Origin of the sequence: Streptomyces sp. NPDC052042 (assembly GCF_044548345.1) — a bacterium.
In the GTDB taxonomy this organism is placed as follows: Bacteria; Actinomycetota; Actinomycetes; order Streptomycetales; family Streptomycetaceae; genus Streptomyces.
Window position 1 is genome coordinate 414,178 of sequence record NZ_JBIUBU010000002.1, and the last position, 57,299, is coordinate 471,476.

The following is a 57,299-nucleotide window of genomic DNA, read 5'->3' on the forward strand; positions in this document are numbered from 1 at the left end:
GGCGGCATGAAGGACTCCGGCCTCGGCCGTCGGCACGGCTCCGAGGGCATCCTCAAGTACACCGAGTCGCAGACCGTCGCCCAGCAGCGGCTGATCCCGCTCGCCCCGTCGTTCGGCATGGACGACGCCGCGTACACGGCGTTCATGACGCGCAGCCTGAAGGCGATGAAGGCGTTCCGCCTGCGCTGAGGCCCCGGCACCGCAGCCCCTTCCGCCCGTTTCGCACCGAGGAGAGCCATGCCCCAGGACAGCCCTGCCCGGAATCGGACCGCTTCCGCGGAAGGAGCCGACGACGAGGCCGCGTACGACTACGACGTGCTGGTCGTCGGCTCGGGCTTCGGCGGTGCGGTGTCGGCGCTGCGGCTGACCGAGAAGGGCTACCGGGTCGGGGTCCTGGAGGCGGGCCGCCGCTTCACCCGGTCCGCCCTCCCCAGGAACTCCTGGGACCTGAAGAACTACCTGTGGGCTCCCGCCCTCGGCCTCTACGGCATCCAGCGCGTGCATCTGCTCGGCAAGGTGATGGTGCTGGCGGGCGCGGGCGTCGGCGGCGGTTCGCTCAACTATGCCAACACCCTGTACGTGCCCCCGGCGGCGTTCTTCGAGGACCGGCAGTGGGCGGCCATCACCGACTGGCGGGACGAGCTGGCCCCGCACTACGACCAGGCCAGGCGGATGCTCGGGGTCCGGCTCAATCCGACGACGACCCCCTCCGACGTCCACCTGAAGGCCGCCGCGCAGGCCATGGGCGTCGGCGACACCTTCCACCTCGCCCCGGTCGGTGTGTTCTTCGGCGATGGCGAGGACGCCGACGGCGAGGTACGGGCGAAGCCCGGCGGCACGGTCCCCGACCCGTATTTCGGCGGTGCGGGCCCGGCCCGCCGGGCCTGCACCGAGTGCGGCGAGTGCATGACGGGCTGCCGCCACGGCGCGAAGAACACCCTCAACGAGAACTATCTCCACCTCGCCGAGAAGGCGGGGGCGGTCATCCACCCGATGACCACGGTCGTCGCGATCACGGACCACCCGGAGGGCGGCTACCGCGTCCTCACCGTCCCCACCGACCGCCGCCGGAAGGAGAAGCCCGCCCGGCTGCGCGCCCGCCGGGTCGTCGTGGCGGCCGGCACGTACGGCACACAGTCCTTGCTGCACACGATGAAGGACCGGGGGCTGCTGCCCCGGATCTCCCACCGGCTCGGCGAACTGACCCGCACCAACTCCGAGGCTCTCGTGGGCTCGCAGACCACCGACCGGCGCTACCGCAGGAAACACGGCACCGCTCGGGCCGACTTCACCCGGGGCGTGGCCATCACCTCCTCGGTCCACCCCGACGAGAACACCCACATCGAGCCGGTCCGCTACGGCAAGGGCTCCAACGCCATGGGCGCGCTGTCCATCCTCCAGGTGCCCTACGGCGGCCACCGGGTACTGGGCTGGCTCGGCAACATGGCCCGGCACCCCGTCCTCGCCCTCCGCTCGCTGTCCAATCGCCGCTGGTCGGAACGGACCATCATCGGGCTCGTCATGCAGTCGCTGGACAACTCCCTGACGACGTACCGCAAGCCGGGAGGCGTCGGCAAGGGGCTGCTCACGGCCCGGCAGGGGCACGGCGCCCCCAACCCGACGCAGATCGAGGAGGCCACGCGCGGCGCCTCGCTGCTCGCGGAGGAGATCAACGGCTTCGCGGGTTCGAACGTCGGCGAGCTGATGGGCACCCCGCTCACCGCGCACTTCCTCGGCGGCTGCCCGATAGGCGTGAGTGCCGAGCACGGGGTCATCGACCCGTACCACCGCCTCTACGGGCACCCCGGCATATCGGTGGTCGACGGTTCCGCCGTCTCGGCGAACCTCGGCGTCAACCCGTCGCTCACCATCACCGCGCAGGCGGAACGCGCGATGTCCTTCTGGCCCAACAAGGGCGAGGCGGACCCGCGCCCGGCGCAGGGCGAGGCGTACGAACGGCTGGCCCCGGTCGGACCGCGATCGCCCATCGTGCCGAAGGATGCCTTCGGCGCGCTGAGGCTGCCGTTCCTCGGCATGCCGACGGTCCCGCCGAAGAAGAAGCCCTGAACGCCCTGCATGCGCCGCACGTCCTGCACGCCCCGCACGCCCTCAAGGCGTAGGGCAACAGGCACCGCCGAGGAGGGGGCCCCGCACCCGTCATGGACGCGCGGCGCGGAGGCGGCGGCACGGGGGGCGAGGCCCGCAGGCCGGTCAGGGGCCGACGGGGCCCTTCGCGCATCGACACCGGGCGGTGTGCGGGAACCAGGGGCCCGGACCGGACACGGGCTGCGCGAGGCGCCTCCTGCCGACCGGACACGGTCGGCTCCGGGCGTCCCCGGAGCCGACCGTCGGTGTGACCGGACTGCTGTCCCCTGCCGACCGGTCACGCACGCCGGGTCGTGGTCCCACGGCGCACCTGCAGTACGCCTCACGTCCCGGCGGAGCCACGCGTGGTTTCCTTCGGAAGCCGCCCCTGGCTGGCACGGACACCGGGACCAACGAAGCGCTTGTGGGCCGGGTCACGCGCCGTACGGGTGAGAGCGGGCCCGAACTGGGATACGCCCGCACACCCTCCGGGCCGGGGATCCGGATGATCCGGCCGCGCGGCGTCAGACCCGGCCGCGGCACAGCTCCAGCAGAGTCATGGCGAGCGAGGTGCCCGGCTTGCCGAGCGCGTTCCGGTACTGGGTGAGGATCTCCATCTCGCGGGAGAGGTTGACGCGGCGACCGCCGGACGTGATCCGCGCCTCCTGGATGACGGTCGAGACGGCCATCCGCTCCTGGACGAGCCCGATGATCCGGTCGTCCAGGGAGTCGATCCTGGAGCGCGCCTCGGCGATCAGCGAGGCGGCCTCCTCGGTGCGCGCGCCGGTCTGCTCGGCGGCGCTTCGGGCGTCCGCGGTATTCCGCGTGTCCGCGGTGCTCCGCGGGTCCGTGGCGGCGGGGGCGGTGGTGACGGGGGCGGTGCTGGTCATCGTGAGGACTCCTGCTGGGGTGCGGTCCCCGGAGCCGACCGGTCCGGAAACGCCGAGGCGCCCCGGGCCTTTCGGCCCGGGGCGCCTGGAACGTTGCTTGTCAGTGGATCAAGCAGCACGACCATGGCAGCCGGCGGGCCGGATGCCATAGGTAAAGACGAAGGTCGTGTGCTGACGCATGGGGCCCAGTATGGACCGCCCGCGCGGTCTGTCCAATCGCGACCGGATGCTGAGACTCCGTTCCGTTCCGGTCCGCCGATGTTCCGGTCCGCCCTCCGGCGCTGCCCCGCCCCCTGCGTACGTGGGGGTGCGGGGGTGCGGGCACCCCGGCTCCCACGGGGCCGTCGGCCCCGCTCCCACGGGGCGGGGACCCGGTCCCCACGGGTGGCGCCCCGAGCCACCGACGGCCTCGCCCCCACGGGCCGACGGCCGACTCCGGGCCCCCGGTAGAATCGGGAGAACCGACCCCCTCTTTCACCGCCGGAAGGCCGCCCCGTGCCAGCAGCACCTCCCGCCCCCGACAGCGCCACCGACGTGGTCCTCGTTGTCGACTTCGGGGCACAGTACGCCCAGCTCATCGCCCGACGCGTCCGTGAGGCCCGGGTCTACAGCGAGATCGTCCCGTCCACGATGCCGGTGGCCGAGATGCTGGCCAAGAACCCCCGGGCGATCATCCTGTCCGGCGGCCCCTCGTCGGTGTACGCCAAGGGCGCGCCCACGCTCGACCGTGCGCTGTTCGAGGCCGGGGTGCCGGTCTTCGGCATGTGCTATGGCTTCCAGCTGATGGCGACCACGCTCGGCGGCACCGTCGACGACAACGGCGCCCGCGAGTACGGCCGCACCCCGCTCACCGTCGCCAAGGCCGGCTCCACGCTCTTCGAGGGCACGCCCGTCGAGCAGTCGGTCTGGATGTCGCACGGCGACGCCTGCTCCGCCGCTCCCGAGGGCTTCACCGTCACCGCGTCCACGGACGTCGTCCCGGTCGCCGCCTTCGAGAACGACGAGAAGAAGCTCTACGGCGTCCAGTACCACCCCGAGGTCATGCACTCCACGCACGGCCAGCAGGTCCTGGAGCACTTCCTCTACCGCGGCGCCGGCATCGAGCCGACCTGGACCACGGCCAACGTGGTCGAGGAGCAGGTCGCGCTGATCCGCGAGCAGGTCGGCAGCAAGCGCGCCATCTGCGGCCTGTCCGGCGGAGTGGACTCCGCGGTCGCCGCCGCCCTCGTGCAGAAGGCCATCGGCTCCCAGCTGACCTGTGTGTACGTCGACCACGGTCTGATGCGCAAGGGGGAGACCGAGCAGGTCGAGAAGGACTTCGTGGCCGCCACCGGCGTCCAGCTGAAGGTCGTCGACGCCTCGGAGCGGTTCCTGAACGCGCTGGCCGGGGTCACCGACCCCGAGCAGAAGCGGAAGGTCATCGGCCGCGAGTTCATCCGCGTCTTCGAGCAGGCGCAGGCCGAGATCCTCGCCGAGGGCGCCGCCGACGGCGAGGAGGTCGCGTTCCTCGTCCAGGGCACGCTCTACCCGGACGTCGTCGAGTCCGGCGGCGGCAGCGGCACCGCGAACATCAAGTCCCACCACAACGTCGGCGGCCTCCCCGACGACATCGAGTTCCAGCTCGTCGAGCCGCTGCGCCAGCTGTTCAAGGACGAGGTCCGGATGGTCGGCCAGGAGCTCGGCCTGCCCGAGGAGATCGTCCAGCGCCAGCCGTTCCCCGGCCCCGGGCTCGGCATCCGGATCGTCGGCGAGGTCACCCGGGAACGGCTCGACCTGCTCCGTGAGGCCGACGCCATCGCCCGCGAGGAGCTGACCGCGGCCGGCCTGGACCGCGAGATCTGGCAGTGCCCGGTGGTCCTGCTCGCCGACGTCCGCTCCGTGGGCGTCCAGGGGGACGGCCGCACCTACGGTCACCCGATCGTGCTGCGACCGGTCTCCTCCGAGGACGCCATGACCGCCGACTGGTCGCGCCTCCCGTACGAGACCCTCGCCAGGATCTCGACCCGGATCACCAACGAGGTGGCCGACGTCAACCGGGTCGTGCTCGATGTGACGAGCAAGCCGCCGGGCACCATCGAGTGGGAGTGATCCCCGCGCGCACACCGCGCCCGGGAGCCCCCTCAGCAGGTCGACGCCGATGCCGTCGCTCATTCGTTTGGGCGGCGGCATCGCCGTTGGTGCGGGGTGCGCCGGCTGGGGGCGAGCCCCCGCCCCATGGGCGCGGTCATGAGGGCCGCGGCCGGTGGACCCGTTCCGGGCCCCGGCCGGCTTCCTCGGCACCCCTGGCCACTTGTCGCGACCGGCGGTAGCTTCCGACCCCCAACGCCCTGGGAGCCCGAGGAGGCGCCATGCCGGAGCCCGCGCCCGCGCACAAGCCGAAGCCCGCGCCCGAACCCGTACCCGTACCCGTGGACCAGCTCCCCTTCGCGATGCCACCCGTTCACGCGTCGGTGGAGGAGGAACGCGCCCACCGCAGGGAGCGGCTGGCCGGGGCGCTCCGGATGTTCGGGGAGCACGGCTATGAGGACGGCGTCTCGGGCCACTTCACCGCGCGCGACCCCGGGTACGCCGACTGCTTCTGGGCCACCCCCTTCGGGATCCCCTTCGACGGGATCACCGCGGACGATTTGGTCCTGGTCAACGGGGACGGACAGGTCGTCGAGGGACGGCACCACGTCAACCAGGCGGCGTTCACCGTCCACGCGCAGGTGCACCGGGCCCGTCCCGACGTCGTCGCCGTCGCGCACGCCCACTCCGTGCACGGGCGGGCGCTGTCCGCGCTCGGCGAACTCGTCGAACCCCTCACCCAGGAGGCGTGTGCCTTCTACGAGGACCACGCCCTGTACGACGGATACACCGGGGTCGTGGTCGACGAGGAGGAGGGGCGCCGGATCGCGGCCGCGCTCGGCGGACGCAAGGCGGTCGTGCTGCGCAACCACGGGCTGCTGACCGTCGGCGGCTCGGTGGACGCCGCCGCGTGGTGGTTCATCTCCCTGGAACGCTGCTGCCAGGTGCAGTTGGCCGCGCACGCCGCGGGGAAGCCGGTGCTGATCGGGCACCGGGACGCCGTCGCCACCCGTGAACGCCTGGGGGGCGATCTGATGGCCTGGATCAACTACCAGTCACTGTGGCGCCGGATCGACCGCACGTCCTGAGAGGGCATCGGCCCCGCGCGCCCGACGGAAGATCAGCCGCACGCCCACGAAGGGGAATCGACGCCGCCCGACGGGGCCGGCGCGCGTCGGCCCGGTCTCCCGAAGGGCTGATGAGTCGCACATTCCGGCGAGCGGATCGATCGCACATTCTTCCGATGTGTACCGGTGTGTCCCCCCGATGCGGCCCCAGCCCTCTTCGTACGGCACAATTCGCAGCAATCACAGTCGAGTTGACTGACCAGGACCGGACCGGGGCGGGAAAGGGCGGCGTTCTCCGTGGCGTTGGACGAGGCGAGGGCGAGCGGCACGCACAGCGGCGGCTGCACGTGCGGCGGTTGTCCGCACGGGGCGCGCGAGGGCCATCGGCGTGCGGTGGCCGCCTTTCTGGCCAAACGGGATGGATTCGCTGCGGGGCAGGGGCTGCCGCCGGGGGTGGCCCAGTCCCTCTCCGCGACCCGCCAGTGGGTGTCGGACGAGCTGACCCAGTCGGCCAAGGACGTCGCCGAACGGAGCCGGGAGGCGGGAGACGCCTGGCTGTACCGGGTGCGGCGGCGCACTCTGCTCACGGTGTGGGCGGGCGTGGTCGTCCTGGTCGTCGCCGAGACCGCCACCGCCATCGGCGCGGGCTGGACCAACGCCCGTACGGCCGGTCTGATCGCCGGGCTCGTCACCGCGGCCCTGCTGACCGGAGCCGCCCACGTCCACCGGGCCCGCGGCGGCATCCTCGCTCCGGTGATCGGGGAGGACAACCGGCTCTCCACCTCCCGGGCGGTCGCCGCTTCCTGGGTGCTGCTCGCCGTCTTCTCGGTGCTCGTGCTGGCGCTCCAGCTCGCCGGTGCTTCCGACCACGCCGAGCGCGATGCGCTGATCGAGGGGCTGGACCTGGCCCGGGGCGCCGGGGTGGTGACCGTGCTGGCGCTGGTGTGCGCCGTCGCCGTGGTCGTGCGCCGGGTGGTGACCGTAAGGACCCTGTCCGGGCGGCTGCAGAAGCTGCGGGCCGGCCGGCCGCGCGCCGCCGATCTGCTCACCGACGATTCGGGGCGGGGCAGCTTCACGGATGTGCAGTACGTGCTGGTGAGCACCGTCGCCGTGCTGTTCGCCGCGGTCCGGCTGGCCCGCAGGCCCGAGCAGCTGCCCGATCTGCCATGGGGGCTCGCGCTGCTGGTCGCCGTCTCGGCGGCCGCGTACTTCGCCGGGAAGTACACGGAGGGTGGGCGCCCGGTGGTCCTCTCGGTGGTCCGGTCCCGCGAGGCCGGAGACCTGGACGCGGCGATCCGCACCGGCGACGACATCGAGATCCGCGGCGCCGGATTCGTGCCGCCCGGCGCCGGGACCCCGGAGCGGCTGGCGGACATGGTCGTACGGATCGGCCGGGTCCATGTGCATGTGCCGCTCGTCCCGGTCACCGGCGGCTTCGCCAACCCCACGGACGACGTGCTCACCGTGCCGGTGCCGGTGGATGTGGAGCCGGGCCGGGTGGAGGTGCAGGTCGTGACCGCCGCCGGGGTGGAGACGAATCGGGTGGAGATCGAGGTGACGGACTGACCGCCGGTCACCCGGCCGACCGGCCCCGCGCAGCCGGGTCCTTCCGCTGACGGGCGTTCATGCCGATGGACGTCCACGCCGACGGTTCTTCCGACCGGACGGCCCATCGGGCGAGCGCGGCGCCGTTCCTTCTACGTATCGTCTGATGACGGGATCACGGAAGGATGGGGCATTGACATGCAAGATTTGCGGGGATTGCAGGAATTGCCGGGTCTGCGTGGCTACGGCTTGAAAATGAGCGGCCCGGTCGGGGCCCGAGGACTCAAGGAACTCGCACGGGAGCATGCCCTGCTGCCGCTGCGGATCTTTCTCGGCGTCACGTTCGTCTACGCCGGGATCGACAAACTGACGATCGGCGGCTTCTTCAGCGCCAGCGGCCCGGACTCCATCGGCGAGACGATGCGCGGGGTGCGCGACTCCTCCGCGATCCCGGCCCTCATCGACCTGGCGCTGAAGAGCCCCGGCGCCTTCGGGTACGCCATCGCGTTCGGCGAGATCGCCGTCGGGATCGGCACCCTCATCGGGCTGTGGGCACGGCTCGCCGCACTCGGCGGGGCGCTGATCTCGCTGAGCCTGTGGCTGACCGTGAGCTGGGGGGTCGAGCCGTACTACTTCGGCAACGACCTGGCCTACCTCGTGGCCTGGCTGCCGCTGCTGCTCGCCGGGGCGGCGTCCTTCTCCGTGGACGCCCTGCGCGCGTCACGGCGGCGACGGATCACGTAGTTCACCCAGGTCACGGTGATGGCCAGCCAGAGGCCGCCGAAGAACAGCGGGAAGAAGAAGACCCAGGGGACGTCCCAGACACCCGCCGCGTCCGCCGCATAACCCGCCGCCAGGGCGAGCATGACCAGGCCGGCCACCGCCCGGCCCGGACGGATCTCATGAAGCAGCACGGATTGACCTCCATCTGACGGAACCCACGATGCGGCAGGAGTGACCTCCACCCTGCCTTCCGACCGGTCCCGGGCGCGGCACGGACGACGTCCGCCCCGGCCCCCGGCCGGTCCCGGGGCGCGGCGCGGATGCGCTCGGCCCGACGGTACCCACGGGCGCGGCGCGGCGGACACGCTCCGCCCCGCGGATCTCAGGACCCGGCACGAGTGACCTCCACCTGCCCGATGCCGACTTCGAGAGTGAGCTCGACCGTACCGGCCGGCTTGCTGCCCGGGACCGGCGGCAGCGTCCGGTGCTCGGTGCGCGAGGGCCTGACGTCCACGTCACCGGGCCGCTCGGAGAGCGCGCCCCCCGCCTGGTCGACCGGCAGCGTGATGTCGCCGAACCCGGCTCGCGCGTCCACCTTCACCGTCACTGCCTTCGGCACGACGACGATGACGCGGCCCGCCCCGACCTTCACGCTCGTCCCGACGGTGTCGTCCCGGGGCACGGTGATCCCGGTGAGGTCCAGTCGCGCCTCGCCGGCGCCCAGCGCGTACTCCGGCTGGACCGCCGCCGCCGTCGCGGGCCGCCAGCCCTCGCGCACCCACTGCGTGGTGATGTCCTTCGGCAGCACGGACGCGCCCGCCAGCAGAACCGCCGTGATCATCGCCAGCATGACCGTGCCGAACCCGGTCCGGCCGAGGAACGAGCTGACCAGCATCCCGAGCCCGAACACCGCGAGCGCCCCGGCCAGACCGAACTGCAGACTCGTGCCGAGCGGATACGACTCCCAGGTCAGGCCCGTGCCCAGTCCGCCCGCGATCAGCGCCAGCAGGAACACCAGACCCCCGATGGAGACCGGTCCCGTCGTGCCGGACTCCCGTCCGGCCGTGCAGCCGGGCGCCCGCGGCGCCGCCCCCCGGGAGTACGAGGTCCGCCCACCGGGCGGCGCGTCCGACGGGCCCCACAGATACCCGTGTGTCACCGGGCCCGTCGTGCCGTCCTTGACGATCGGGTCCCGCCACCACGACGGACTGCCCGGTGACGGCGGCGCCTTCACCTCGGGCGGCGCGTCCGCCACCGCCTGTGCGGTCGCCGAGTGCGACGGATCCCCGGGGGCCGCCCGGCGGTTCTGGGTCCAGACGGCGAAGCCGATGACCGCCAGCGACAGCATCGCGGAGAACGCCAGCGTGCCGCCGTTCCCCAGCATGGAGAGGAACAGCCCGCACCCGATCAGCGCGAGCAGCACCGCGACCAGCGACGCCCCATCGACGCGGCCGGAGAGCAGCTTGCGCGCCTCGTTCTCGTCCTCGCCCTCCGGCGGGAGCAGCAGCCAGGCGAAGCCGTAGAAGATCAGCCCGATGCCGCCGGTGACGGACAGCACCCCGAGCACGATCCGGAAGATCACCGGGTCGACGTCGCAGTACCGCCCGAGCCCGCCGCAGACACCGGCCACGACCTTCTGGCGCGGGCTGCGCCGCAGCTGCGGTCGCGGTTCGGGGGGTGGCGCGACACCGGGAGGGGCGTCCTGGGGAACGGTCATGGCTCCATGGTGACGGTCCGACCGCCCGTCCGGGACCCGCCCCCACCCTGGCCCTTCCCTGATATCGGCCCGACGGATCCCCTGGGGGCCCGCCGGGGGAGAGCCCGCCGTTCCCCGGTGGTCTCGGCGGCCTCGGCGGGGAGAGACCACGGGGCCGGGACCTCTCAGGGTGGAGTCCGGGACGGACCCTGATGCCGCGGCCCCCACGGGCATGTGACCATCGGGGGCATGCAAGCCGCCACGCCCCGGACCATGAGCTCCGGCAGGACCGAGCCGGAGGAACCGTCGTCGCGCAAGCTGTACCGCAGCGACGACGGACGGCTGCTCGGCGGCGTCGCACGCGGCCTCGCCGGGCACCTCGGACTGCCCGTCGCCTGGGTGCGGTTCGTCTTCGTCGGACTGTTCTTCGCCGACGGGCTCGGTGCGCTGCTCTACGCCGTGTTCTGGATCGTCGTCCCGCTCGGCGTCGGCGGCGTGGAGGCCCCGCGCCCCCTCTTCGAGACCGCACCGGACGGCACACGCCGGCTGCGCAAACCCGACAAGGGACAGGTCTTCGCCCTCATTGCGCTGCTCATCGGCGCGATGGTCTTCGTCCGGGACGTCGACATGGGCAGCGGGGCCGACCGCTACATCTGGCCCGCGCTGCTGATCGGCGCCGGCTCCGTCCTGGTGTGGCGGCAGGCCGACAACGCCCGCCGCGCCCGCTGGATGGAGGTCGGCAACCGCCGCCGCGTCCTGCACCTGGCCCGGGGACTGGCCGGGGTCGCCCTGGTCGGCCTGGGACTGGCCGCCTTCATGGTGGTACGCGGCTCGGCCGCCCAGCTCGGCAACGTCCTGACCGCCGCCATCGCCGTCCTCACCGGCATAGCGCTGCTGGCCGGCCCGTACCTCGTGCGCATGACCCAGGACCTCTCCGAGGAACGCACCATGCGCATCAGGGCCCAGGAACGCGCCGAGGTCGCCGCCCACGTCCACGACTCGGTGCTGCACACCCTCACCCTGATCCAGCGCAACGCGGAGGACGCGGGCGAGGTCCGCCGACTGGCCCGGGCCCAGGAACGCGAACTGCGCAACTGGCTCTACCGGCCCGAGGGCACCGGCAAGGACGAGGCCGACGAGCCCGAGACCGTCGCCGAGGCGGTCAAACGCGCCGCCGCCGAGGTCGAGGACAAGCACGGCGTCCCCCTGGAGGTCGTCGTGGTCGGCGACTGCCCGCTGGACGAGAAGCTGGCCGCGCAGATGCAGGCCGCGCGCGAGGCCATGGTCAACGCCGCCAAGTACGGTGGCGAGGGCGGCGCCGTACAGGTCTACGCGGAGGTCGAGGGCCGTACGGTCTTCGTGTCGGTACGCGACCGGGGGCCGGGGTTCGACCTGGACTCCGTACCGGGGGACAGAATGGGCGTACGAGAGTCGATCATCGGCCGGATGCAGCGCAACGGCGGCACGGCGCGACTGCGTTCGGTGCCCGGCGGGGGCACGGAGGTCGAGCTGGAGATGGAGAGGGCGAACGATGACGGAGACCACTGAGACGACCGGGAGCCCGGGACCGGGGCCGGAACGCCGGGTGAGGGTCGTGCTCGTCGACGACCACCGCATGTTCCGCACCGGGGTCCAGGCCGAGATCGGCCGCACCGAGGAGACGGGCGTCGAGGTGGTCGGCGAGGCCGCCGACGTCGACCAGGCGGTCACCGTCATCACGGCGACCCGCCCCGAGGTCGTCCTCCTCGACGTGCATCTGCCGGGCGGCGGCGGGGTCGAGGTGCTGCGCCGCTGCGCCCCGCTGATGAGCGCCGCCGAGAACCCGGTGCGCTTCCTGGCACTGTCCGTCTCGGACGCCGCCGAGGACGTCATCGGGGTCATCCGCGGCGGCGCTCGCGGCTACGTCACCAAGACGATCACCGGCACCGACCTGATCGACTCGGTCTTCCGCGTCCAGGAGGGCGACGCGGTGTTCTCGCCCCGGCTGGCCGGCTTCGTCCTCGACGCCTTCGCCTCCACGGACGCACCGCCGGTCGACGAGGACATGGACCGGCTGACGCAGCGCGAGCGCGAGGTGCTGCGGCTGATCGCCCGCGGCTACGCGTACAAGGAGATCGCCAAGCAGCTCTTCATCTCGGTGAAGACGGTCGAGTCGCACGTCTCGGCGGTGCTGCGCAAGCTCCAGCTCTCGAACCGTCACGAACTGACCCGCTGGGCGACGGCCCGACGGCTGGTCTGAACCGCACCCCGGGCCGTCCGTCCGGGCCGGAGCACCGGCGCGGACGGCTGCGGAAGCCGAGCGGCGCTCCGGGACGGCCTCATGCCACCCGGGTCGCCCCGGCGAACGGCATCTGGTCGATGGGGGCGATCCGGACCGGGGCACCCGGGCGCGGGGCGTGGATCATGCGGCCGTCGCCGATGTACAGCCCGACGTGGCTGATGCCCGAGTAGAAGAACACCAGATCCCCCGGGGCCAGTTCCGAGCGCGACACCCGCTGCCCGGCGTTGATCTGGGTGTGCGTGGTGCGGGGCAGCGAGACACCGGCGGACCGCCAGGCGGCCTGGGTGAGCCCGGAGCAGTCGAACGAGGACGGGCCGGTCGCCCCCCACACGTACGGTTTGCCGAGCGCCCCGTGCGCGAACGCCACGGCCGCGGCGGCACGGGCGTTCGGGGCCGCGACGGGCCCACGCGCCCCGCCGCGGTCGGCGCGGGGCCCGGAACCGGCGCCGTCCGCGTAGGAGGCGCGCTCGGCCGGGGACAGTGTGGCGAGAAGCCGCCGGGCCTCGGCCAGTTTGGCGCGGATCGTCGCCCTGTGCTCCTTCAGCTCGGTGCGGCGTGCCTCCAGCGCCGCCAGCTTCTTCCCGGCCTCCGCGCGCAGCTGGGCGATCCGGGCGACCTGCCACTGCACCGCGTCGACCTCGCGGGCCCGGCGGTCGCCGAGCCGGTCCAGGTAGGAGGCGCGCTCCAGATACTGGTCCGGGTCGGAGGAGAGGGCCAGCTGAACGGACGGGTTCAGCGCCCCGCTGCGGTACTGGGCGGCGGCGAGCGAGCCCAGGGTGTCGCGCGCGGCGTTGAGGCGGTCGGTGCGCCGGGCGGCCTCGTCGCGCAGCTCGTCGACGGCCGCGGCGGCGGCGGTCGCCCGCTCCTTCGCGCCGTTGTACCGCTCGGTGGCGACCTCGGCGTCGCGGTAGAGCCGGTCCACCTCGGCCTCGACCCGGGCGGGGCTCCGCCGGGGGTCGGCGTGCGCGGAGCCCGGCAGGGCGGCGGCGGTCGCGGCCCCGGCGAAGGCGAGGGCGGCCGCGGTGCGGGCAGCGGTTCCGGTGTAGGGGCGCTGCTTGGGTTTCCGATGCGCTGCCACGGGGTCGTGCGTCCTTCCTGACGACTGCCCGCCGGGGACTACCGGCGGGCCCGCCCGAGACCCGGCGGCGGGGCACCGGAAGGGGAGCGGGCCGCCGCCGCGGTTCTCGGCGGGGCGACCGGCGCTCCGTCCGGATGCGGAGCGGGGGTGTGGCCGGTCGCCTGGTCAGGGACGCTATGCCCAGGGCACGGGAAAGAGTCGTAATGACGCTCATTGTCTGAATTTGACGCGACACTGTCGTCAATCGACCAGAGGAAGTGCGCCAGAGTCGGGCAATTGGTGCAGACACGAGTGAGGATCCTGGAACGTGCACCTGCCCGCCGAGTGGTGATATGGGCAAGGCTAGGCTGCGCCCATGGACGTACTCATTCATCTCCTGGTCGCCCTGCACATCGTCGGTATCGCCTCGCTGCTGGGCGGTTTCCTGACTCAGATGAAGGCCATGGGCGCGGGCACGGCCCGATTCGTTCCGGCGATGCTGCACGGTGCGCTCACGATGCTGATCACCGGCGTCGCGCTCGTCGGCCTCCACCAGGCCCAGGGCCACGAGGTGAACAACATCAAGGTCGGCGTGAAGCTGCTGGTCCTGGTCGTCATCCTCGCGCTCGTCTACATCAAGCGTGACGAGGAGAAGGTCGACAAGGGCGCCTTCGGGGCGGTGGGCGGGCTGACCCTCGCCAACATCCTCATAGCCACGCTCTGGGTCTGAGCCCCCGCCTCCGCCGCGCGGGCCGTTCGCCCCTGCCGGGCGAGCCCGCCTCCGGCGCGCAGGCCCCGCCGCCGCGCCGTGCGAGCCCCTGCCGGGTAGTCCCGCAGGGGCTCGCCGCCGTTTTCGGGGCCGTCGGCTACGCCGGGCGTACGCTGCCGTAGATCGGCATGTAGTAGATCGACTCCTCGCGCACGTTCGCCCCCGGCTTGGGCGCGTGGATCATCATCCCGTCGCCCTTGTAGATGCCGACGTGGCTGATGTCGTCGTAGAAGAACACGAGGTCGCCCGGGAGCAGGTTCTCGGTGGCGACACGGGTGCCCACGCCGACCTGGTCCCAGGTGGTGCGGGGGAGGTTCACGCCCGCGGCCTTCCACGCCGCCTGGGTGAGCCCGGAGCAGTCGTACGAGGACGGGCCGGTCGCGCCCCAGACGTAGGGCTTGCCGATCTGGGCCGCGGCGAAGGCGAGCGCCTTCTGCGCCTTGGCCGTGGTGCCCGTGCCCGTTCCAGTCCCCGTGCCCGTGCCCGTGCCGGTCCCCGTGCCCGTGCCGGTTCCTGTGCCGGTTCCTGTGCCCGTTCCGGTTCCTGTGCCTGCGTCGGTGTCCGTTCCGCGGGAGGACTCCTTCTCCGCGGCCCGGCGTTCCGCCTCGGCGGCCTGCCGCTCAGCGAGCTCCCTCGCCTTGCGCCGGGCCTCGGCCTCCTTCTTCCGTTCCAGCTCCGCGAGCCGCGCCTTCTCCTCCGCGGTCAGCTTCGACAGCAGAACGCGCGCCTCGCCCAGCCGCTTCTGGACGTTCCGCTTGCTCTCCCGCAGCGTGTCCTGCGTCTCGGTCAGCTTCTCCAGGCTCTGTACCGCCTCGGCACGCTTCTTCGCCGTCCTGGTCTGCTGCTTGCGGAACTCCGCTATCGCCTGCTGCTGCCGGCTGGTCATCCGCTCCAGCAGCTGGCTCTGGTCGAAGTACGCCTGCGGGTCGTCGGCCAGGAAGAAAGTCGCGCTCGGCGCGATGGTGCCGGAGCGGTACTGGGCGGCGGCGTAGGTACCGAGCGTGGTGCGGGCCTCGTTGAGCTTGTCGGCGCGCCTGGCCACCTCGTCCAGCAGGTCGTCGACCTTCGCGCGCTGGGTCGCGGAGGCCTCCTTCGCCCGGTTGTACTGCTGGGTCGCGGTGCCCGCCTGCCGGTAGAGGTCGTCGACCTGCTTCTGGACCTCCTCGATGCCCGGCCGTGGGGCGGGCGCGGCCGTGGCGCTCTGTGTGGAGAACAGGGTCACGGACGCCAGAGCCGCCGTCGTGAGCCCGACGGCCGGTCCGGTGGTGCGCACCCGGGTGCGCGGTTTGCGATGCGACGCCAAGGCCGGCATCTCCTTCCGTGGGCCGCCTGCCGGGTTAGCTGTCGGGTTCGGGCGGAAACGGAAGGCTGCCCTACGGTCCGCGTGGGGTAAGGACCGATTCACCCCGGTATGCATATGGGTCCCCGGCTCCGAACTCCCATGGCGGCAGTCCGGATTCGGCGAGGGCGCCCGCTTGGCGTGGTTCGCCTCAGGGGGTACGGTCGCCCGGTCCGAGCACGCTAGCCAACCCGTGGTGCCGCTGTGAAGGTCGATGTTCGATTTGTCCGATACATTTTCGTGACCTTCGCCGCGTCCGCACCCTCCGCGTGGTCGCGCGGTGCATCGCAAACCGCGCACCCGCCGGGGATGACGGGACGGCCCATTAGACTCGATGAGCGATGAGCAGCCTCTTTGATGACAGCTTCCTGGCCGGTCTCCAGCACGCGGAGGACGGGCCCCCGCCGCCCCCCGAGGACCTCGGACCCGAGCACGTGCCGGAGGATCTCTTCGCGGGCGTGTTCGACGGGCCCCCGCCACCCAGGGACGCGTACTACCGCGACGGAGCGCACCGCCCCGTCGTCGACCCCGCCGCGCTCCTCGACGGGCTGAACGACGAGCAGAGTGCCGCCGTGGTCCACGAGGGCTCGCCCCTGCTCATCGTCGCCGGAGCGGGATCCGGCAAGACCCGCGTACTGACCCACCGCATCGCCCACCTCCTTGCCACGCGCGGGGTGCACCCCGGCCAGATCCTGGCGATCACCTTCACCAACAAGGCCGCGGGCGAGATGAAGGAGCGCGTCGAACAGCTCGTCGGCCCCCGCGCCCACGCCATGTGGGTCATGACGTTCCACAGCGCGTGCGTGCGCATCCTGCGCCGCGAGTCGAAGAAGCTCGGTTTCACCTCGTCGTTCTCGATCTACGACGCCGCAGACTCCAAGCGGCTGATGGCCCTGGTCTGCCGCGATCTGGACCTCGACCCGAAGCGCTTCCCGCCGAAGTCGTTCACGGCCAAGGTCTCCAACCTGAAGAACGAGCTGATCGACGAGGAGACCTTCGCCGGGCAGGCCGCGGACGGCTTCGAGAAGACCCTCGCCCAGGCGTACACGATGTACCAGGCGCGGCTGCGCGAGGCCAACGCGCTGGACTTCGACGACATCATCATGACGACGGTCCACCTGCTCCAGGCGTTCCCCGACGTCGCCGAGCACTACCGCCGCCGCTTCCGTCACGTCCTGGTCGACGAGTACCAGGACACCAACCACGCCCAGTACACCCTCGTACGCGAACTGGTCGGCCCGGCGGGCGAGGGCGACGCCCCCGCCGAGCTGTGCGTCGTCGGTGACGCGGACCAGTCGATCTACGCGTTCCGGGGCGCGACGATCCGCAACATCCTCCAGTTCGAGGAGGACTACCCGGACGCGACCACGATCCTGCTGGAGCAGAACTACCGCTCCACACAGACCATCCTGTCCGCCGCCAACGCCGTCATCGAGCGCAATGAGAACCGCCGCCCCAAGAACCTCTGGACGAACGCGGGCACGGGAGCCGGGATCACCGGCTACGTCGCCGACACCGAGCACGACGAGGCGCAGTTCGTCGCCGACGAGATCGACCGGCTGACCGACGCGGGCGACGCCAGGGCCGGCGATGTCGCCGTCTTCTACCGGACGAACGCGCAGTCCCGTGTCTTCGAAGAGGTCTTCATCCGGGTCGGCCTGCCCTACAAGGTCGTCGGCGGGGTGCGCTTCTACGAGCGCAAGGAGGTCCGGGACGTCCTGGCCTACCTCCGGGTCCTCGCCAACCCCGAGGACGCCGTCCCGCTGCGCCGCATCCTCAACGTGCCCAAGCGCGGCATCGGCGAGCGCGCTGAGGCGATGGTCGAGGCCCTGTCCCTGCGCGAGAGGATCACCTTCCCGCAGGCGCTGCGCCGGGTCGACGAGGCGTACGGCATGGCGGCCCGGTCGGCCAACGCCGTCAAACGGTTCAACACGCTGATGGACGAGCTGCGCACCGTCGCCGAATCCGGGGCGGGCCCGGCGGTGGTCCTGGAGGCCGTCCTGGAACGCACCGGCTACCTCGCCGAACTCCAGGCGTCCACCGACCCGCAGGACGAGACCCGCATCGAGAACCTCCAGGAACTCGCCGCCGTCGCCCTGGAGTTCGAGCAGGAGTGGAGCGAGGCCGGCGAGGAGGGTGCGGGCACCCTCGCGGAGTTCCTGGAGCGGGTCGCGCTCGTCGCGGATTCCGACCAGATCCCCGACGAGGACGAGGAAGGCACCGGAGTCATCACGCTGATGACGCTGCACACCGCGAAGGGCCTCGAATTCCCGGTGGTCTTCCTCACCGGCATGGAGGACGGCGTCTTCCCGCACATGAGGGCGCTCGGCCAGACCAAGGAGCTGGAGGAGGAACGGCGCCTCGCCTACGTCGGCATCACCCGGGCCCGCGAGCGGCTCTACCTGACCCGGGCGGCGATGCGCAGTGCCTGGGGTCAGCCCTCGTACAACCCGCCGTCGCGGTTCCTGGAGGAGATCCCGGACCAGCACCTGAAGTGGAAGCGCACCGGGCCGATGGCCGCTCCGGCCGGACCGACGTCCGGGATCACGTCGTCGCTGTCCTCGTCGCGTGCGCGCACCGGCCCTTCGGGTTTCGCGACCCGGCGGACCTCGGACAAGCCGGTGGTCGCGCTGGCCGTCGGCGACCGGGTCACGCACGACCAGTTCGGACTCGGCACGGTGACGGCGGTCGAGGGCGTCGGAGACCAGGCCAAGGCCACGGTCGACTTCGGGGACGAACGCCCGAAGAAGCTGCTGCTGCGGTACGCCCCGGTCGAGAAACTGTAGCCGGTAGCCGCCCGGCCCTCGGCCCACTGGCCGGGGGCCTGCTTTGTGGGGGCGCGGGCCCGGCAGAGTCGACCGGGCCCGGCCGCCCGCTTGCTCCGTGCGCGAGGCCGGGGCGGGGCTCAGACGGGCCGCTCGGACGGGGGCGATGCCCAGTCGGGGCGCTGCTCAGGTCGGGTTGACGCCGTGGCTGCGGAACCAGGGCAGCGGGTCCGTCGCCGCGCCGCCCCCGGGCCGTACCTCGAAGTGCAGGTGCGGACCGGTCGAGTTGCCGGAGTTCCCGGAGTACGCGATGACGTCACCGGCCTTGACCGGGCCCGAGCGGATCCGGGTGCTGCTGAGGTGGCAATACCAGGTCTCGGTGCCGTCGGCCATGGTGACGATGGCCATGTTCCCGTAGGCGCTGTTCCACTGCGTGCGCACGGTGCCGTCGGTGGCAGCCATCACCGGCGTGCCGTAGGAGACGGGGAAGTCGATGCCCGTGTGCACGGACATCCAGTTGACGCCCGCCTGGCCGTAGTACGCGCTGAGGCCGTGCTGGGCGACCGGCAGGACGAACTTGGGCCGAAGCGCCTCCCTGCGGGCGGCTTCTTCCAGGCGCTTCTTCTTCTCGGCGGCCTGCCGCTCCCGCAGGTCGATGCGTTCCTGGGTGCGGCTGGCGCGGTCGGCGAAGTTCTGGGCGTCGGCCCTGAGGTTGGCGAGCTGGGTGTCCAGCTTGCTGTTGGCGGAGGCCGGTTTGACGGCACCGAGGTCGGAGGCCGCCAGCGTGGTGGTGTTGTCGTCCTTCTTGTCCTCGCCGACCAGACCGTTGACCGAGGCCGCGGCGATACCGGCCACGCCCATCACACAGGCGGAGGGAACGGCGACGGTGAGCAGCGCGGAGCGCTTCGCGGGGGAGCGCCGTCGGCTCCGGCCGCCGGCGCGTGCGTCGGAGCGGCCCGAGGAGCGACGGGGGCTGATCACGACCTCGTCCATGTCAGCGGTCGTGTCGGCTGCTGCGGGGGCCTCGTAGCCGTGGCCGGTGCCCTCCGCTTGGAGGGTCGTGTCGGAGACGTCGACGTCGGCCGTGGTGTCGAACGCGGTGAACGTGCCGATGGCGGTGTCGTGGGCCGCGTCCTGGTGGAGCGCGTCGGAGTCCGGGTGGAGTGCGGTGGAGTCCGGGTGGAGTGCTTCGGAGCCGTCCGCCCGCTCGTGCTCCGCTCCCATCGCCGCCTCGTGCGGCCCGTGCGCCGTGTGCGCGGCGAGGCCGTCGTGCTCCGGCTCGGGCAGCGTGCCGACGTTCCAGGCGGCGGTGTCGTAGGCGCCGGTGTCGTACACGCCGGCGCCGTAGGGGTCGGTGCCGTAGAGGTCGGTGCCGTACGCGGCCGTGTCGGCCGTCGCCCACTGGCCGGTCCCGTACCAGGCGGAGGTGTCCCACTGGCCCGTGGCGTCGGGGGCCCCGGCCTGCGCGGGGATGTCGGCGAAGGTGGTGGCGGTCATGGTGGTGGTCGCGGCCGTGCCGTACGCGGCGGGCGTCCACGTGGCGGTCGTTTCGTACGTCTGTTCCGGGGCGTAGACCTGCTGCGACTGCGTGTCGTACGGGGGGTGGGCGTCGTACACGGCGGTCTGGTGCGCGCCCGTGTCCCATGGCGCCGCGTCGTAGGAGGCGCCGTACCCCGTCTGCCCGGCCTGTCCGGTGTCGTAGCCGCCCTCGGCGTAGGTGCCGTCGTGACCGCCCGGTGAGGCGCCGAAAAGCGGGTCGAAGGCGAAACTGCCGGTGGCTTGGCCGCCATGTCCGGCATACCCGGCGTGGGGGTGCTGGTCGTTCACCAACTTCTCTCTCGCCTCGGCTGCAAGGGCCTGTGGTCCGGGTCCGGGGGAGTGGATCCCTGGGGACGCAGTGGCCGCGACTGTACCCGGCGGTATGCGGCGCCGACAATCTTCGGCGGGTGTGGACGGCTCAGGAAACGGGCAATCGGCCGTCTTTCGGTGAGGTGTGCACACAGCCTTGGCTCTATGTTCGAAACCCGTTCTATTTATGGCGTGTGTGCCGGAGAGTCCGGGTGCCGCCGGAGGAGGAGGGCCCGGTCGAGCCCGTTCGGTTCGCTCCGGCGCTTCGGTTCGCTCTCGTTCCTCGGACCGGGGCTGTCGACGGCGGGGCGTGGCCGGATCAGGGCGCGGGAGCCGTTCCGTCGGATCCGGTGGTCTCGGATCCGGTGGTCTCGGGCCCGGGGGTTTTGGGCCTGGTGGGCTTGCCTCCGGTGGTCTCGGCTCCGGTTGCCCCAGGGCGTGTGGGCTTCGTGGATTCCGTCTCTTCCTCCTCTGCCTCCGCCGCGCCGGTCGTCGGGCGCCCGCGCTCCAGTGCCTCCCGGATCGCCGCGGCGACTCTCGGGTGCACGGGGAGGGCGAGGTGGCCGATCCCGGTGACGCGTACGTTCAGCACGTCGAGGTCAGGGTGGTCGATGCGGCCCGCCTCCGCCGGGACGATCACTCGGTCGAGGTCGCTCCAGAAGCTCACGAACCGGGTGCGACAGCCCGGTGCCGGTGCGCGCAGTTCCTCGATGGGCGCGGAGCCCGCACGCATCTGGCGCACGAGGGGGTGAGCGCTCGCCGGTCGGGCGACGGCGGTTCCGCCGTGCGGCGTGCCGAGGGTGACCAGGGTGCGGACACGCCGGTCGCCGCCGAGGCGTTGCACGTAGTAGCGGGCGATCAGGCCGCCGAGGCCGTGCCCCACGATGTCGACCTCCTGGTGTCCGGTGCGGGCACAGATCTCCTCGACATGCCGCCCGAGCAATCCGGCGGCGGCGCGGATGTCGCAGGTCAACAGCGAGTAGTTGAGGGACTCCAGATGGCGTCGACCGTGTCCGGCGAGGGAGCGGCGCAGGAGGGCGAAGACCGAGCGGTTGCCGATGAAGCCGTGCAGGAACACGACGGGAGGACGGTCGCCGCCCTCGTCGCCGTTTCCGTCGCCGCCTCGGGCGAGACAGGGCAGGACTTCCATGGCCGACCTCCTGCTCCGGCGAGCGGGGGAGACGGCTTCGGCCCCACGGGCCCCATGAGCCCTCGGCCCTGTGGTGGCTCGGCCCCGCGTCCTTCGGCCCCGCGAGTCTTCGGGGAGCCGGTCGGGGCGGTGCCCGGGGCCGGGATCGGTGGGGTCGTACCACCGTGCCGCGCGGCTGGTGGCGCGGTGGTACGAGGACCTCGTATCGGCTCCCCCGGCGGATGCTCCCGCGACGGCGGTTTGGTGCCACAGCACGCGGGAACGGCGCCCGGTGAACATGTCCCACGTGTGATTTCCCCCTCGCCGTACACCGTGAAACGGCGGCTTGCGGGATGCTGTCGATAACGTTCGTTCACATCCCCGGCCCTTCAGGCACGGGAGAGGCATGTGGAGGCAGTGATGGGTGTGACCGGTCCGATCCGTGTGGTGGTGGCCAAGCCGGGCCTGGACGGCCATGATCGTGGAGCCAAGGTGATCGCGAGGGCGCTGCGCGACGCCGGTATGGAGGTCATCTACACCGGGCTCCACCAGACGCCCGAGCAGATCGTCGACACCGCGATCCAGGAGGACGCCGACGCGATCGGCCTCTCGATCCTCTCCGGCGCCCACAACACGCTCTTCGCCAAGGTGATCGAGCTGTTGAAGGAGCGCGAGGCCGAGGACATCAAGGTCTTCGGCGGGGGCATCATCCCGGAGGCGGACATCGCGCCGCTCAAGGAGCAGGGCGTCGCGGAGATCTTCACTCCGGGTGCCACGACGGCGTCGATCGTCGACTGGGTCAACGCCAACATCCGGCATCCCGCGGAGGCCTGACCACGCCGCGAGGCGGCGGGCCGCACGGCCCGCCCGCTCGGAGCGGCGCCGCACCACGCCCCCACGGACGCGGGAAACGGGCGCGCGGCGAGGTGCCGGACACGGGCCCGCGGGATACCGGCGCGCGGCTCGGTCGAGGGCCACGGGCATGCGGTACGGGCCGGAGTGCGGGCCCGCGCCCCGGGGCGGTCGAGCGGAACCGGTCGGCCCGCAGGGCCGGCCGCGGCGGCCGAGCCCGAGGCCGAGCGGAACGTGCGGGCCCGGCTCGTCCGGCGGGCGGGGTCCGTCGGACGGCGGGGCGGACGAGGCGCGGCCGGATGGTCGGATCCCGCGGGAGCGGGTCAGTCCGACAGCAGCTCCGCCTCCATGGCCGCGCGCAGCCGAAGCGTGGACACCAGTCGCCGGAAGGCCTCCGACCAGTAGCCGTTGGCGCCCGGGGAGGCGTTCTCCGTTTCGTCCTGGGGGGTGGTGAGGACTTCCAGGCGGTCCGCCTCGGCCGGGTTCAGACAGCGCTCGGCGAGCCCCATCACACCGCTGAAGCTCCATGGATAGCTGCCCGCGTCCCGCGCGATGTCCAGGGCGTCGACGACCGAACGCCCTACCGGTGAGGTCCAGGGCGTCGGACAGACCCCGAGCAACTGGAACGCCTCGGACAGCCCGTGCGCGGCGATGAAGTCGGCCACCCATGTGCTGCGTTCGACCGCCGGAAGCACGGACAGGAGCTTCGACCGCTCGGCGAGCGACGCCGTGCCGGGGCCGTTCGACGGGGGGACGGAAGGGACGCCGAGCAGCGCGCGGGCCCATTCCGGATCCCGCTGGCGCACGGCGGCCCGGCACCACGCCGCGTGCAGTTCTTCGGCCCAGCCGTCGGCCACCGGCAGGGCGACGATCTCCCGCGCGGTGCGCCCGCCGAACCGCGCCGGCCAGACGGGCAGCGGCGCCGACTCCACCAACTGCCCCAGCCACCAAGTGCGTTCACCACGCCCGGGCGGCGGCACCGCGACCACGCCATCGCGCTCCATCGCGGCGTCGCATTCGTGCGGGGCCTCCACGGCGACGCACACGCCGTCGCCCGTGACGTCCGGGCTCACACAGGACAGCGCGCGGGCCGCCATCCGTCCGGCGAACGCCGACTCGGGCAGCGCGGACAGCAGTTCCGCGGCGGTCGAGCGGACGTTCCGACTGCGGTCGCAGAGTGCTCGCTCCAGGAAGGGCTCGTCCGCCATGGACAGCCCGGTGCGCAGGGAATCGAGGAACATCAGCCGGTCCTCGGCCCGCTCGGTGGCCCATGTGGTGACGAGCAGGGCGAGCGCCGCGGCCGGATCCTGTGCCCGTACGGCGCCGAGCAGGGCGACCCGCTCGGCGAACAACCCCTCTTCCCAGAGTCCGGCGACCGCCTCCCGGTCCATCACATCGGGCAGCGCCGCGCCGCCGGAAGAGCCGCGCAGCGCGAACCTCCACTCCGGGTTCAGCCCGGCCAGCCACAGTCCGCGCGGCCCGGCGAAGGCGAGCGCCTGCGGCCGCAGATCGGTACGCGATCTGGCCGTGTCCAGCAGTTGCGGGAGCAGCGCGGCGGGGGCGCGGAAACCGCGGCGATTGGCGGTGGCCAGCCACTGCGGGATCAGTTCCGTGAGATCGGGGGCCGTGCCGCGCCGACCGCCCGAGCCGCCCGATGCCGTCCGGTCCGCGAGCAGTTGGGCCAGTCTGCGGCGTGCGGCCACGGGCAGCGCTGGCCGGGGATCGGCCGGTGACGGGTCCGGCCGGTTGGTCACCGGGGTGGCGGGCAGCAGCCCCGCGCGGCGCCGTACGGTGTGGACCGCCGCGGCGTCCAACAGGCCAGCTGGTGCGCCGCCCTGTTCCGCGGGGCGCCGGTTGGTGCCGAGCAGTGCCGATGTGACGAGTTCCTCCCACGGCACGGGCCCGTTCGTACGAGACATGGATCCCCCTCCGAACGTCGAATCGGATGTCGTCGCGGGTCGTCGGGTTTCATCGGATGCCGTCGCGTGTCGATCGCGTGTCGATCGGGTGCCTTTGCGTGTCAGACGAGCGGCACGATCTCGGGAACCGTGCCGCCGTCGGCACCGCCTCCGTTACCGGAACGGAGGCCGGCGACGCCGTCGTCGCGGACGTCATCGGCCTCGCCGCCTGCGGCATCATGACGCCCCCCGGAGCGCCGGTCCGTGCTGTCGGCCCCGGCCTCGGCGGCCCGGGATATGCACGGGCCCGTTCTCTTGTCCGTACCGGCCGCCGCGCCGCTGCCCGGTGTCCCGTCCGGGTCCGCCGCCCCGCCGGGGTCCGCGTCCAGGGCCGTGGACCAGGCCGCCAGCGGGTCGAAGCCGCGGTGGCCACACTCGCCGAAGACGGTGACCGGGGTGCCGCCGGAGAGCGCGACCAGCTTCCACAGTCCGGGCCGGGCCAGTGCCGACGGGGCGACGGGCAGAGCGCCCTCGCCCTCCGCGTCGACCAGCTGCCAGCCGTCCGGTCCCGACGGCACGGGGATCACCCCGCACAGGGTCGTCGGCCAGGAGTCCAGCCATGGATCGTCCCGCAGGGCATCGCCGTAGGCACTGATCGCGGCCGCCGTCGTACCGCCCGTGGGCGGCGTCGCGGCCGGTGACGGCAGGCCGAACCGCTGCTTCAGCTCGGACCGCAGCCGGCCGGCGCCGGCGTATGGCGCGAGTTCGGCGTCGATCGTGACGCCCACCGGCAGCGCGAGCTCGGGCGAACGCCCGGCCGCCCCGAAGGAGAGCAGCAGGGCCAGGCGCCCCGATTCCCTTCCGCTGAGCCAGACGCGGCGTGTGACGAGCCTGCCGTCCGGGGTGTCGTACTGGGCGAGGACCAGCCAGTGATCCCGGACCGGCGGGCCCGAGGCGGCGGCGGTCAGCCCCACCCGCGTGCGGACGGTGGCCGCCAGCGGCTCGGGCAGCCGATCGATGCCCAGCCATGCCCGGTCCAGCAGATGCAGCAGCGCGCACTCCTCCAGCAACCGCACGGGCCAGCCCGGACCCGACCCCGGTATGGCACCCAACTCCCGCACCCGCGCGGCCAGCCCGGGAGCCTGGGCGTCGACCATGCGCGCCGCGGTCTCCTCCCACAGCCCGTACCCCGGCTGATCGGCCACCGCCAGACCGCCCCGCAGCAGGTCCTCCAACCGCTGCTCCAGCTCCTGGGCGCCGCCGGTGATCCGCTCCGCCCGGCGCTCGGCCCGCCGCCGCGCGGCCACCGGATCGGCCGGGCCCGCGGCGCGGGTCTCCGCCGACGCGGCTTCGCCCGCGGTCCCCTTCTGCCCCTTTGCCGCGCGTCCGCGACGGTCCGTCAACCAGTCATGGGCCCAGTCGGGCGCCTCGCCCGAGGGCAGGCCCGACCCCTCGCCCGCCCAGAGCAGCAGCAGTGCCAGCGCGTGTTCGCACGGGAACGTCCGGCTGGGGCAACCGCACCGGCACGCCGGGCCGGTGGTGTCGACCACCGTCCGGTACGGAGTGCCCCCACCGCTCGTGCACAGCCCCCACACCGCACCCGAACCGTCACACCCGCGCCCCGACCACGACCCGGCCGAAGCGAGACCGCCCCCGGCCTTGCGCGACGCCTCGTCAGGAGCCAGCGCCAGAACCTGCTCCACCGTCCAGCGCACCGCCGCGGCGGCCGTGCGCGAGGACTCTCCCCCGTGAGATAGCAGCATGGGAACAACGGTAGAGGGCCCCACTGACAATGGGCCTGACCTGCTGATTCATGGCCGCCCGACCGACTTGGACCGATGCGCCCTCCGTGGTTCGGCGGCGCACGGCCGGACGCGTGTGCGGATCCATCACCGGGGGACCGCGGCATGAGCCACGCCATCCGTAACAGCCGCCGCACCGACACCACGCACAGCACCCGGAACAGCCCTGGTGCCCGGGGCGTCAGGACCGCCGCCGTGTCTCAGCGCCTGCGGGCGGCCTGCCGCGCGCGCCCCTCGCCCACAGCGGGCCGAACCCCGCCCCGGCGGGCGAATCGGCCTCCGACCTGCGACGGGGGCCGATTGTCAGTGCCATGGTGCACGGTGGGAACCACATCAGGTCGACTGATCTGGAGGGGGACCCATGACCGTGCCCGAAACCGTCGCCGCCGTCGGAACACAGGCCCTGCGACCGCATGCCGAGGACGCCTTCGCCCATGAGCTGAAGGCCCTCGCCGCGGCCGACGACCGCCCCCGGCCCGCTCGTTGGAAGTTGTCCCCGTGGGCCGTCGCCACGTATCTGCTCGGCGGCACCCTGCCCGACGGCACGGTGATCACCCCCAAGTACGTCGGCCCGCGCCGCCTCGTCGAGGTCGCCGTGACCACGCTCGCCACCGATCGGGCCCTGCTGCTCCTCGGCGTCCCCGGCACCGCCAAGACGTGGGTCTCCGAACATCTCGCGGCCGCCGTCAGCGCAGACTCGACCCTGCTCGTCCAGGGCACGGCGGGCACTCCGGAAGAAGCCGTCCGCTACGGCTGGAACTACGCGTCCCTGCTCGCCCACGGCCCCAGCAGGGACGCGTTGGTGCCGAGCCCGCTGATGCGCGCCATGGCCGAGGGCATGACCGCGCGCGTCGAGGAACTCACCCGCATCCCCGCCGACGTGCAGGACTCGCTGATCACGATCCTGTCGGAGAAGATCCTCCCCATCCCCGAACTGGGACAGGAGGTCCAGGCGGTCCGCGGTTTCAACGTCATCGCCACGGCCAACGACCGCGACCGCGGGGTCAACGAACTGTCCAGCGCGCTCCGCCGCCGGTTCAACACGGTCGTCCTGCCCCTGCCCGCCACACCGGAGGCGGAGGTCGACATCGTCTCCCGGCGGGTCGACCAGATCGGCCGCTCGCTCGACCTGCCGCGCGGGACCGACGGACTGGCCGAGATCCGACGGGTCGTCACCGTCTTCCGCGAGCTGCGCGACGGAGTCACCACCGACGGCCGCACCAGGCTCAAGTCCCCCTCGGCAACGCTGTCGACGGCCGAGGCGATCTCCGTCGTCACCAACGGCCTGGCCCTGGCCGCCCACTTCGGCGACGGGGTGCTGCGCCCCGGAGACGTGGCGGCCGGCATCCTCGGCGCGGTCGTCCGGGATCCGGCGGCCGACCGCGTGGTCTGGCAGGAGTACCTGGAAACGGTCGTACGGGAACGGGACGGCTGGAAGGACTTCTACCGCGCCTGCCGCGAGGTATCCGCATGACCCGGACCACGGGCCCCGTCGGCCCTCTCCTGCTCGGGGTGCGCCACCACGGTCCGGGCTCGGCCCGCGCCGTCCGCGCGGCCCTGGACGCCGCCCGGCCGCGGGCCGTGCTGATCGAGGGCCCGGCGGAGGGTGACGCGCTGCTCCCGCTGGCCGCCGACGAACGGATGCGACCCCCGGTCGCGCTGCTCGCCCACGCCGTCGACGACCCGGGGCAGGCGACGTTCTGGCCGCTGGCCGCGTTCTCCCCCGAATGGGTCGCGATCCGCTGGGCGCTGGCGCACGACGCGCCGGTCCGATTCATCGACCTCCCCGCGGCGAACTCCCTGGCCATCACCCGGGCGGTGGAGCGGGACGCCGAGGGGGAAGCGAACGACGACGCGAACGCAGCGGCGGCCGACGACGCGCACAGGCCGAGGGCGGCGGAAGCGGCCGGGGGCGGAGACGTGCACCGGGGCGGGGAGGAGAGCCGGTGCGTGGACGGGCCATCCGCGCGCGTCCCGGTCGACCCCGTCCGTGCACTGGCCGAGACGGCCGGTTACGACGACCCCGAGCGCTGGTGGGAGGACGTCGTCGAACACCGTTCCCAGGACGGCACCGATCCGATGGCCCCCTTCACCGCGCTCGCCGAGGCGATGACGGCCCTCCGCGAGGTGTACGGGGACGGCGACCACCCCCGCGACACCGTCCGCGAGGCGCATATGCGCCTTCAACTGCGCAAGGCCCAGAAGGAGTTCGGCGACGGCATCGCAGTCGTCTGTGGCGCCTGGCACGTCCCCGCGCTCGCTGCGCGGACCACGCTCGCTGCCGACAGGGCCGTGCTCAAGGGGCTGCCCAGGGTCAGGACCGAGCTGACCTGGGTGCCCTGGTCGCACCGCAGGCTCGCCCGGAACAGCGGATACGGGGCGGGCATCGACTCGCCCGGCTGGTACGGACACCTCTTCGACGCCGCCGATCGCCCGATCGAGCGGTGGATGACGAAGGTGGCCGGACTCCTGCGCGACGAGGACCGGTTCGTGTCGTCCGCCCATGTCATCGAGGCCGTCCGGCTCGCCGGGGCCCTGGCCGGCCTGCGTGGCCGCCCGCTGGCCGGGCTGAGCGAGACGACGGACGCCGTCCGGGCCGTGATGTGCGACGGCTCGGACATCCCGCTGGGGCTCATCCGGGACCGGCTGATCGTCGGTGAGACCCTCGGCGAGGTGCCCGACACCGCCCCCGCCGTACTGCTCCAGCGCGACCTCACCCGCCGGCAGCGCACCCTCCGGCTCAAACCGGAGCCCTCGGAAAGGTCGTTGGAGCTCGACCTGCGCAAGGACACCGACGCGGCACGCAGCCGACTGCTGCACCGGCTGAGGATCCTCGCCGTCGACTGGGGCGAGCCCACGACCGGCCGGGCGAGCACCGGCACGTTCCGCGAGAGCTGGCGGCTGCGCTGGGAACCCGAGCTGTACGTACGGGTCGCCGAGGCCGGGCCGTGGGGCACCACCGTGCTTGCCGCGGCGACCGCGAAGGCTGGGTTCCTGGCCGCTTCCGCGACCACGCTCGCCGACATCACGGCCCTGGCCGAGCAGTGCCTGCTCGCGGAACTGCCGGACGCACTGCCCCCGGTGATGCGCGCCCTCGCCGACCGCGCCGCGCTCGACGTCGGCCGGCTCGCCGACGCCCTGCCCGCACTGGCCCGGACCCTGCGCTACGGCGACGTGCGGTCCACGGACACCGGGGCGCTCGGCGAGGTCGCCACCGGTCTGGCCGAGCGGGTCTGCGTCGGCCTGCCATCCGCGTGCACCGGACTCGACGCCGACGGCGCCGCAGGGATGCGCCGCCGGATCGACGGCGTCCACACCGCGATCGGGCTGCTTGCGGGGGCCGCTCCCGCGGGCCCGGCAGGAGGGGGCGGGCTGCGCGGACGCTGGAGTGCCGTCCTGCACAAGCTCGCCGGACGGGACACCGTCGCGGGCGTCGTCCGGGGCCGTGCGGCCCGCCTGCTGCTCGACGAGGGCAGGATCGAGGAGGACGACGCGGCGCGGCTGATGGGCCTGGCCCTCTCGCCCGGCACGCCGCCCGCCGACGCGGCGGCCTGGATCGAGGGGTTCATCGGCGGAGCGGGCGGCGGAACGCTCCTCGTCCACGATGCCCGGCTGCTCGGTCTGGTCGACACCTGGCTCACCGGCGTGCCCGCCGACGCCTTCGCCGACGTGCTGCCCCTGCTGCGCCGCACCTTCTCGGCCTACGAGGCCGGGGTGCGGCGCACGCTGGGCGAGCTCGTGCGCCGCGGTCCGGCCGCGGAAGCGGAGCGGACCGGCATCGGTGACGGGACGGTGGCCCCGGGTTTCGGCACCGGTCTCGACGCGGCGCGGGCCGACGCGGTGGTGCCGGTGCTGCGTCTCCTGCTCGGCACGGCCACCGGCGGGGTCACCGAAGACGGGGCCGGTACGGGCGGCCGCACCGGCCCCGGCACGGGCGTCGGCCACGATCCGCGGCCGGACGACGGCACCGGCACCGGCCACGCCCCGGGGCCGGGCGGCGGCGATGCGGGGCGCGGGAACCGAACCGCCGAGGAACCCCTGGGGGCGACGCGATGACCACGGACATGACCGGTACCGGGACCCGCCCGGCTCAGGACCCCCACCTGGCTCGGGACCCCCGGCCGGGCACGGCGGCCGACGAGCGGCTGCGCCGATGGCGGCTGGCCCTGGGGGCGGAGGACGAAGAGGAGGGCACGGGGCGCGCTCTCACCGGCCGCGACGCCGCGATGGACGGCGCGCTGACCGCGCTCTACGGCGGCGCCGGGGTGGAGGGCCGGAACGGAAGCAGCCGCTCGGCCGGCCTCGGGGCCTCCGCGCCGTCCGTGGCCCGCTGGCTCGGCGACATCCGCACGTACTTCCCCGGCTCCATCGTCCAGATCATGCAGCGCGACGCCATCGACCGGCTGGGCCTCGCCGCGCTGCTCCTCGAACCGGAGATGCTGGAGGTCGTCGAGGCGGACGTCCACCTCGTCGGAACGCTCCTCTCGCTCCACAAGGCCATGCCCGAGACGACGCGGGAGACCGCGCGGGCCGTCGTGCGCAAGGTCGTCGACGACCTGGAGAAACGGCTCGCGACCCGTACCCGTGCCACCCTCACCGGAGCGCTGGACCGCGCGACGAGGACCGAGCGCCCCCGGCACCGCGACATCGACTGGGACCGCACGATCAGGGCCAACCTCCGCAACTACCTTCCGGAGCACGGCACCGTCGTCCCCGAACGGCTCATCGGGTACGGGCGGGCCGCGCGGGCCGTGAAGAAGGACGTCGTCCTCTGTGTCGACCAGTCGGGGTCGATGGCCGCCTCCGTCGTCCACGCCTCCGTCTTCGGCGCGGTCCTCGCCTCCATGCGCACGCTGCGCACCCGGCTCGTCGTCTTCGACACGGCCGTCGTCGACCTCACCGACCAGTTGGACGACCCCGTCGACGTGCTGTTCGGCACCCAGCTCGGCGGCGGTACGGACATCAACCGCGCCCTCGCGTACTGCCAGTCGAGGATCAACCGCCCCGCCGACACGGTCGTCGTCCTCATCAGCGATCTCCACGAGGGCGGCATACGCGACGAGATGCTGAAGCGCGTCGCCGCGATGAAGGCGTCCGGGGTGCAGTTCGTGGCCCTGCTGGCGCTGTCCGACGAAGGCGCGCCCGCCTACGACCACGACCACGCGGCAGCACTCGCGGCCCTGGGGGCACCGGCGTTCGCCTGCACGCCGGATCTCTTTCCCGAGGTGATGGCCGCGGCGATCGAGAAGAGACCGATCCCCGTACCGGACAAGGAGGCTCCCCGCTGACCCCGGTCGGCCCCTGCCCCCACGTACGCCGCCCCGCGGAACATCCGGGCGAGTCTTCGCCGGTGCGCCGCCGCCCCGCGGAACGTCCTTGCGTAGCTTCGCCGTACAGCCGTCCCGCGGGTGGCCCCCGCATGCCGTCTGCGGGAGCCGCCTTCATACGGCGTCGCGGTACGGCTCCGCCGGCCGCGCCCACGTGCGGCGTCCTCGTAAGCCGTTCCCACGAGGCAAGCCGTTCCCGCGAGGCAAGCCGTCTCTGCGAGGCACGCCGTCCTCGCGTGAGCCGCGGCAGTGGTTCGGGGGCCGGGCGCGGGGCGTACCCGTCCCCCGCATCGGGGACACCGCGTGCCGCGGGGCGTTTTGGACGGCCCGCCGCGTCGCCCACCACCAGGGCCTTAACCTCCCGGTGGTGCGCAGGGTCTGTGACCGTAATCACCGCTCAGGTGTGATCCGCGATTTAGGGTCATGCGGAGCGCGGGGATAACCTGCGAGATGGACATGCCGCGTACCAGGGTCACCCTGTGCGCCTTCCTCGTGACCGAGCAGTCGCAATTGCCCCTCGCGGCACGCCCACGCAGTAAACGAACCGCGAGACCACTGATAAGGGACGGACGCGCGTGGACCTGTTCGAGTACCAGGCGAGGGACCTCTTCGCCAAGCACGGTGTACCGGTGCTGGCCGGTGAAGTCATCGACACGCCTGAGGCAGCCCGCGAGGCGACCGAGCGGCTGGGCGGCAAGTCGGTTGTCAAGGCGCAGGTGAAGGTCGGCGGCCGGGGCAAGGCCGGCGGCGTCAAGCTGGCCGCCACCCCCGACGAGGCGGTCGCCCGCGCGACCGACATCCTCGGCATGGACATCAAGGGCCACACGGTCCACAAGGTGATGATCGCCGAGACCGCGCCCGAGATCGTCGAGGAGTACTACGTCTCGTACCTCCTCGACCGCACCAACCGCACCTTCCTGGCCATGGCCTCGGTGCAGGGCGGCATGGACATCGAGGAGGTCGCGGAGAAGTCCCCCGAGGCCCTCGCGAAGGTCCCGGTCGACTCCAACTCCGGCGTCACCATCGAGAAGGCCCGCGAGATCGTCGCCCAGGCGAAGTTCCCGGCCGACGTCGCCGAGAAGGTCGCCGAGGTCCTGGTGACCCTCTGGAAGACCTTCGTCGCCGAGGACGCGCTCCTCGTCGAGGTCAACCCGCTCGCCAAGGTCGCCTCCGGCGACATCCTGGCGCTGGACGGCAAGGTTTCGCTCGACGACAACGCCGACTTCCGCCAGCCCGAGCACGAGGCGCTGGAGGACAAGGCCGCGGCCAACCCGCTGGAGGCCGCCGCCAAGGCCAAGAACCTCAACTACGTCAAGCTCGACGGCGAGGTCGGCATCATCGGCAACGGCGCCGGTCTGGTCATGTCGACCCTGGATGTCGTCGCGTACGCCGGTGAGAACCACGGCAACGTGAAGCCCGCCAACTTCCTCGACATCGGTGGCGGCGCCTCCGCCGAGGTCATGGCGAACGGTCTGGAGATCATCCTCGGCGACCCGGACGTCAAGTCCGTCTTCGTCAACGTCTTCGGTGGCATCACCGCCTGTGACGAGGTCGCCAACGGCATCGTCCAGGCGCTCGCACTGCTCAAGTCCAAGGGCGAGGACGTCAGCAAGCCGCTGGTCGTGCGCCTCGACGGCAACAACGCGGAGCTGGGTCGCAAGATCCTCTCCGACGCCAACCACCCGCTCGTGCAGCGTGTGGACACCATGGACGGCGCGGCCGACAAGGCCGCCGAGCTCGCCGCGGCTGCGAAGTAAGGACGAGGGACTCCAACACCATGGCAATCTTCCTCACCAAGGACAGCAAGGTCATCGTCCAGGGGATGACCGGTGCCACCGGCATGAAGCACACCAAGCTCATGCTCGGTGACGGCACCAACATCGTCGGCGGCGTGAACCCCCGCAAGGCGGGTACGACCGTGGACTTCGACGGCACCGAGGTACCCGTTTTCGGGACGGTCGCCGAGGCGATGGAGAAGACCGGCGCGAACGTGTCGGTGCTCTTCGTGCCGCCGGCCTTCGCCAAGGCCGCCGTCGTCGAGGCGATCGACGCCGAGATCCCGCTCGCCGTCGTGATCACCGAGGGCATCGCCGTCCACGACTCCGCCGCCTTCTGGGCGTACGCGAGCGAGAAGGGCAACAAGACCCGGATCATCGGCCCGAACTGCCCGGGTCTGATCACCCCTGGCCAGTCCAACGCCGGCATCATCCCGGGCGACATCACCAAGCCCGGCCGCATCGGTCTCGTGTCCAAGTCCGGCACGCTGACCTACCAGATGATGTACGAGCTCCGTGACATCGGCTTCTCGTCCGCCGTCGGCATCGGTGGCGACCCGGTCATCGGCACGACGCACATCGACGCCCTCGCGGCGTTCGAGGCCGACCCCGAGACCGACCTGATCGTGATGATCGGTGAGATCGGCGGCGACGCCGAGGAGCGTGCGGCCGACTTCATCAAGGCCAACGTCACCAAGCCGGTCGTCGGTTACGTCGCGGGCTTCACCGCACCCGAGGGCAAGACCATGGGCCACGCCGGCGCCATCGTCTCCGGCTCCTCCGGCACCGCGCAGGCGAAGAAGGAGGCCCTGGAGGCCGCCGGCGTCAAGGTCGGCAAGACGCCGACCGAGACCGCCAAGCTGGCGCGCGAGATCCTCGGCGCCTGACCGTTCCGTCATCGGAGCGGCATGCCTCGGTGCGTCACCGCACAGACGGCGCGGGCCCCCACCCCTGACCAGGGGTGCGGGCCCGCGCCGTTTTCGTCCCGCCCCGTCGTTCCCCTGTCGTTCCCGCCTCGCTTCTCTGCCGGTCTCTGCCGGTCCGGTCCGCGCGCGACCCCCTTCGTCGGTGCCCGTCCCGGCGGGCGGGCTCCGCCCGCGTCCGGTCCCGTGACGGGGACGGGGTCAGCCGGCCCGGGGGACCAGCCGGGCGGGCCCCTGGACGAGCTCGCCGTTCAGCCGCTTCCGCAGCTTCAGGTCCCGCGGCATCAGGAGCTGCGGGCCGCTTCGCGGCGGCGCCTCCTCGATCCGTTGCGCCGGGGACTCCGGGGGCTCGTAGCGGTCCGGCGCCGTGACCAGCGTGAACAGCGTCAGACCGATCAGCAGCGCCATGGAGGAGAAGACCGCCTCCGTCCACCGCCGCGCCCTGCGCTCGCTGCCGGTACGGACCGTGTCCGGCGGGGGGAGCGTGGCGCACGCCTCGGCCTGTGCCTTCGCGAGCATGTGGACCCGCTGACGCAGCAGGGTCGAGCGCGCGGCGGGAGAGTCCGGCTCCGCCAGTTCGGGCAGCCGCTCGCCGACCGCGGCGCGCGCGTTCACCAGCCTGCTCGCCGTCGCCGGGGTGCTGGCCTCCGTCTCCGCCGCGGTTTCCGGCAGGGCCAGGCCGACGACATCGTGGAGCACGAGCGTGCGACGGTACGACGGCGGCAGCGCGAGCAGGGCGTCGAGCAGTTCCCCGGCACCGGGCTCCTCGGGAGGCGGGTCGGGGGAGCGGTGCGCCCGGCGCAGTCGGTGCCACGGCGACAGCGCGTACTCGTACGTCGCCGCCCGCACCCAGCCGACCGGGTCACGGTCCGCGGCGACCTCGGGCCAGCGCTCCCAGGCCAGCGCGAAGGCCCGCACGACGGACTGCCGGGCGAGCTTCCGACGCCCGGTCAACAGGAACGCCTGGTGGAAGAGCGCGGTGGCGCAGTGCGTGTACAAGGCGGCGAATGCCTCGATCGCCGCCTTTGACACATCACCTGACACATCACCCGGTTCGGCGGCGGCACGGGCTCCGGCCGGTGCGGCGGGTGGCTCCAGGGCGGTGCGGGGCTCGTTCCGCGTCATGAACGGACGCTCGCGGCTCCGCACCGCGCCAGGGAGCGCGGGGCCACGGAGCACAGGGCCGCGGGGTGCCGAGCCACGGAGTGCCGAGCCACGGAGTGCCGAGCCACGGAGCGCAGGGCCAGCATGATCATTGAGCACATAAACGTATATTGAGCGACACCACGGCCGTTCTCCCGTTACACGGAATGAGCGCGTGTCGTTGGCAGCATGATGGCGTGACGCACGTGACCGGAGACGGTGCGCCGCTGTCGGCGGAGCAGGCCGTGGAACAGATCCAGGGGCAGGGCGCGGGACAGGCCGGGAGGCGATTCGCGATACGGAGCCGCTCCGCCGCGCTGGCCTTCACCTTCCTGCGCGGAGGGCTGGCCGCCGGGCTGGGGCTCGGCGCGTTCACCGTGCTCGTGCTGGTCCTGTGGGTCAGCTCACCGGGCTCCGACGACGGTCTCACCGGGGCCCTCCACACGGCGGCGGGCATCTGGCTGCTCGCCCATGGTGCCGAACTGGTCAGGACCAGCACGCTCGGCGGGACGGCCCCGGTCGGCCTCGTCCCGCTGCTGCTCGCCGTGGTGCCGGTGTGGCTGGTGCACCGCGCGGCCCGGGACGCTCTGGAGGCCGATGAGGGGCGTGCGGCGCCTTCGGTGGTGTCGGCGTTCGGCCTGGTCACCGGCGGGTACATGGTGGTGGGATCGGCGGTCGCGCTCTATGCGCTGGGCGGTTCGCCGTCCGTGCGCGCGGTGTCGCTGTTCTTCCCCGCGGCTGTGGTGGTGGCGGGTGCCGCGGCGGCGGGTGTCTGGGCGGCGTGCGGACGCCCGGTCGGGCCGTTTCCGTACTGGGTGCCGGTGCGCGTGCATGAGATCGTGGCCCGTTCCCGGTTCCGGGAGTGCGCCGCGGCGGCGTGCCGGTCCGCGGCGGCGGGGCTGGTGGCGCTGCTGGGCGGCGGCGCGCTGCTCGTCGCCGTGGGGTTGGTGTGGCACGCCGACGAGGCCCAGCGGTCGTTCGTCCAGCTCTCGGGCGGCTGGGCGGGCCGGGTCTCGGTCCTGATGCTGGCGCTGGTCCTGGTGCCGAACGCGGCGGTGTGGGGTGCCGCGTACGCGCTCGGCCCGGGTTTCGCGCTCGGTACGGCGTCCACGGTCACCCCGTTCGTCTTCGAGGGGCGTCCGGCGCAACCGGTCTTCCCCTTGCTCGCCGCGGTACCGGACCCGGGGACGGGGACGGCGGCGAACTGGGCGGCCGGGGCGGTCCCGGTCGCCGCCGGAGTGGTGGTCGCCTGGTTCACGGTGCGGCGGGCGGCTCCCGCCCGGGACGGGGGAAGGCCCGGGACGGGGGCGGCGTGGAGCCCGGGGACGACCGCGCTGACGGCCGGGTGCGGGGCACTGGGCTGCGGGCTGGCCACGGCCGTGCTGGCAGCCGCCGCGGGAGGGCCGCTCGGCACCCGCGCGCTCGCCGTGTTCGGCCCGGTGTGGTGGTTTACGGGGGCGGCGGCCGTGGCGTGGACGGCGGTGCTGGGCGTCCCCGGGGCGTTGCTGCTGCGGGCCTGGAGGCTGCGCGGGTGGGGACGGCGGAGCCGGCCGAGTGCGTCCGGAGGGGTGCGGGAGGCGGCGGTCGCGGAACGGGAGGCGGTCGAGGAGGAGCCGTCCGGGCGGGCGTCCGCCGTGCCGGCCCCGCCGATGCGCCCGAGGGCGGCACGGCGGACGCCCGCCCGGGTCTTCGCGAAGGCGTCCGCACGCCGCCGGACCGTGACCATCGGCGGGGAGGACGGGAGCGGCGACGGGGACTTCGAGCCGTACGACTTCCTGCCCACCGACCCCTGGCACGAACGGACGGTCCGGCCTACGGGAGACGCCGGACCGCCGGGACATGGGTGAAGCGGAGCCGTGGCCCGGCCGGGCCGTGCGGAGGACGGGCCCCGAGCCGGTGCGGCGGACCGGCCCGGTCCTCGCCGCCTCGGCCTCGAAGCCCGCGGCGCCCTCGGCCTCGAAGCCCGCGGCGCCCCCGGCCTCGATGCCGTCTGGCGCCGCGGCCCTCGGCCGTCTCAGCCCTGGATGCCGAAGAAGGGCTCCAGCGGCTTCGGCAGCAGGTCGTTGCAGGCCAGCTGACCGGACTTGGTCAGCGCGTCGTTCACGCAGGTGTAGTAGTCGCGGTAGACGAGCTGCACGGTGAACGTCGTGGCGACGATCGAGAGCGCGAGCAGGGCCGTCACCAGACCGCTGAGCGCGGCTGTGGTCTGCTGCCGGCCGTAGCCCGAGGCGGGGGCGCCGGTAGCGGAACCGGCTTCCGCGGCCTGCCCGGCACCGGGGCCCTGGAGGGGGCCGGCGGCCGGGGTGCCGGTGGACGAGGCGGAGCGGGCGGCTCCGGCGGTGTTCGGGGCGGAGGAGCCCTTCGGCTTGGCCCGGAGCGCGCTGATCGACCAGTACACCGCGAGCGCGCCGAGCAGCAGGGAGATCTCGGGAAAGTCGAAGAGCGCGAAGAAGAACGCCCACATGCCGCCGAGCAGTGCGTAGCGTGCGCGCCGCTGGGCCGGATCGGTCGGGTCCCAACGCAGACCGCCGGGGCCGCCCTGGGGGCTGCCCTGGCCGTTCGGCCCGCCCTGGCCGTTCGGCCCGCCCTGGCCGTTCGACCCGCCCTGGCCGCCGGGCCGTCCACCGAAGCCGCCGCCCTGCCGGCCCGGCTGTCGGCTGCTCCACTGGCCGCCCCACGCCGGCCGGTCTCCGGAGGCGCCGCCTTCGCCGTCCTTGCCCGCGTCCGCGTTCCCCGCGCCGTCGTCGCCCCGGCCGTCGTCGGCGTTCGAGGGGTGGCGGGGCTGCCAGGGCTGCTCGGGGCGGCCCTCGGGCGGCGCGGCGAACGGATTGTCATCGGCGCGGCCGGAGGACGGGGCGGAGCGGTCCTCGCGCAGCAGCGGGGCACCGAGCGCGGACAGCGGCAGCGCCGACGGTGAGGCCGCCCCGCGCAGCGCCCGCGCCGACAGCGAGGTCGCCCCGGGCAACGGCTGCGACGAGTGGTGGAAGCCGGTGTGGCGGCGTCGGTCCGTCATGTGGTGAACGTCTTCCCCATCTCGTCATTTCCGCCCTTCGGGCGGTTCCCTGACCCCTGACGCTACCTCCCGGCCAGGAGGGGCGGAAAGCGGGGAGCGGCCGCGCTCGGCGGCCGGGCCGTGCGCCCCGGCCCGAGCGGCGGTCGATATGCGAGGGATGTGCGGTCCCTCGCCCCGTCCCGAGGGGGCCTGCACGACGCCCGGTATCGTTGCTGACGGTCGACCGTTCGTAGAGTTCCCCGTGTCGAGGGGCACGATTCTTTCGTACGACCATACAAACTCAGCGTCGTTTGCCCCCTGCCGGCTGCTCCATCACGCGAGAAAGGGCCCAGCCGTGGCCTCCCCGCCCCCTTCCGCCGCACCGGCCCGCCTGGTCGTGCTGGTCTCCGGTTCCGGAACGAATCTCCAAGCCCTGCTCGACGCCATCGGCGACGACCCCGAGGGCTTCGGCGCGCGGGTCGTCGCAGTAGGCGCCGACCGCGACGGCATCGCCGGTCTGGAACGGGCGGAGCGCGCCGGGCTGCCGACCTTCGTGTGCCGGGTCAAGGATCACGCCACGCGTGAGGAGTGGGACGCGGCGCTCGCCGCCGCGACGGCCGAGCACCGCCCGGACCTGGTGGTGTCGGCGGGGTTCATGAAGATCGTGGGCAAGGAGTTCCTCGCCCGGTTCGGCGGCCGGTTCATCAACACCCACCCCGCCCTGCTTCCCAGCTTTCCCGGTGCCCATGGGGTGCGTGACGCGCTCGCGTACGGCGTGAAGGTCACCGGGTGCACCGTCCACTTCGTCGACGACGGGGTCGACACCGGTCCGATCATCGCGCAGGGCGTGGTCGAGGTGACCGAAGAGGACACGGCGGAGGGCGAAGCGGCCCTCCATGAACGCATCAAGGAAGTCGAGCGCAAGCTGCTCGTCGAGGCCGTGCGGCGGCTCGCCCGCGACGGCTATCGCATTGAGGGACGAAAGGTTCATCTCGGTCATGTCGGTGAATAAGCCCATCCGTCGCGCCCTGATCAGTGTCTACGACAAGACGGGACTGGAGGACCTCGCCCGTGGCCTGCACGAGGCGGGTGTCGAGCTCGTCTCCACCGGCTCCACCGCCGGGAGGATCGCGGCCGCCGGAGTGCCCGTCACCGAGGTCGAGGAGCTGACCGGCTTCCCCGAGTGCCTCGACGGCCGCGTCAAGACGCTGCACCCGCGCGTCCACGCCGGCATCCTCGCGGACCTGCGCCTGGACGCCCACCGCGAGCAGCTCGCCGAGCTGGGTGTGGAGCCGTTCGACCTGGTGGTCGTGAACCTCTACCCGTTCAAGGAGACCGTCGCCTCCGGCGCCTCCGCCGACGCCTGCGTGGAGCAGATCGACATCGGCGGCCCGTCCATGGTCCGCGCCGCCGCCAAGAACCACCCGTCGGTCGCCGTGGTCACCAGCCCCGCGCGGTACGCCGACGTCCTTGCCGCGGTCCGGGCGGGCGGCTTCGACCTGGCCGCCCGCAAGCGCCTGGCCGCCGAGGCGTTCCAGCACACCGCCGCCTACGACGTGGCCGTGGCCTCCTGGTTCGCCGCCGACTACGCCGCCGCCGACGACTCGGGCTTCCCGGACTTCTTCGGCACGACGTACGAGCGCGCGAACGTCCTGCGGTACGGCGAGAACCCGCACCAGCCCGCCGCGCTCTACACCTCCGGCTCCGGCGGCCTGGCCGAGGCGGAGCAGCTGCACGGCAAGGAGATGTCGTACAACAACTACACGGACACCGACGCCGCGCGCCGGGCCGCGTACGACCACGCCGAGCCGTGCGTCGCGATCATCAAGCACGCCAACCCGTGCGGCGTCGCGATCGGCGACGACGTCGCCGAGGCGCACCGCAAGGCGCACGCCTGCGACCCGCTGTCGGCCTTCGGCGGCGTCATCGCCGTCAACCGTCCGGTGACCGTGGCCATGGCCGAGCAGGTCGCCGAGATCTTCACCGAGGTCATCGTCGCCCCGGCGTACGAGGACGGCGCGGTCGAGGTCCTGGCCCGCAAGAAGAACATCCGTGTGCTGCGCTGCCCCGACGCCCCGGCCGCCCCGGTCGAGGTCAAGCCGGTCGATGGCGGTGCGCTGCTCCAGGTCACCGACCGCCTCCAGGCCGAGGGCGACGACCCGGCCAACTGGACCCTGGCCACCGGCGAGGCCCTCGCCGAGGACGAGCTGAAGGAGCTCGCCTTCGCCTGGAAGGCGTGCCGCGCCGTCAAGTCCAACGCGATCCTGCTCGCCAAGGACGGCGCCTCGGTCGGCGTCGGCATGGGGCAGGTCAACCGCGTCGACTCCGCGAAGCTGGCCGTGGAGCGGGCGGGCGAGGAGCGCGCACGGGGCTCGTACGCGGCCTCCGACGCGTTCTTCCCGTTCCCGGACGGGTTGGAGATCCTGACCGCCGCGGGCGTCAGGGCCGTGGTCCAGCCGGGCGGTTCGGTCCGTGACGAGTTGGTCGTCGAGGCCGCGAAGAAGGCGGGCGTGACGATGTACTTCACGGGCACGCGCCACTTCTTCCACTGAGCCCGATCCTCCGCTCAGCACGAAGGGCCGGAACTCCGCGAGGAGTTCCGGCCCTTCGGCTGTGCGGGCGTGCCCGGCACGCCCGCACGACATCGCTTCCCGATGTCAGCTCTTCTTGATTACCAGGGTGCCGGCGGCACGGTCGTGCCAGCCCTGCAGCTTGCCGGAGTTGTCGAAGAACGGCGACAGGAAGACGAGGATGGTGCCGATGTAGCAGAGGAAGGCACCGACGACCGGAATGATGTAGCGGATGAAGCCGGCGCCGAGGCCCGGGTTCTGGCCGGTGTTCTCCTTGACGACGCGCAGGCCGAGGGCCATCTTGCCGAGCGTCGCGCCGACCAGCGAGATCATCAGCCACTCGTAGAGCAGCGTGATCAGACCGAGGACCAGCATCATGCTGAACATGGTGGCGATGAAGCCGCCGCCGACGTCGTTCATGCAGGACTGGTAGCCCGGGTCCAGGGAGCTGCCGCAGTTCTCGGCGCTCTCGGCGAGGCCCGCGGCGCCGGCCAGGCCGATCGCGCTGGCGATGCCGTACACCACACCGATGGCCAGACCGTCGATCAGGCGCGCGCCCAGGCGGAGCCCCATCGTGGCGATCTGGACCGTGCCCAGGTTCGGCACGTTGATGTAGCCGTTGTTGGCCTGGAGCGTGCCCGGGGCCTGCGGCGGATAGCCGTAACCGGGCTGTCCCTGCGGCTGACCGGGCTGCTGCGGGTAGCCGTAACCGGGCTGACCCTGCTGGGGATCGCCGCCCTGCTGCGGGTAGCCGTATCCCGGCTGTCCCTGCGGCGGCTGGCCGGGCTGCTTCCCGTAGGGGTTGTTCGGGTCGCCGAAGCTCATCTGGGGAGTTCCTCCAACGTGCAAATGGGGACGATGCGGCCGCACGGAGGAAAGAAGAGCTCTGTGGTCCGCCCCCCGGTACTACTGCGGCACAGCGGAATTAATCGTTATAAGCGGAACGTAAGTTTGTCCAGTCGCGGCAGGTGGATGTTGCTCAAGCGAGACATGACAACGATTTCCAGCCACCTGGAATTGGTATGCGGGTGGGGTCATCCGCGAGTATGGGGACATGACCGCCCAGATTCTCGATGGCAAGGCCACCGCAGCCGCGATCAAGTCCGATCTCACCGTCCGCGTGGCGGCCCTCAAGGCGCAGGGCGTCAACCCTGGCCTCGGAACCCTGCTCGTCGGGGACGACCCGGGCAGCCGTTGGTACGTGAACGGCAAGCACCGCGACTGCGCCGAGGTCGGCATCGGCTCCATCCAGCGCGACCTTCCCGACACCGCCACCCAGGAGGAGATCGAGGACGTCGTACGCGAGCTCAACGCCAACCCCGACTGCACGGGCTACATCGTGCAGTTGCCGCTGCCCAGGGGGATCGACACCAACCGCGTCCTGGAGCTGATGGACCCTGCCAAGGACGCCGACGGTCTCCACCCCATGAACCTGGGCCGGCTCGTGCTGAACGAGACGGGCCCGCTGCCGTGCACCCCGCAGGGCGTCGTCCAGCTTCTCCGCCACCACGGCGTGGAGATCAACGGAGCGCACGTCGTGGTCGTGGGCCGCGGCGTCACGATCGGCCGGCCGATGCCGCTGCTGCTGACCCGCAGGTCCGAGAACGCCACCGTCACCCAGTGCCACACCGGCACGCAGGACCTCTCCGCGCACCTCAAGCAGGCCGACATCATCGTCGCCGCGGCCGGGGTGCCGCACATCATCAAGCCCGAGGACGTGAAGCCGGGCGCGGCCGTGCTCGACGTCGGCGTCAGCCGGGACGAGAACGGCAAGATCATCGGGGACGTTCACCCGGGCGTGGCCGAGGTCGCCGCCTGGATCTCCCCGAACCCGGGCGGTGTCGGTCCGATGACCCGCGCCCAACTGCTCGTCAACGTGGTCGAGGCGGCCGAGCGCGCCGCGTCCGCCGCCTGACCCGACCGACCCGATGCGGAGGAACCCCATGGGCGCTGGTACGAGCCCGGCCACCGAGGCGGATGCCGTGGCGGCGGCCGAGGGCATGTCGAACGAAGCCGGATCGGACAAGCACGGTGACACCGGCTCCGGTTCCGGTTCGGGCTCCGATTCGGTTTCCGGTTCAGGTGCGACGGCCCCGGCTTCCGGTGAACAGGCCGACGCCGCGGCGGGTGCCGCACGTGGCGGTTCCGGTCGGTCGCGGAGGTTTCCCCTGTTCACCCGGGACACCGCGCGCCCCGAAGGCGGCGGCCGGGCAGCGCCCGGTGACGCTCCCGCGCCCGCCCGTCAGTGGCCGCTGCTCTCGGTGCTCTGCGTGGCCGGTCTCGGGCTGCTGATCGTGGCCGTCGACCCGTTCGCCCAGGCGTTCCGGATCGGCACGATCCTGATCGGCGCCTCCCTCCTCGGTGGCGCGGTGCTGCGGCTCGTGGTCCCGTCGGTCGGCATGCTGGCCGTCCGCTCCCGCTTCACCGACCTGGTGACGTACGGGGTCCTCGGCTTCCTCATCGTGATGCTCGCGCTGGTGGCCCAGCCCAAGCCGTGGCTGGACATTCCGTTCCTGGAGGACGCGGTCCACTTCACGATCCGCTGACTCCCGCCGCACTGAGGCTGGTCGTACTGAGGCTGGCCGCATTGAGACTGGGCCCCGTCCGGCCGTGCCGTGGCTGGGCCCCGTCTGCCTGGCTCCCGCACGACAGCGACACCACGGTGCGCGGTGCGCGGTGCCCGTCCCTTCCCCCGAAGAAGGACGGACACCGCGGGCGGGGACCGACGGAATGCCTGTTCCGCGCGGTGGCGACTCGATCGAGCGGCCTTGCCCGCGCCCTGGCTTCAGCCTCGTGGACGGCATGGAGCCGTTCAAGGAAACCCTGAGCCCTGTGGCACGGAAGTGACCATTCCGCCATGGTGTGATCGCTGCGCAACGGTGCCGGTCCCGTTCCGCACAGCCTCTGGACGGCGCTGGATCCCGCCGTACGACGCGTACACGCGATGCGGGGGCGGGTGGATCCGGGCGCGGAGGGGCGGCACGGGCGCGGACGACCACGCGGGCGCGGGTGATTTCGGGCCGCACGGGCGAACGGGCACGGATGCGAACGGACCGCACGGGCGCTCGGACAGCGAGCCGCGCGGAGGGGCGAGCGGGTTCGGTCGGCGATGCGCGTGCGCAGGTGCGCAGGGTGACGCCGGCACGGGCGGCGATGCGGGGATGAACGAACGACGGGGCGCGTACGCACAAGCTGCCGGGGCGTAACCCCGGTGGGGGAGCGGGTGGCGGCCGGATGAGCAGAGCGTGACGGCTTGTGCGCGGTGCCACAGGGGGCCGAACGGCCAGGTGGTTCCGGGTCGGATAGCCTGACCGCTGGATATCTCTTCACATCAAGATTCAGGGATGTCCGCCCCCCCGGGGCGAGGAACCCCCACCGCCAGCTGTCTAACGGAGATCGCCATGACCCGCACTCCCGTGAATGTCACCGTGACCGGCGCAGCCGGCCAGATCGGCTACGCACTGCTCTTCCGCATCGCTTCCGGCCACCTGCTCGGCCCGGACGTGCCGGTCAGCCTGCGTCTCCTGGAGATCCCGCAGGGGCTGAAGGCCGCCGAGGGCACCGCGATGGAGCTCGACGACTGCGCCTTCCCGCTGCTGCGCGGTATCGAGATCACCGACGACGCCAACAAGGCGTTCGACGGCGCCAACGTCGCCCTGCTGGTGGGCGCCCGCCCGCGTACCAAGGGCATGGAGCGCGGCGATCTGCTCTCCGCCAACGGTGGCATCTTCAAGCCGCAGGGCAAGGCGATCAACGACCACGCCGCGGACGACATCAAGGTCCTCGTCGTCGGCAACCCGGCCAACACCAACGCGCTCATCGCGCAGGCCGCCGCTCCGGACGTACCGGCCGAGCGCTTCACCGCGATGACCCGCCTCGACCACAACCGGGCGATCTCTCAGCTGGCCGCCAAGACCGGTGCCGCCGTCTCCGACATCAAGAAGCTGACCATCTGGGGCAACCACTCGGCGACCCAGTACCCGGACATCTTCCACGCGGAGATCGCCGGCAAGAGCGCCGCCGAGGTCGTCAACGACGAGGCGTGGCTGGCCGACACCTTCATCCCGACCGTCGCCAAGCGCGGTGCCGCGATCATCGAGGCCCGTGGCGCGTCCTCGGCCGCCTCCGCCGCCAACGCCGCCATCGACCACATCCACACCTGGGTCAACGGCACCGCCGCCGGTGACTGGACCTCCATGGCCATTCCGTCGGACGGCTCCTACGGTGTGCCGGAGGGCCTCATCTCGTCCTTCCCCGTCACCACGAAGGACGGCAAGTACGAGATCGTCCAGGGCCTGGACATCAACGAGTTCTCCCGCACCCGCATCGACGCGTCGGTGAATGAGCTCACCGAGGAGCGCGACGCGGTTCGCGAGCTCGGCCTGATCTGAGCTGATCCGATCTGATCCGTTCTGATCTGATCCGTTCAGGTTCATTCGGGTTCGTTCGGGTCCGGCCCGTTCCGATGCGATGCGGAACGGGCCGGTCGTGTTCATGGGCCGGACGTTCAGCCCTTCAGCAACTCGTCGGCGATGTCGCGGACGGCGGCCATGGCCCGGTGCAGCAGCCCGGGGCCGAACGTGATCCGGGTGGCGCCCAGCTCCCCCAGGCGGCGCGGCGTCGGCCCGTCGGGCAGGGCGACCGCGTTGAGCAGGCCCGGGATGGCGGCGGCCAACCGGGGCAGGGCCTCGGGCGGCGCCAGGATCGGGTAGACACAGTCCGCGCCCGCCGCCACGTACGCGCGGGCACGGCGCACCGTCTCCGCCTCCTGGTCCGTGCCGTCCGGGACGCCGAGGACATATGTGTCGACGCGTGCGTTGACGAAGAGCCGGTCACCGGCGACCGCCCGCACCTCGGCCAGCCAGTCCGCCTGCTGCTGGTCGTCGACGAGGACGCCGCCGACCGAGTCCTCCAGGTTGCAGCCGACGGCGCCGGTTTCCAGGAGGCGTTCCACCAGCTCTGGGGCCGACAGCCCGTACCCGGCCTCGACGTCCGCCGAGACGGACACGGTCGCCGGCACGGCGCGCACGACCCTCGCCACGGCCGCGAACATCTCGTCGGGGGGAGTCTTCCCGTCCTCGTGGCCGAGTGAGGCGGCGATTCCGGCGCTGGGCGTGGCGAGCGCGGGGAAGCCCGCCTCGACGAAGACGCGGGCGCTCGCCGCGTCCCACGGCCCGGGGAGAACCAGAGGGTCGCCGGGCGCACGGTCGAGGTGCAGGGCTCGAAAGGCTGACGCGGTCATCGTGAGACTCCTGGGGAAGGTCCGTGCAGGGGCGTGCGATCCATGCGGTGTGGGCCATGCGTGCGGCGCGTGCGATGCAGACGGGTGCGATGCATGCGGGGCGTGCGGGGTGTCCAGGGCATGAGCGGAACACGGCGCACGTCTCCGTCCACGGGCGGGTTCGAGGCCATGGGATGCGCCGGGCCTCTGCCGGGGGATGCTAGGTCAGCGGGCGCGCGACGCGCACAGGACGCGCAGGGCGTACGAGGCGCGCAATCCGCGCAGAGGTACAGCGAGACACGAGAGGCGCGCGACCGGCGGAGTGACCGCGTCGCGTGAGCGGGGCGCGTACGCGGGTAGCGTCCAGCGTCGCGAACGTCGGTGGCGCGTACGCCGGACGCGTACGCCGGACGCGTACGACGGCTGCGTACGCCGGGAACGGAATGTGAGGCCCGCGCGAGGAGAGGCGCACGGGCCTGGACCGCACTTGGTCGGTGCCGCTCAGCCGCTTGCCGGAGGTGGCCGGTGCCGGTCGGCGCGTGTCAGTGCTTGATGTCTCCCGGCTGGTAGTGGCCGGGAACCATGCGGGTGGTCACGGCGAACCGGTTCCAGGCATTGATCGTCGTGATCGCGGCGACCAGATGGGCCAGCTCCGCCTCGTCGAAGTGCTTGGCGGCGTTCTGCCACACCTCGTCCGGGACGAACCCGTCGGTCAGCACCGTCATCGCCTCGGTCAGCTCGATGGCCGCGATCTCCTTGGGCGTGTAGAAGTGCCGCGACTCCTCCCACGCGCTGAGCTGAATGATCCGCTGGACGGACTCGCCGGCCGCCAGGGCGTCCTTGGAGTGCATGTCGAGGCAGAACGCGCAGTGGTTGAGCTGGGAGGCGCGGATCTTCACCAGCTCCGCGATGACCGGATCGAGTCCCCTGCGGGACGCCGCGTCCAGCCGGACCATGGCCTTGTAGACATCGGGCGCCAGCTCGGCCCAGTGCGCGCGGGGGGTGTGCTCGGGGTTGAGTTCGGAGGCCGGGCGGGCGTTTTCGTTCGTCGTCATGGGGACGACGTTACGGGAAGATGGCGCAGGCATATGGTCCATTTCCGCAATGGACTCATGGGCCACTTCCGGAGCTGGGCATCTACGCGGCGCCTTCCGGGGCGATCGCTTCTCTCAAGGCTGAGCAACGATGTGTGAAGTCGTAGACCGCCCTGCGGCAGGGGTCCCGGGCCGTCCGAGGTGTTCCACTCCGGTCCGTCCGGCACCAGCAAGGGCCGTGCGGCCCTGAGCGCGGTGTCGCCGACGAGGGCCTGGCCCCCTCCTCGCGCCGTTCTCTCGTTCGCCAGAACTCGGTAGCGTGTTCGGTCCGTCGCGGACGAGCATGGGGCGCATGACTGACCAACGCGCGCGATGGACCCAGGCAACGGTCTACCCCGATATGTGGGTCGACCCGGACGACGACCCCCGTGACAACGAGGGCCCCGGCCCGGAGGGGGAGCTTGCGACGCTGCAGGACTTCCTGAAGAACTACCGCATGACGCTGCGGATGAAGTGCGAGGGCCTGGATGCGGAGCAACTGGCCCGCCGGTCGGTTCCGCCGTCGACGATGTCGCTGCTCGGCCTGGTCCGGCATCTCGCGGAGGTGGAACGGGACTGGCGCAACTGGATCACCGACGGTGACCCGCTGCCGAAGCTGTACGGCGCGCGCGACGCGGACTTCGACGGCGCCGTCGCCGAGCCGACTGTGGTCGACACCGCGTTCCGCGATCTGGAGCGTGAGCAGGCCGCGACCGACGCCGTGCTGGCCGAGCATGCGGACCTGGGCGAGCGCGCGGGGAAGGACGGGATCGCCGTTCGGGAGCTGATGGTCCACAGGATCGAGGAGTACGCCCGACACTGCGGGCACGCCGACCTGTTGCGCGAATGCATCGACGGCAGGGTGGGCCAGTGACGAGCAGCATCCCGTTCCGAGGGCGCTGACACCCGGCCGGGCCTTCACGGTCAGCCCATCGCTTCTGCTCAGGGGGTCGCCTCTGCTCAAGGGACCGCCTCTGCTCGGGGGCCGCCTCTGCTCGGGGGCCGCCTCGGGAAGGCGGCCCCCTCAGCGGAATGGCCCAGCGATAGGGTGCGTTTCCATGAAGGATTCCTGGGCCGGTTTCGGGACCGACCTCCTCCTGGAGACGAAGGGCTCGACGGGATCGCGGGCCGGGCTCATGGACGCCCTGCGCGAGGCCGTGCGCACGGGCAGGCTGACCCCCGGCACCCAACTGCCGTCCTCCCGCAGCCTCGCCGCCGACCTCGGTATTGCCCGGAACACCGTCGCCGACGCATACGCGGAGCTGGTCGCGGAGGGGTGGCTCACCGCTCGTCAGGGGTCCGGCACCCGGGTGGCGCGGCGGGCCGAGCCGCGCCGGTCGGCCGCCCGGGTGGCGCCGTCCCGGCCGGTGCGCTCCCGGCCCGCCCACAACCTGATGCCTGGTTCGCCGGACCTTTCCTCCTTCCCGCGCGCCGCATGGCTCAAGGCGTCCCGGCGTGCCCTGACTGCCGCCCCCAACGACGCCTTCGGGTACGGGGATCCGCGCGGGCGCGTGGAACTGCGTACCGCGCTGGCCGGCTATCTCGCCCGGGTGCGAGGCACGTACACCGACCCGGAACGGATCGTCATTTGCGCGGGCTTCGTGCACGCCCTGAAACTGATGGGGACGGTGCTGCGTAGACGGCGGGTGCGCGAGGTGGCCGTCGAGTCGTACGGACTGGACGTGCACTGGCGGTTGCTCACGGACGCCGGACTGCGCATCCCGCACCTCACGGTGGACGAATCCGGGGCCAGGACCGATGACCTGGACGGGATGCGCGGGATCGGGGCCGTGCTGCTGACACCGGCCCACCAGTTCCCGACGGGTGCACCGCTCCATCCCGACCGCCGGGCCGCGGCGGTCGACTGGGCACGCCGCACGGGCGGGCTGATCCTGGAGGACGACTACGACGGCGAATTCCGCTTCGACAGGCAGCCGGTCGGGGCCCTTCAGGGGCTCGATCCGGAATGTGTCGTGCATCTGGGTACGACGAGCAAGTCGCTGGCACCCGGGCTGCGGTTGGGGTGGATGGTGCTGCCGGAGCGCTTGGTGGGGGAGGTGGTCGAGGCGAAGGGGATCAGCGACTGGTCGTCGAGCGCGCTGGAGCAGCTGACGCTTGCGGAGTTCATCGAGTCCGGCGCGTACGACCGCCATGTGCGCGCGATGCGGCTGCGTTACCGGCGGCGCCGCGACCAGCTCGTCGCGGTGCTGGCGGAACGGGCCCCCGGCGTCCGGGTCAGCGGCATCGCCGCCGGACTGCACGCGGTGCTCGAACTCCCGGAGGGCGGCGAGGCGTCGGCGCTGCGCGCGGCGGCCTGGCAGGGGCTCGCGCTGGAGGGGTTCTCGCGCTTCCGTCACCCGGACGCGGCACCCGGCCGCGACGCCCTGGTCATCGGCTACGGGACGCCGACCGACAGCGCCTGGGCGGGCGCGCTGGACGCGCTGGTCCGGGTTCTTGCCTGAGTCTTGGCCGTGTGTCTGGTGCGGGACGTTGATCGACATGGCTCCGGGTGGTTGCCGACGCGCTCCGGGGCCGCAACGACACTGTCTGCGTCGCGTGCTGTGGCGCCATGGCGCCGAGGGGCGAGGAGCGAGGGGCGCAGCAGCGCACGGAATCGGGCCGTGCGCTGCCGGAACCTCCGTGCGGCTCGGGCACGGCCGCGCCCGGTCGCGGGGCGGCGCGAGTCCGGGCGGGACGTGGCTGGGACGCGGGCGGGACACGGGTGCGGGCGCGGGATGGGCTGTTAGGGGAGTTCGCGGTGGAGGCGGGAGGCGAGCATGCCGGGGAGGCGGGGCTCGCCGTAGGCGGAGAGCACGTTGCTGTCGGAGGTATGCCATCCGGTGGCGGTGAGCTGGTAGAGGGTGCCTGAGACCCCGTAGAGCCGGGGTTTGCGTACGCGCAGTACGGCGTACTCCGCCCGGCGGAGGAACGGGCACTGCCGCACGGAGACCCGTGCATGCTCGGCGCACAGGGGTGGCATGGAGGTGATGGACCGCTCGGGCCAGGTCGGGGGCGAGTCCGGGCGGCGCCAGTCGAGGAACAGCCAGCCGTCCCGGTCCCGCCCGGCCGGACCGCCGCAGACCTGGCACAGCATGTTCTCCATGCAGATGCGTTGGCGGCGCACGTGCATGAGGCCGTACTGCACCCGCCCGTCGGCCGATTCGTCCATGCGCACCCATAGGTTCCCGTGGTGGTCCCGGTCTTCTGGCCTCGGCTTGCGGTACACCAGCCGAGGCCCGCCCGGGGCGAACTCGATCTTCAACTCCGAACGCAATACAGGCTGTTCGGCGGAACGCGACGCGACGTAGGGCGCCAGGAGAGGCATGGCAGCGCTTCCCTTTCGGTGGTGGGGCGAGGGCGGGGCGAGGGCGGGCGGGATGGGCTACGCGGCCATCAGCGCGCTGGCCGCGAACGCGGGTGCGGGGTGGACGTAGGACGGGCAGGGCGCGGGCACAGGCACAGGCACAGGCGCGGGGGTGAGGTGGGTGCGGGCGCGGGCCTTAACACGTATGGGCGAATCCACGGGGTGCCCGGCTCCGGGGCCAGACCGTCCGCGATCGGTACGGCCTGCCGCGCAGCTACCGCAGCGCGAGCCGGGGAGTCGCGAGGACAGTTCCGCCGAGTTGGACGGTCATCCGGCTGTCACCCGCGACGGCCTCGACGAGGAACCGGCCTGGTCACAGTAGCTCGCCCCGGCTACGCCGGTTGGCGCGGGCCAGTTCGGCGCGCAGCCGCTCTATCGGTTCGGCCGGCCGCGCGGCCTCGGGGGCGACGGTCCATTCGACCCCGCCGCCGATGGGGCGCAGGGACCACTGCCCGCACCACTCACCGCGGAATTCACCGACCCGATCCTGTGATAGGTCCACCATGAGCGTGCCGGGGACCGGGGCCGGGGCGTGGGGGGATTCCTGATCGTTCGAGGCGCCGTTCCTCATGGACACGGGCCACTCCTCTCCGTAGTGATTCCACTACCAAGGCGGCCCAGCGTGACCGACAGTCAGCTTCCCTTCAACTAGCTGGTACTGAAGGAAGAGAGGAATCCAACGTGGTCAACCGCAAGGAGCTGAACCCCGAATCAAGCCCGGAGGCGGCCTACGGAGCACGAGTGCGCAGGTTGCGGGAGAAGCGTGGCTGGAGCCAGGAGGAGCTTGCCGGACGAGTGGGGTATTCCAGCCAGCATGTTTCGGCTGTAGAAACTGCTCGGAAACCGCCAACTCTTCCGTTCTCGCGTAAGGCTGATCTCGCCTTCAGCGCAACCGGGACCACCGCGTCCTTCGAGCGCGAGTGGCGCGAGATGCGGCACGGCGTACTGCTGGAGGGCTTCCCGGAGTACGTCGGCTATGAGAGCCGGGCGGTGGAGATCCGGTTGTTCCAGATCGGGCTCATCCCCGGTCTGCTCCAGACACCGGAGTACGCACGTGCTTTGGCTGACGGTGATGTGTGGCGCGGTTCCATCACGCCCGAACAGGCGGATGAACGTGTGGCGTTCCTGGCGGGGCGACAGGCGGCGTTGGCGGGACCCCGACCGCCCATGGTGCTGGTGGTGATGGACGAGAGCTGTCTCCACCATGCCGTGGGCGGTCCGGAGGTCATGGCAGCTCAGCTTCAGCGGCTGGTCGAGGTCGCTTCCCTCCCCAACTGGCTGCTTCAGGTGTCACCCTTCGAGATAGGAGCGCGTCGCTCGTTCAACCTTCCGGTCAACCTGCTCACGCTCGCCGACCGGTCTGTTGTTGCCTATGCCGAATCGCAAGCACAAGGTCATGTGGAGCGGGAAACCGCTTCCGTAGCACCGCTGTTGACGGCCTACCATCAGTTGCAGGCCGAAGCGCTCTCCCAGGCGGAATCCGTGGGCGTGATCAACCAGTTACGAAAGGGCACCCCGTGACGACTGAATCTCCTTGCTGGTTCAAGTCCTCGTACAGCTCGAACGGTGGTGACTGCATCGAGGTCGCCGTCAACCTCGCCGCCTCGCGTGGTGTCGTCCCCGTCCGTGACTCGAAGAACCTGAGCGGTCCGGTGCTGAACACTTCTGCCGGCGCGTTCGCATCGTTCGTGGTGGGTGTCAAAGCTGGACAGTTCGGCGCGGTCTGACCGCCCAGCCCGCGCAGCGGTTGAGGTTGTCCCATCGTGCGTCGCATGGTGGCGCATCTCGGTTTGCGGCGTCCTTGGCCCTGCTGTAGGTCGAGGCGCTGTCCCAGGCGGAATCCGTAGCGTTGATCAACCAGTTGCGAAAGGACACCCTGTGACGACCGAATCCCCCTGTTGGTTCAAGTCCTCGTACAGCTCGAACGGTGGCGCCTGTATCGAGGTCGCTGTCAACCTCGCCGCCTCGCGCGGCATCATCGCTGTCCAGGACTCCAAGAGCTCGAATGGGCCGGTGCTGAGCACTTCCGTCGACGCGTTCGCATCCTTCATTTCGGGCGTCAAGACAGGCGATTTCTAGGGTATTTGGCCCTCATCTCGCGCAATGTGCGCCGTTTCGGAGCTGTCCTGTCGTGCGGAAGGCGATGGGGCAGCTGGCCGCCCCGAGCACACCCATGGCCATCAAGCACCTGACGGTAAACGGGTTTGGTGCCTGAGCCCGAGCAGCGCTGGGTCAACAGCGGGCATCCCCGCGTGGGCGGGGACCACCTCCACCCGGTGAGCCGCACGACTCCGCGAGTGGGGCCACCCCCGCGTGCGCGGGGACCACTTCTGTGGCACCAGGTGCTGGACGTGGTGGCTGGGACCACCCCCGCGTGCGCGGGGACCACCTGCGGCATCACCGTGCCCTTCTTTCCCTTCGCGGGACCACCCCCGCGTGCGCGGGGACCACCCCGGCTACGGCGACGGGGGGCCGCTCGCCGCGGGACCACCCCCGCGTGCGCGGGGACCACCGTGTGCGGTCGCTCATCGGCCCGGCTCCTCGGGGACCACCCCCGCGTGCGCGGGGACCACAATCGCGGTCAGAAGGTTGTTCTCTGGCCGCAGGGACCACCCCCGCGTGCGCGGGGACCACGCGCGGAACGTGCGATAGCCGTTGTTCTCACTGGGACCACCCCCGCGTGCGCGGGGACCACACGCCGGGTCCGGGGCTGGTGGTGGTGGTGCTAGGGACCACCCCCGCGTGCGCGGGGACCACGGCACGCCCCCACCGGTGACCGGGTGTCAGTCGGGACCACCCCCGCGTGCGCGGGGACCACGCCTTCGGCACCTGGGATTGGGAGAACGGCTGGGGACCACCCCCGCGTGCGCGGGGACCACACCGCCTTGACCTTGTTCATCGACGACTCGAAGGGACCACCCCCGCGTGCGCGGGGACCACGCCACCACGTAGAAGCGGCCGGCGTCGGCCGGGGGACCACCCCCGCGTGCGCGGGGACCACCACCCCTTGCACGAGTCGATTCCGGAGGTCCGGGGACCACCCCCGCGTGCGCGGGGACCACTTTCACCGATGGCGATCATCGTGTCAAGCATGGGGACCACCCCCGCGTGCGCGGGGACCACAGTTGCTGACCTGCGGGTTTAGGCGGCGCGAGGGCTGTTTTTACTTACTTCCTTGAATTGCGACATCGGGGTCAAAGTGCCCCTTTCGGTTTGTTGGTGTGGTCGCGCCTTGCTGCTGCAGGCATATCCGAGGTTGAGAAACGCTGTGGCTTCGAGGCTACTCGGCGGCGTCCCTCCTCCGGAGGGGATTGTCGTCGTGGAGTCACGTTGTGATGAGTCGTCGGATCCGATATTCGCCCCTCTTCTCCCGCCTGGCGTGCTGGGCGATCACGTTGTCGGACGTGTGTCCTGGTTGGGGGCTGGGAGGGGCGGGGCGGGTTTGTTGGCACTCGACGTTGCCGGATCGCTTGGGTGTGGCGTACGCCGAGGTTGCCCGGCAAGGCTGTCTCGTCCTGGAATGCGCCTCTCGCCGTCCCCGCGGTGCCGCCCCGCGGGTGCGTGGTCCGGTGTGGACCGCGTGCCCCCGCTTCCCGGTGCCATTGGCAGGGTTCTAATCTGACAAGTGGTCGTGCTGGCTTGATTCATACGGCGGGGGAGACGGAAACATGGCCATGCGTAAGTTGAGGTCGAGCACGGTGGTGCTCGGCGGGATGGGAATGCTCGCCGCGGTGATCACCTCTTGCGGTTCTGAGCCGGACAAGCGGTGCGTCGATCCGCTGACCCACAAGCAACTGCCCAGCTACAAGTGCAAGAGCGGCAGCGGAAGCAGCGGCAGTAGTGGAAGCGGCGGCGGCGGTTCGTACTACTACGGCGGCAAGAGCAAGAACGGCAGGGTGGAGGGCGGCAGTTTCGACAAGGCGGCCGTCCAGCGCGGCGGCTTCGGCTGCTCGGGCACCGGAGGCGGCTGAACCGGTATGGAACGCCGCACCATACAGCCCCGCCCCGGCTGGCAGGAGACGGTCGAGAGCCAGGGCGTCGTCTACCCGCTGACCCGTCACCCCGACGGGTCGCTGCGACCGTACTGGGACGAGAGCGCCTACTACGTCTTCTCGCTGCCCGAAGTGGAGGCGCTGGAGGAGGTCGTCGAGGAACTGCACGCCATGTGCCTGGCCGCCGCCGCGCACATCGTGGAGCGGGACCGCTTCGCCGAACTCGGCATCACCGAACCCCGGTTGGCCGGCCTGGTCGCCGAGTCCTGGCATCGCCGCGACGAACTCCCTTTCATCTACGGGAGGTTCGATCTCCGCTACGACGGGACCGGGCCGGCGAAGATGCTGGAGTACAACGCGGACACCCCCACCTCGCTGGTGGAGGCCGCGAGCGCCCAGTGGTTCTGGATGGAGGATCGCTTCCCGGACGCCGACCAGTGGAACTCGCTGCACGAACGCCTCGTCGAGGCGTGGCGTCGGCAGGCTGCGTTGCTGCCCGCCGGGCCGGTGCACTTCGCGTACTCCGAGGGCGACGAGATCGGCGAGGACCTGATGACGGTCGCCTATCTGCGGGAGACCGCCGAGCAGGCCGGACTCGACACAGAGGCGCTCTCCGTGGAACAGATCGGCTGGGACCGCCTGACGGGCCGGTTCGTCGACGAACGCCTCCGGTTCATCCGCAGTTGCTTCAAGCTGTACCCGTGGGAGTGGCTGGCGACCGACGCGTTCGGGCCGCACGTCCTGGACACCCTTGACAACGGCGGCGGCACCGGTACCACCTGTTGGATCGAGCCCGCCTGGAAGATGCTCCTCTCCAACAAGGCGCTCCTGGCGATCCTCTGGGAGCTCTACCCGGGTCATCCGAACCTGCTCGCCTCCTACCTCGACGGCCCGCGTGAACTGGCAACGTACGGTACGGGCGTCGGGGCCGGTTACGTCGTCAAGCCTCTGCTGGGCCGGGAAGGCGCCGGGGTCACGATCCATGAGCCGGGCAGCCCGGAGGTGCTGCGCGATGAGCCGAGCTGCTACCAGGAGTTGGCGCCCCTGCCGGACTTCGACGGCAACCGGGTGGTGCTCGGGGCATGGGTGGTCGAGGACGAGGCGGCGGGCCTCGGTGTCCGGGAGTCGGAGGGGCTGGTGACGGACGAGTACGCCCGCTTCCTGCCCCACGTGATCCTCTAGCCGACAGCCGACAGCCGACAGCCGACAGCCGACAGCCGACAGCCGACAGCCGACAGCCGACAGCCGACGGGCCCCGGGGGCCGGCCGCACCCGGGGCCCGTTCCCCGGGATCAGCCGCGCAGTACGCCGCGGATCTGCTCCAGCCCCCAGTCAAGGTCCTCCTTGCTGATCACCAGCGGCGGGGCGATCCGGATCGTCGAGCCGTGGGTGTCCTTGACCAGCACGCCCCGGTCCATCAGCTTTTCGGAGATCTCCCGGCCGGTTCCGTGGCGCGGGGCGATGTCGACGCCGGCCCACAGCCCGCGCCCCCGGACCTCCTCCACCGCACCCCCGCCCACCAGCAGGTTCAGCTCGTGGTGGAGGTGTTCGCCGAGTTCGGCCGCGCGCTGCTGGTACTCGCCGGTGCGGAGCATCGCGATGACCTCCAGGGCGACCGCGCAGGCGAGCGGGTTGCCGCCGAAGGTCGAACCGTGCTCACCGGGCCGGTACACGCCGAGCACGTCCCGCGAGGAGACCACCGCCGACACCGGCACCACGCCCCCGCCCAGCGCCTTGCCGAGCACATACATGTCCGGCACCACCCCCTCGTGCTCGCACGCGAAGGTCTTCCCGGTCCGGCCCAGGCCGGACTGGATCTCGTCCGCGATGAACAGCACGTTCCGTTCGCGGGTCAGCTCGCGCACGCGGGAGAGGTAGCCGGGCGGCGGCACCAGCACCCCGGCCTCGCCCTGGATCGGTTCCAGCAGCACCGCCACCGTGTTCTCGGTCATCGCCTCCATGAGCGCGGTCAGGTCCCCGTACGGAACGATTTCGAACCCCGGCGTGTACGGGCCGAAGTCCTCCCGCGCCTCCGGGTCCGTGGAGAAGCTGATGATCGTCGTCGTGCGGCCGTGGAAGTTGTTCGCGGCGACGATGATCTTGGCCATGCCGTCGGGGACGCCCTTCACCCGGTAGCCCCACTTGCGGGCGGTCTTCACCGCCGTCTCCACGGCCTCGGCCCCGGTGTTCATCGGCAGGACCATCTCCATGCCGCACAGTTCGGCCAGTCGCGTGCAGAAGTCGGCGAACCGATCGTGGTAGAAGGCGCGCGAGGTGAGGGTCACTCGTTCCAGCTGGGCCCTGGCCGCGTCGAGCAGGCGCCGGTTGCCGTGGCCGAAATTGAGCGCCGAGTACCCGGAGAGCATGTCGAGATAGCGGCGGCCCTCGACGTCGGTCATCCAGGCGCCGTCCGCCGAGGCGACGACGACGGGCAGCGGGTGGTAGTTGTGCGCGCTGTGCGCCTCGGCGGAGGCGATGGCGTTGTCCGTGGTCGACACGGGGTCTCCGATCGTCGTGCGGCGTGGGCGGGAGAGGGTGCCCACTTTGTATCGTCGGTCACAACCCAGGCGGGGAAACCAGTGATTCACGGCGCGCCCGCACCGGCCTCGTACTGTTCCCGCACCACCCCCGAGCTGTTCCCGTACCGGCCGCGAGCTCTTCCCGCACCAGCCCCGCACCAGCCCCGCACCAGCCCTGTGCCGTTCCGTCACCGGTCCCGTACCGGCCCCGTACCGTTCCGCCATCGGTCCCGCACTGCCCCTGCCACCCGCCTCTCCCACCGGCTGCCGGAACTGGCCCCCGCACCTGAGACAATGGGCCCATGGCCTCTGAACGCCCCCGCGTGCTCTCCGGAATCCAGCCCACCGCAGGCTCGTTCCACCTCGGCAACTACCTTGGCGCGGTCCGCCAGTGGGTGGCGCTGCAGGACTCCCACGACGCCTTCTACATGGTCGTGGACCTGCACGCGATCACCGTCCCGCAGGACCCCGCGGAGCTGCGGGCCAACACCCGGCTGGCCGTTGCCCAGCTCCTCGCCGCCGGTCTCGACCCGGAGCGGTGCACGCTCTTCGTTCAGAGCCACGTCCCCGAGCACGCCCAGCTCGGC

Annotated in this window: 47 protein-coding genes, 1 CRISPR repeat array and 1 riboswitch (2 of these 49 only partly in view); of the genes, 30 read left to right on the forward strand and 17 right to left on the reverse strand. The window is 72.0% G+C overall.

Translation table 11 applies throughout. The annotated features are described in order from the left end of the window. A protein-coding gene (locus ACIHCL_RS07130; protein ID WP_399857847.1) for a succinic semialdehyde dehydrogenase crosses the window boundary here: on the forward strand, nt 1–189 show its 3' end. The gene continues 1,464 nt to the left of window position 1, outside the view; the window shows 189 of its 1,653 coding nt (coding positions 1,465–1,653); the start codon falls outside the window, past its left edge; the stop codon is at nt 187–189. A 48-nt stretch (nt 190–237) separates the two neighbouring features. Then, nucleotides 238–2,067, forward strand: a complete 1,830-nt coding sequence (locus ACIHCL_RS07135) for a GMC oxidoreductase (RefSeq protein WP_399857849.1) — start codon at nt 238–240, stop codon at nt 2,065–2,067. Nucleotides 2,068–2,609: 542 nt separating this feature from the next. Here ACIHCL_RS07135 and ACIHCL_RS07140 read toward each other — a convergent pair. After that, the gene (locus ACIHCL_RS07140; protein WP_399857852.1) at nt 2,610–2,975 is read right to left on the reverse strand and encodes a chorismate mutase; all 366 of its coding nucleotides are present in this window, start codon (nt 2,973–2,975) and stop codon (nt 2,610–2,612) included. A gap of 495 nt (nt 2,976–3,470) precedes the next feature. Between ACIHCL_RS07140 and guaA the strand changes: the two genes are divergently transcribed. From guaA to ACIHCL_RS07160, 4 genes are all read left to right on the forward strand, one after another. Beyond that, on the forward strand, nt 3,471–5,063 hold the full coding sequence (gene guaA, locus ACIHCL_RS07145; RefSeq protein WP_399857854.1) for a glutamine-hydrolyzing GMP synthase: 1,593 nt from the start codon (nt 3,471–3,473) through the stop codon (nt 5,061–5,063). 260 nt (nt 5,064–5,323) lie between these two features. Continuing rightward, nucleotides 5,324–6,130: a class II aldolase/adducin family protein gene (locus ACIHCL_RS07150; protein ID WP_399857857.1), complete on the forward strand. Its 807-nt coding sequence runs from the start codon at nt 5,324–5,326 to the stop codon at nt 6,128–6,130. A 276-nt stretch (nt 6,131–6,406) separates the two neighbouring features. Next, nucleotides 6,407–7,675, forward strand: coding sequence for a hypothetical protein (locus tag ACIHCL_RS07155; RefSeq protein WP_399857858.1), 1,269 nt, complete (start codon nt 6,407–6,409; stop codon nt 7,673–7,675). A 213-nt stretch (nt 7,676–7,888) separates the two neighbouring features. Beyond that, nucleotides 7,889–8,398 (forward strand): DoxX family protein, encoded by a 510-nt coding sequence (locus ACIHCL_RS07160; RefSeq protein WP_399858056.1) that lies wholly within the window; start codon nt 7,889–7,891, stop codon nt 8,396–8,398. Here ACIHCL_RS07160 and ACIHCL_RS07165 read toward each other — a convergent pair. Both ACIHCL_RS07165 and ACIHCL_RS07170 read right to left on the reverse strand, forming a co-directional pair. Continuing rightward, nucleotides 8,305–8,568: a hypothetical protein gene (locus ACIHCL_RS07165; RefSeq protein ID WP_399857861.1), complete on the reverse strand. Its 264-nt coding sequence runs from the start codon at nt 8,566–8,568 to the stop codon at nt 8,305–8,307. The two genes, ACIHCL_RS07160 and ACIHCL_RS07165, sit on opposite strands and share 94 nt — an antisense overlap. Before the next feature lie 191 nt (nt 8,569–8,759). Continuing rightward, nucleotides 8,760–10,094, reverse strand: a complete 1,335-nt coding sequence (locus ACIHCL_RS07170; RefSeq protein ID WP_399857863.1) for a PspC domain-containing protein — start codon at nt 10,092–10,094, stop codon at nt 8,760–8,762. A gap of 228 nt (nt 10,095–10,322) precedes the next feature. Between ACIHCL_RS07170 and ACIHCL_RS07175 the strand changes: the two genes are divergently transcribed. Then, nucleotides 10,323–11,621: a PspC domain-containing protein gene (locus ACIHCL_RS07175; RefSeq protein WP_399857865.1), complete on the forward strand. Its 1,299-nt coding sequence runs from the start codon at nt 10,323–10,325 to the stop codon at nt 11,619–11,621. Further along, nucleotides 11,605–12,312 carry a LuxR C-terminal-related transcriptional regulator gene (locus ACIHCL_RS07180; protein WP_399857868.1) on the forward strand — a complete coding sequence of 236 codons (708 nt, stop codon included), beginning with the start codon at nt 11,605–11,607 and terminating at the stop codon, nt 12,310–12,312. Before ACIHCL_RS07175 ends, ACIHCL_RS07180 begins: the two co-directional genes overlap by 17 nt. Before the next feature lie 79 nt (nt 12,313–12,391). Here ACIHCL_RS07180 and ACIHCL_RS07185 read toward each other — a convergent pair whose 3' ends face one another. Continuing rightward, on the reverse strand, nt 12,392–13,432 hold the full coding sequence (locus tag ACIHCL_RS07185) for an NlpC/P60 family protein (protein WP_399857871.1): 1,041 nt from the start codon (nt 13,430–13,432) through the stop codon (nt 12,392–12,394). Between the two features lie 355 nt (nt 13,433–13,787). Between ACIHCL_RS07185 and ACIHCL_RS07190 the strand changes: the two genes are divergently transcribed. Next, nucleotides 13,788–14,141, forward strand: a complete 354-nt coding sequence (locus tag ACIHCL_RS07190; protein WP_399857873.1) for a hypothetical protein — start codon at nt 13,788–13,790, stop codon at nt 14,139–14,141. Nucleotides 14,142–14,277: 136 nt separating this feature from the next. Here the strand turns inward: ACIHCL_RS07190 and ACIHCL_RS07195 are convergent, their stop codons facing one another. Beyond that, nucleotides 14,278–15,492 (reverse strand): NlpC/P60 family protein, encoded by a 1,215-nt coding sequence (locus tag ACIHCL_RS07195; protein ID WP_399857876.1) that lies wholly within the window; start codon nt 15,490–15,492, stop codon nt 14,278–14,280. After that, nucleotides 15,491–15,654, reverse strand: a riboswitch (cyclic di-AMP (ydaO/yuaA leader). Its footprint overlaps the gene before it by 2 nt. Nucleotides 15,655–15,860: 206 nt before the next feature. On the opposite strand from ACIHCL_RS07195, the gene pcrA reads away from it, so the two are divergent. Continuing rightward, entirely contained in the window at nt 15,861–18,305 is a 2,445-nt protein-coding gene (gene pcrA, locus ACIHCL_RS07200) for a DNA helicase PcrA (RefSeq protein WP_399857877.1), read from the forward strand. 165 nt (nt 18,306–18,470) lie between these two features. Here pcrA and ACIHCL_RS07205 read toward each other — a convergent pair whose 3' ends face one another. Beyond that, on the reverse strand, nt 18,471–20,111 hold the full coding sequence (locus ACIHCL_RS07205) for a M23 family metallopeptidase (RefSeq protein WP_399857880.1): 1,641 nt from the start codon (nt 20,109–20,111) through the stop codon (nt 18,471–18,473). A gap of 340 nt (nt 20,112–20,451) precedes the next feature. After that, on the reverse strand, nt 20,452–21,282 hold the full coding sequence (locus ACIHCL_RS07210) for an esterase/lipase family protein (RefSeq protein WP_399857882.1): 831 nt from the start codon (nt 21,280–21,282) through the stop codon (nt 20,452–20,454). Nucleotides 21,283–21,681: 399 nt separating this feature from the next. Here ACIHCL_RS07210 and ACIHCL_RS07215 point away from each other — a divergent pair, with 399 nt between their 5' ends. Beyond that, nucleotides 21,682–22,095, forward strand: coding sequence for a cobalamin B12-binding domain-containing protein (locus ACIHCL_RS07215; RefSeq protein ID WP_399857885.1), 414 nt, complete (start codon nt 21,682–21,684; stop codon nt 22,093–22,095). A 341-nt stretch (nt 22,096–22,436) separates the two neighbouring features. Here ACIHCL_RS07215 and ACIHCL_RS07220 read toward each other — a convergent pair whose 3' ends face one another. Together ACIHCL_RS07220 and ACIHCL_RS07225 are read right to left on the reverse strand one after the other, a co-directional pair. Continuing rightward, on the reverse strand, nt 22,437–24,032 hold the full coding sequence (locus tag ACIHCL_RS07220) for a DUF5691 domain-containing protein (RefSeq protein WP_399857888.1): 1,596 nt from the start codon (nt 24,030–24,032) through the stop codon (nt 22,437–22,439). A gap of 101 nt (nt 24,033–24,133) precedes the next feature. Then, nucleotides 24,134–25,774: an SWIM zinc finger family protein gene (locus tag ACIHCL_RS07225; protein WP_399857890.1), complete on the reverse strand. Its 1,641-nt coding sequence runs from the start codon at nt 25,772–25,774 to the stop codon at nt 24,134–24,136. Between the two features lie 400 nt (nt 25,775–26,174). Here ACIHCL_RS07225 and ACIHCL_RS07230 point away from each other — a divergent pair, with 400 nt between their 5' ends. The 5 genes from ACIHCL_RS07230 to sucD all read left to right on the forward strand — a co-directional run bounded on the left by ACIHCL_RS07230 (nt 26,175) and on the right by sucD (nt 33,802). Then, entirely contained in the window at nt 26,175–27,287 is a 1,113-nt protein-coding gene (locus ACIHCL_RS07230; RefSeq protein WP_399857893.1) for an AAA family ATPase, read from the forward strand. Beyond that, nucleotides 27,284–29,869, forward strand: coding sequence for a DUF5682 family protein (locus ACIHCL_RS07235; RefSeq protein ID WP_399857895.1), 2,586 nt, complete (start codon nt 27,284–27,286; stop codon nt 29,867–29,869). Before ACIHCL_RS07230 ends, ACIHCL_RS07235 begins: the two co-directional genes overlap by 4 nt. A gap of 8 nt (nt 29,870–29,877) precedes the next feature. Beyond that, a complete protein-coding gene (locus tag ACIHCL_RS07240; protein WP_399857897.1) occupies nt 29,878–31,101 on the forward strand; it encodes a VWA domain-containing protein in 1,224 nt (407 codons plus the stop codon). A 614-nt stretch (nt 31,102–31,715) separates the two neighbouring features. Further along, the gene (sucC, locus tag ACIHCL_RS07245; RefSeq protein WP_399857900.1) at nt 31,716–32,897 is read left to right on the forward strand and encodes an ADP-forming succinate--CoA ligase subunit beta; all 1,182 of its coding nucleotides are present in this window, start codon (nt 31,716–31,718) and stop codon (nt 32,895–32,897) included. Between the two features lie 20 nt (nt 32,898–32,917). Beyond that, complete coding sequence (gene sucD / locus ACIHCL_RS07250; RefSeq protein WP_399857903.1) at nt 32,918–33,802, forward strand: succinate--CoA ligase subunit alpha; 885 nt, start codon at nt 32,918–32,920, stop codon at nt 33,800–33,802. Between the two features lie 237 nt (nt 33,803–34,039). Here sucD and ACIHCL_RS07255 read toward each other — a convergent pair whose 3' ends face one another. Then, nucleotides 34,040–34,963 carry a sigma factor-like helix-turn-helix DNA-binding protein gene (locus ACIHCL_RS07255; protein ID WP_399857907.1) on the reverse strand — a complete coding sequence of 308 codons (924 nt, stop codon included), beginning with the start codon at nt 34,961–34,963 and terminating at the stop codon, nt 34,040–34,042. 215 nt (nt 34,964–35,178) lie between these two features. Between ACIHCL_RS07255 and ACIHCL_RS07260 the strand changes: the two genes are divergently transcribed. Then, nucleotides 35,179–36,828, forward strand: a complete 1,650-nt coding sequence (locus ACIHCL_RS07260) for a DUF6350 family protein (protein WP_399857908.1) — start codon at nt 35,179–35,181, stop codon at nt 36,826–36,828. A 167-nt stretch (nt 36,829–36,995) separates the two neighbouring features. On the opposite strand, the gene ACIHCL_RS07265 is transcribed toward ACIHCL_RS07260, so the two are convergent. After that, nucleotides 36,996–37,994, reverse strand: a complete 999-nt coding sequence (locus ACIHCL_RS07265; protein ID WP_399857910.1) for a hypothetical protein — start codon at nt 37,992–37,994, stop codon at nt 36,996–36,998. Between the two features lie 334 nt (nt 37,995–38,328). Here ACIHCL_RS07265 and purN point away from each other — a divergent pair, with 334 nt between their 5' ends. Beyond that, on the forward strand, nt 38,329–38,985 hold the full coding sequence (gene purN, locus ACIHCL_RS07270; protein WP_362630755.1) for a phosphoribosylglycinamide formyltransferase: 657 nt from the start codon (nt 38,329–38,331) through the stop codon (nt 38,983–38,985). Beyond that, entirely contained in the window at nt 38,972–40,525 is a 1,554-nt protein-coding gene (purH, locus tag ACIHCL_RS07275) for a bifunctional phosphoribosylaminoimidazolecarboxamide formyltransferase/IMP cyclohydrolase (protein ID WP_399857913.1), read from the forward strand. Before purN ends, purH begins: the two co-directional genes overlap by 14 nt. A 105-nt stretch (nt 40,526–40,630) precedes the next feature. Here the strand turns inward: purH and ACIHCL_RS07280 are convergent, their stop codons facing one another. After that, a complete protein-coding gene (locus tag ACIHCL_RS07280; protein ID WP_399857916.1) occupies nt 40,631–41,368 on the reverse strand; it encodes an RDD family protein in 738 nt (245 codons plus the stop codon). Between the two features lie 229 nt (nt 41,369–41,597). On the opposite strand from ACIHCL_RS07280, the gene ACIHCL_RS07285 reads away from it, so the two are divergent. The 3 genes from ACIHCL_RS07285 (at nt 41,598) to ACIHCL_RS07295 (ending at nt 44,934) form a co-directional block, all read left to right on the forward strand. Next, nucleotides 41,598–42,458 (forward strand): bifunctional methylenetetrahydrofolate dehydrogenase/methenyltetrahydrofolate cyclohydrolase, encoded by an 861-nt coding sequence (locus tag ACIHCL_RS07285; protein WP_399857918.1) that lies wholly within the window; start codon nt 41,598–41,600, stop codon nt 42,456–42,458. 28 nt (nt 42,459–42,486) lie between these two features. Beyond that, on the forward strand, nt 42,487–43,089 hold the full coding sequence (locus tag ACIHCL_RS07290) for a DUF3017 domain-containing protein (protein ID WP_399857920.1): 603 nt from the start codon (nt 42,487–42,489) through the stop codon (nt 43,087–43,089). Nucleotides 43,090–43,944: 855 nt separating this feature from the next. Next, complete coding sequence (locus ACIHCL_RS07295) at nt 43,945–44,934, forward strand: malate dehydrogenase (RefSeq protein WP_399857921.1); 990 nt, start codon at nt 43,945–43,947, stop codon at nt 44,932–44,934. Nucleotides 44,935–45,050: 116 nt separating this feature from the next. Here the strand turns inward: ACIHCL_RS07295 and ACIHCL_RS07300 are convergent, their stop codons facing one another. Together ACIHCL_RS07300 and ACIHCL_RS07305 are read right to left on the reverse strand one after the other, a co-directional pair. Then, entirely contained in the window at nt 45,051–45,785 is a 735-nt protein-coding gene (locus ACIHCL_RS07300; RefSeq protein WP_399857923.1) for an isocitrate lyase/phosphoenolpyruvate mutase family protein, read from the reverse strand. Between the two features lie 521 nt (nt 45,786–46,306). Next, entirely contained in the window at nt 46,307–46,819 is a 513-nt protein-coding gene (locus ACIHCL_RS07305) for a carboxymuconolactone decarboxylase family protein (RefSeq protein ID WP_399857926.1), read from the reverse strand. A gap of 322 nt (nt 46,820–47,141) precedes the next feature. Between ACIHCL_RS07305 and ACIHCL_RS07310 the strand changes: the two genes are divergently transcribed. Both ACIHCL_RS07310 and ACIHCL_RS07315 read left to right on the forward strand, forming a co-directional pair. Further along, nucleotides 47,142–47,711, forward strand: a complete 570-nt coding sequence (locus ACIHCL_RS07310) for a DinB family protein (RefSeq protein ID WP_399857927.1) — start codon at nt 47,142–47,144, stop codon at nt 47,709–47,711. 184 nt (nt 47,712–47,895) lie between these two features. Then, nucleotides 47,896–49,299 carry a PLP-dependent aminotransferase family protein gene (locus ACIHCL_RS07315; RefSeq protein ID WP_399857930.1) on the forward strand — a complete coding sequence of 468 codons (1,404 nt, stop codon included), beginning with the start codon at nt 47,896–47,898 and terminating at the stop codon, nt 49,297–49,299. 281 nt (nt 49,300–49,580) lie between these two features. On the opposite strand, the gene ACIHCL_RS07320 is transcribed toward ACIHCL_RS07315, so the two are convergent. Together ACIHCL_RS07320 and ACIHCL_RS07325 are read right to left on the reverse strand one after the other, a co-directional pair. Beyond that, nucleotides 49,581–50,162: a hypothetical protein gene (locus tag ACIHCL_RS07320; RefSeq protein WP_399857932.1), complete on the reverse strand. Its 582-nt coding sequence runs from the start codon at nt 50,160–50,162 to the stop codon at nt 49,581–49,583. Nucleotides 50,163–50,514: 352 nt separating this feature from the next. After that, nucleotides 50,515–50,772: a hypothetical protein gene (locus ACIHCL_RS07325; protein WP_399858059.1), complete on the reverse strand. Its 258-nt coding sequence runs from the start codon at nt 50,770–50,772 to the stop codon at nt 50,515–50,517. Nucleotides 50,773–50,882: 110 nt separating this feature from the next. On the opposite strand from ACIHCL_RS07325, the gene ACIHCL_RS07330 reads away from it, so the two are divergent. From ACIHCL_RS07330 to ACIHCL_RS07350, 5 genes are all read left to right on the forward strand, one after another. Beyond that, on the forward strand, nt 50,883–51,722 hold the full coding sequence (locus ACIHCL_RS07330) for a Scr1 family TA system antitoxin-like transcriptional regulator (protein WP_399857934.1): 840 nt from the start codon (nt 50,883–50,885) through the stop codon (nt 51,720–51,722). Next, a complete protein-coding gene (locus tag ACIHCL_RS07335; protein ID WP_399857935.1) occupies nt 51,719–51,928 on the forward strand; it encodes a DUF397 domain-containing protein in 210 nt (69 codons plus the stop codon). The genes ACIHCL_RS07330 and ACIHCL_RS07335 overlap by 4 nt, the downstream gene beginning before the upstream one ends. 151 nt (nt 51,929–52,079) lie before the next feature. Further along, nucleotides 52,080–52,280 (forward strand): DUF397 domain-containing protein, encoded by a 201-nt coding sequence (locus tag ACIHCL_RS07340; RefSeq protein WP_399857938.1) that lies wholly within the window; start codon nt 52,080–52,082, stop codon nt 52,278–52,280. Nucleotides 52,281–52,439: 159 nt separating this feature from the next. Then, a CRISPR array of direct repeats spans nt 52,440–53,324; the repeat unit is 29 nt; unit sequence GGGACCACCCCCGCGTGCGCGGGGACCAC. Between the two features lie 545 nt (nt 53,325–53,869). Beyond that, complete coding sequence (locus ACIHCL_RS07345; protein WP_399857940.1) at nt 53,870–54,172, forward strand: hypothetical protein; 303 nt, start codon at nt 53,870–53,872, stop codon at nt 54,170–54,172. 6 nt (nt 54,173–54,178) lie between these two features. Then, on the forward strand, nt 54,179–55,375 hold the full coding sequence (locus ACIHCL_RS07350) for a glutathionylspermidine synthase family protein (protein ID WP_399857942.1): 1,197 nt from the start codon (nt 54,179–54,181) through the stop codon (nt 55,373–55,375). 110 nt (nt 55,376–55,485) lie between these two features. On the opposite strand, the gene rocD is transcribed toward ACIHCL_RS07350, so the two are convergent. Next, nucleotides 55,486–56,691: an ornithine--oxo-acid transaminase gene (gene rocD / locus ACIHCL_RS07355; protein WP_399857944.1), complete on the reverse strand. Its 1,206-nt coding sequence runs from the start codon at nt 56,689–56,691 to the stop codon at nt 55,486–55,488. Between the two features lie 323 nt (nt 56,692–57,014). On the opposite strand from rocD, the gene trpS reads away from it, so the two are divergent. Then, on the forward strand, nt 57,015–57,299 hold the beginning of the coding sequence (gene trpS, locus ACIHCL_RS07360; protein WP_399857946.1) for a tryptophan--tRNA ligase. Its footprint extends 729 nt past the window's final position; only the first 285 of its 1,014 coding nucleotides appear in the window; its start codon is at nt 57,015–57,017; the stop codon falls past the right edge of the window.

Bases quoted from the DNA above. Each gene is read 5' to 3' on its own strand.
- ACIHCL_RS07135 (WP_399857849.1), top strand. From the start codon at position 238: ATGCCCCAGGACAGCCCTGCCCGGAATCGGACCGCTTCCGCGGAAGGA.
- ACIHCL_RS07140 (WP_399857852.1), bottom strand. From the start codon at position 2,975: ATGACCAGCACCGCCCCCGTCACCACCGCCCCCGCCGCCACGGACCCG.
- ACIHCL_RS07150 (WP_399857857.1), top strand. From the start codon at position 5,324: ATGCCGGAGCCCGCGCCCGCGCACAAGCCGAAGCCCGCGCCCGAACCC.
- ACIHCL_RS07170 (WP_399857863.1), bottom strand. From the start codon at position 10,094: ATGACCGTTCCCCAGGACGCCCCTCCCGGTGTCGCGCCACCCCCCGAA.
- ACIHCL_RS07175 (WP_399857865.1), top strand. From the start codon at position 10,323: ATGCAAGCCGCCACGCCCCGGACCATGAGCTCCGGCAGGACCGAGCCG.
- ACIHCL_RS07180 (WP_399857868.1), top strand. From the start codon at position 11,605: ATGACGGAGACCACTGAGACGACCGGGAGCCCGGGACCGGGGCCGGAA.
- ACIHCL_RS07190 (WP_399857873.1), top strand. From the start codon at position 13,788: ATGGACGTACTCATTCATCTCCTGGTCGCCCTGCACATCGTCGGTATC.
- ACIHCL_RS07195 (WP_399857876.1), bottom strand. From the start codon at position 15,492: ATGCCGGCCTTGGCGTCGCATCGCAAACCGCGCACCCGGGTGCGCACC.
- pcrA (WP_399857877.1), top strand. From the start codon at position 15,861: ATGAGCAGCCTCTTTGATGACAGCTTCCTGGCCGGTCTCCAGCACGCG.
- ACIHCL_RS07210 (WP_399857882.1), bottom strand. From the start codon at position 21,282: ATGGAAGTCCTGCCCTGTCTCGCCCGAGGCGGCGACGGAAACGGCGAC.
- ACIHCL_RS07215 (WP_399857885.1), top strand. From the start codon at position 21,682: ATGGGTGTGACCGGTCCGATCCGTGTGGTGGTGGCCAAGCCGGGCCTG.
- ACIHCL_RS07220 (WP_399857888.1), bottom strand. From the start codon at position 24,032: ATGTCTCGTACGAACGGGCCCGTGCCGTGGGAGGAACTCGTCACATCG.
- ACIHCL_RS07225 (WP_399857890.1), bottom strand. From the start codon at position 25,774: ATGCTGCTATCTCACGGGGGAGAGTCCTCGCGCACGGCCGCCGCGGCG.
- ACIHCL_RS07230 (WP_399857893.1), top strand. From the start codon at position 26,175: ATGACCGTGCCCGAAACCGTCGCCGCCGTCGGAACACAGGCCCTGCGA.
- ACIHCL_RS07235 (WP_399857895.1), top strand. From the start codon at position 27,284: ATGACCCGGACCACGGGCCCCGTCGGCCCTCTCCTGCTCGGGGTGCGC.
- ACIHCL_RS07240 (WP_399857897.1), top strand. From the start codon at position 29,878: ATGACCGGTACCGGGACCCGCCCGGCTCAGGACCCCCACCTGGCTCGG.
- sucD (WP_399857903.1), top strand. From the start codon at position 32,918: ATGGCAATCTTCCTCACCAAGGACAGCAAGGTCATCGTCCAGGGGATG.
- ACIHCL_RS07255 (WP_399857907.1), bottom strand. From the start codon at position 34,963: ATGACGCGGAACGAGCCCCGCACCGCCCTGGAGCCACCCGCCGCACCG.
- ACIHCL_RS07265 (WP_399857910.1), bottom strand. From the start codon at position 37,994: ATGACGGACCGACGCCGCCACACCGGCTTCCACCACTCGTCGCAGCCG.
- purH (WP_399857913.1), top strand. From the start codon at position 38,972: ATGTCGGTGAATAAGCCCATCCGTCGCGCCCTGATCAGTGTCTACGAC.
- ACIHCL_RS07280 (WP_399857916.1), bottom strand. From the start codon at position 41,368: ATGAGCTTCGGCGACCCGAACAACCCCTACGGGAAGCAGCCCGGCCAG.
- ACIHCL_RS07285 (WP_399857918.1), top strand. From the start codon at position 41,598: ATGACCGCCCAGATTCTCGATGGCAAGGCCACCGCAGCCGCGATCAAG.
- ACIHCL_RS07290 (WP_399857920.1), top strand. From the start codon at position 42,487: ATGGGCGCTGGTACGAGCCCGGCCACCGAGGCGGATGCCGTGGCGGCG.
- ACIHCL_RS07295 (WP_399857921.1), top strand. From the start codon at position 43,945: ATGACCCGCACTCCCGTGAATGTCACCGTGACCGGCGCAGCCGGCCAG.
- ACIHCL_RS07300 (WP_399857923.1), bottom strand. From the start codon at position 45,785: ATGACCGCGTCAGCCTTTCGAGCCCTGCACCTCGACCGTGCGCCCGGC.
- ACIHCL_RS07305 (WP_399857926.1), bottom strand. From the start codon at position 46,819: ATGACGACGAACGAAAACGCCCGCCCGGCCTCCGAACTCAACCCCGAG.
- ACIHCL_RS07310 (WP_399857927.1), top strand. From the start codon at position 47,142: ATGGGGCGCATGACTGACCAACGCGCGCGATGGACCCAGGCAACGGTC.
- ACIHCL_RS07315 (WP_399857930.1), top strand. From the start codon at position 47,896: ATGAAGGATTCCTGGGCCGGTTTCGGGACCGACCTCCTCCTGGAGACG.
- ACIHCL_RS07320 (WP_399857932.1), bottom strand. From the start codon at position 50,162: ATGCCTCTCCTGGCGCCCTACGTCGCGTCGCGTTCCGCCGAACAGCCT.
- ACIHCL_RS07325 (WP_399858059.1), bottom strand. From the start codon at position 50,772: ATGAGGAACGGCGCCTCGAACGATCAGGAATCCCCCCACGCCCCGGCC.
- ACIHCL_RS07345 (WP_399857940.1), top strand. From the start codon at position 53,870: ATGGCCATGCGTAAGTTGAGGTCGAGCACGGTGGTGCTCGGCGGGATG.
- ACIHCL_RS07350 (WP_399857942.1), top strand. From the start codon at position 54,179: ATGGAACGCCGCACCATACAGCCCCGCCCCGGCTGGCAGGAGACGGTC.